Consider the following 57,671-nt stretch of genomic DNA (forward strand, 5'->3'; position numbering starts at 1 on the left):
CGCACATGACGGGCGCGTCGAGTGCGTGCCGCGTCCACGTCTCGCGCGGTTCCCCTTCGAGCGGCGGCGCACCGGACCTGCCGGGTTCGATACCCGCCCACACGGCCTGCCGCGTGGACCGCCAGCCGGTCGGACGGCCTTCCTGGAGAGGGGAGTTGGCGAACGCGGCGACCAGCACGGGACCGAGCAGATGCGCGAGCCGCCAGCGGCGCGCGTAGCCGAGCGGGCCCGGCTCCTCGTACCCGGCATCGAGGCAGATCTGCACGGACGCCGTCGAGCACATCATGCGTCGCCCGGCGGGACCGCCGCGGTCGAGGCAGGACTCCAGCGCGTCGTAGCGCGGCTCGCGCAGGATCCGCGCCGGCGGCCGCCAGGGGTCGGCGCCGACCCCGCTGAGGGTGAGGCGGTGGGAGCGTAACGTGTCACGGACGAGGCCGAGATCGGCCCGCATGACCGCGACGCACTCCGTCAGGGAAGCGGCGGGCAGCGAGCTGAGCTCCAGCTGGCCGCCGGGTTCGACGGTGAGGGACGCGTGCAGGGGCAGGGCCCGCAGTGCGGCGTAGGCCGCTTCGAGGCGGGCGGCGGGGACGGGCAGGTGGGCCAGTCCCGGCTCGTGGACGAGCCACTCCAGTTCGACACCGGTGGCGCGAGGTGGCCCGGTCTTGAAGCAGATGCCGCGGACCAGCGCTTCCACTTCCGCCTCGGTCACCGGGTCCGGTGCCTTCGTGTGCGGCGGGGTGAGGTCCTTCGTACAGTCTCCCTCGGGCATGCGGGGATCCTTCCAATCGTGGGTGCTCGTCACACCCAAAACCCTCAAGGCCGTTCGCACAAGAGTGCCCCTGAAACCGTTCCCGCACCAGAATTCCTGTTGCGCCGCCCGACACGCACCGCTCACCATGCGTTCATGAACGACACGGGGGTACGGGCATGAGCGCCCGGCTGCGCGCGGTGGCGCAGCAGACCGAGCAGATCGTCGCGGCGGGCGGGTACACCGCGCCGGGCGGCCGCAGGGCGCCGATCGCCGAGGCGGTGGCCGCCGCCCGCGCGGGCACCCGGATGTTCGGGCCGGGGCCGGTGGAGGCACCCCGGCGCGAGCCCCGCCCGACCGTCTTCGAGGTCACCGGCGAGAGCAGCCTGGAGGCGGCAGGCAGGCTCATCGAAGGCCCCCGCGCCGGACGCTCCCCGGTGGCGGTGCTCAACTTCTCGTCCGCGCGCAACCCCGGCGGCGGCTATCTCAACGGCGCCCAGGCGCAGGAAGAGGCGATCTGCCGTGCCTCCGCGCTCTACGCCTGCCTCCTGGAGGCCCGCCCGTTCTACGACCACCACCGCGCCCACCGCGACCCCTTCTACACCGACCGCGTGATCCACTCGCCGGGCGTCCCCGTCTTCCGCGACGACAGCGGCGAGCTGCTGGACGCGCCGTACCACGTCGGCTTCCTGACCTCGGCGGCGCCGAACGCGGGCGTGATCCGCCGACGCCTCCCGGAGCGCGCCGCCGACATCCCGCAAGCGGTGGCGGCCCGCGCCGAACGCGTCCTGGAGACGGCACTCGCCTGCGGCTACGACCGCCTGGTGCTCGGCGCGTGGGGCTGCGGGGTCTTCATGAACGACCCCGCGCACGTCGCGGGCGCCTTCCGCACGCTACTCGGCGAAGGCGGCCGGTTCGCCGGGCAGTTCGCCCACATCGTCTTCGGGGTCCTCGACCGCACGAAGGGCGCGGTGACACGCGGCGCCTTCGAGCGGACGTTCGCACAGGAGGTCACCGCCGGCCGCGGCGCCGAGGCGGTCAGCGCCAGCCGTAGCGCTCCCTGAGACGCAGTACGACGAGGTTGAACCGCATGCGGTCCAGCGCGCACGCCTCACGCCGCATCCCGCGCTCGTGGACCCGCAGCACCCGGTCGACGGCCACCCACGAGTCCCGCCCCTCCCGGTCCCACGGCCCGCTCCCGATCGGCACCCAGTCGCGCTCATCGGCATGCGGCCTGCTGGACAGCTGCACGGCGAGCAGGGTGCCGCTCGCCTCGCGCGCCACGACGAGGACGGGGCGGTCCTTGCCGCGCCCGTCGTTCTCCTCGAACGGGACCCACGTCCAGACGATCTCCCCGGGGTCGGGATCGCCGTCGCGGTCCGGCGCGTACTCGGTGCGGACCCGGCCCACCTCGCGCGGCTCCGCCTCGGTGGTCGCCGTGGCGCCGGAGCGGCCCGGGGAGGCGGACTGGTGCGGGTCATCGATGAAGGCAGTCACAAGGTCACCGTAGAACCTCTCCGGCCCAGCCCGCGGCGCTGCCCGGCCGGGGAGTCGTCCGGGTTCACGTGGCGGGGCGAGCCGTCCGCGGTTCCGGGACCGGCCACTGCTCGTACCACCGCTGGTCCGCCTCCAGCTGCGCGGCCAGGGAGATCAGGAGCGGCTCGCTGCCCTCGGGCCCGAGCAGCTGGGCGCCGACCGGGAGACCACCCGCGACGCGCCCGGCGGGGACGTTGACGCCGGGCCAGCCGAGGACGTTCCACGGCCAGGCGTAGGGGCAGGCGGCGATGATCGCCTGGTCGGTGCGGAAGCCGCTCATCGCGGCCAGCGCGCCGATCCGCGGCGGGGGAGTGGCCGTCGTCGGCGCGAGAACCACGTCGTACGTCGAGAAGACCGCGCCCACCCGTCGGTGCAGCGCCGCCTCGGCGCGGCGCGCGAGCCGCAGCGGGGCGCCGCCCAGCAGGCGCCCCACGCGGGCCGCCCCGCGGGTGCGCCGGTCCAGGAGCGAGGAATCCGGGACGTGCCGCGCCCACTCCGCGATGCCCGCCGTGGCGCGCGGCACGAAGGCCAGGCCGATCGGACCGTAGTGCGGGTCGGCCTCCTCCACGTCGTGCCCGAGCGCGGCGAGCCGCTCCGCCAGCGCGACGACCCGCTCCCGCACCGCCGGATGCAGCCGCTTGGGCATCGCCGTGAACGGCATGCGCAGCGACAGCGCGATCCGCAGCCGCCCCGGGTCGCGGGTCGCCGCCTCGGCGGCGCGCACGGCGGGCGGCCGGTGCAGGTCGCCCTCGTGGCTGCCGCTCGCCGCGTCGAGGAGCAGCGCCGCGTCGGCGACCGTCCTGGCGAGCGGACCGTTGACGGTGATGCCGTGGAACGCCTCGGGCCACGGCCACGTCGATATCCGCCCCCGCTGCGGCTTGATGCCGACCAGATGCGTCCAGGCCGCGGGGATCCGCACCGAGCCCGCCCCGTCCGAGCCGAGCGCGGCGGGGACCAGGCCCGCGGCCACCGCCGCCGCCGAGCCGCCCGAGGAACCGCCCGGGGTGTGACCGGTGTTCCACGGATTGCGCGTGTCGCCGAAGCCGGGCCCCTCCGTGAAGGGCCACTGCCCCAGCTCGCAGGTGTTGGTCTTGCCGATGATCACGGCACCGGAGGCCCGCAACCGCCGTACGGCCTCGCAGTCCTCGGACTTCGGCGAGAAATCGCCCCTGCACCCGAACGCGGTCGGCTCACCCGCCACATCCATGTCGTCCTTGACGGCCAGCGGCACCCCCAGCAACGGCCGCCCCGCGAACGGCCCGCCCGCCGCCAACTCCCGGTCCGCGGCGTCCGCTTCGGCGAGCGCGGCCTCGGCCCGCACCCGCTTGAAGGCGTTCAACGAGGGCTGCGCCGCCTCGATCCTGGCCAGCGTCCGCTCGGTCAGCGCACGCGCGGACACCTCTCCCTCGGCCAGCGCGCGGGCGGTGCGGACGAGGCCTTCGGCACGGTCGGCAGTCATGGGGGGACACCTTCGCTCGACGACACGTGCCCGCACGTTAACCGGCGAGTAGCCGTCCGCGGAATGACGCCACAGCAACCTGCCGAATGGTGCTCCGGCTCTCCACTGAACGGCGGCGAAGACGCCAAAACCGCACCGGAGCATGGCATTTCACCCCGCGCCCGCCGTCGGGCGCCCCGCCACCGTCTGCGAGGATGCCGATGTCATGGTGCAGATACCGAACCAGCAGCCGGCGCCACGCTCCGTGCCGACGAGCGCCGACGTCGCACGCCTGGCGGGGGTCTCCCGCGCGACCGTCAGCTACGTCCTGAACAACACCAGTGCCGTACGCATCAGCGAGCCCACGCGCCGCCGCGTCCACGAGGCCGCGCGGGAACTGGGCTACGTCCCGCACGCCGCCGCCCGCAGCCTGCGCGCCGGACACAGCCGCATGGTCCTCATGCCCACCTCCGAGATACCGATGGGCCCGCTCTTCAGCCGCTTCTTCAACGAACTGCAGTGGGCCCTCAGCCGCCTCGACTACACCGTCGTGCAGTACGCGAGCCTCGGCCTGACCGGCGAGGACGCCGCGCGCGCCTGGGCCGAGCTGCGCCCCGTGGCCGTCCTCGCGCCCGACACCTCCGCGCTCGGCCCGCGCGGCGTGACGGTCCTGAAGCGGTCCGGCGCCAAGGCCGTCTTCACGCTCGGCCCGCACCGCGTCGAGGGCGCGCACGCGCTCCTGATGGACGGCCGCAGGGTGGGCGAGGCCGCGGCCCTGCACCTGCTGAGCCGGGGCCGGCGCCGGATCGGCGCGATCGTCCCCGAGGAACCCGGCCTGGAACTCTTCTCCCGGCCCCGCGTAGAGGGCCTGCGCGCCGCCGTCGACGCCGCGCACCTCGCCGGCGCCTCGGTCATGGAACTGCCCCTCGCCCACGAGGAGGGGTCCGCCGCCCGGCTCGCGGCGCGCTGGCGCTCCCTCGGCCTGGACGGCGTATTCGCGTACAACGACGAGTACGCGATGCTGCTGATGCGAGCCCTCCAGGACGAAGGCATCGCCATCCCCGAGGACACGGCCGTCATCGGCTCCGACGACCTGATGCTCGGCAGACTGCTGAGGCCCCGGCTCAGCACCGTCCGCATCGAGCTGCCCTCCGGCCGCGGCCTCGCGGCACTCGTCGACCGCGTGGTGCGCGACCCGGGCGGCGAACCCGAGGCGCACGACGTGCTCGGGGCGGAGGCCGTGCACCGCGAGTCCAGCTGAGACCGGACCCCCGCGGCCCGGCCCCCTCCCCGGCGTCCCGGCTAGCGGTGGCTCACTGCTCCTTTTCCTGCTGCTTGGCCTGCTCCTCGGCGACCTGCCTGCGCACCTCGTCCATGTCCAGCTTCCTGGCCTGGCCGATGACGTCCGTCAGCGCCGCCTCGGGCAGGGCGCCCGGCTGGGCGAAGACCGCGACCTGATCGCGGACGATCATCAGGGTCGGGATGGACTGGATGTTGAAGGCGGCGGCCAGCTCCGGCTGGGCCTCCGTGTCGACCTTGGCGAAGACCAGGTCGGGGTTGGCCTCGGCGGCCTTCTCGTACACCGGGGCGAACTGCTTGCAAGGACCGCACCACGAAGCCCAGAAGTCGATCAGAACGAACTCGTTGTCCGTGACCGTCTGGTCGAAGTTCTCCTTGGTGAGCTCCAGCGTCGCGCTGCTCATGGTCTGTCCCTGCTTCCTGTGTGGGGCGTGGCCGCTGTCCACAACGGCCGATGGTGCGAACGTATTCCGCCCGCATGGCGCACGGAGCCGGTCCGTGCGTGCATGGGCGTGTTCCGCGCGCGTACCCATGTGGCCACGGCGCACACCTGCCGACAGACTGTCCTCATGACGGATGCCAAGACGTACGACGTAGTAGTCATCGGTGCGGGTCCCGTGGGGGAGAACGTCGCGGACCGGGCCCGCGCGGCAGGCCTGAGCGCCGCGATCGTGGAGAGCGAACTCGTCGGAGGCGAGTGCTCCTATTGGGCGTGCATGCCCAGCAAGGCCCTGCTGCGCCCCGTCATCGCCCGCGCGGACGCCCGCCGCGTCCCCGGGCTGCGCCAGTCCGTGGCGGGCCCGCTGGACGCGGCGGCGGTCCTCGCGCACCGCGACGAGTACACCTCCCACTGGAAGGACGACGGCCAGGTGGGCTGGCTGGAGGGCGTCGGCGTCGACCTGTACCGGGGCCACGGCCGGCTCACGGGCCCCCGCAAGGTCACCGTCACCGGCACCGACGGCACCGGGACCGCGCTCCAGGCCCGGCACGCGGTCGCCGTCTGCACCGGCACCCGCGCGGCCCTGCCCGACCTGCCGGGCCTCGCCGACGCCAAGCCGTGGACGAGCCGCGAGGCGACCGCCGCGGACCACGTGCCCGGCAGCCTCCTGGTGGTGGGCGGCGGCGTCGTCGCCGTGGAGATGGCCACGGCCTGGCAGGCGCTCGGATCGCGCGTGACGGTGCTGGTGCGCGGCGGCGGCCTGCTGCCCCGCATGGAGCCGTTCGCGGGCGAGCTGGTCCAGGAGGCGCTGACGGAAGCGGGCGCCGAAATCCGCCGCGGCGTCTCCGTCACCGGCGTCACCCGCGAGAACGGCACCGTCACGGCGACCCTCGACGACGGCACGACCCTCCAGGCCGACGAGATCCTCTTCGCCACGGGCCGCGCCCCGCGCACGGACGACATCGGCCTGGAGACGGTGGGCCTGGAGCCCGGCTCCTGGCTGCCGGTCGACGAGAGCCTGCGCGTGGAGGGCAGCGACTGGCTGTACGCGGTGGGCGACGCGAACCACCGCGCGCTCCTCACCCACCAGGGCAAGTACCAGGCCCGCATCGCGGGCGCCGCCATCGCCGCCCGCGCCCAGGGCGTCCCGCTCCTGGAGAGCGACCGCTGGGGCGCCCACTCCGCCACCGCCGACCACGCCGCCGTCCCGCAAGTGGTCTTCACCGACCCCGAGGCGGCCTCGGCGGGCCTGACGCTCGCCGAGGCCGAGTCCGCGGGCCACCGCGTCCGAGCCGTCGACTACGACATGGCGGGCGTCGCGGGCGCGGGCCTGTACGCCGACGGCTACCGCGGCCGCGCCCGCATGGTCGTCGACCTGGACCGCGAGATCCTCCTCGGCGTCACCTTCGTCGGCCCCGGCGTCGGCGAACTCATCCACTCGGCGACGATGGCGGTGGCGGGCGAGATCCCCCTGGACCGCCTCTGGCACGCCGTACCGGCCTACCCGACCATCAGCGAGGTGTGGCTTCGGCTCCTGGAGACGTACCGCGGCTGATCCAGGGCGTAGGCGGCAGGGCGTAGGCGGCAGGGCGTAGGTCCAGCGCCCCATGTGCGCGGGGGAACCGCTGATTAGGGTCGGCGTTCATGCAGACCACGGAAGACACGCGCCGCGATGTGACGGCGCGTCAGCGCGACACCCTCGCACGGCTCGCCAGGGAACGGGACATCTGGGTCTCCACGGCGCACCCGGACCACGGCCCGCACCAAGTGCCCCTGTGGTTCCTGTGGGACGGGCAGGCGGTGTGGATGTGCACCGGCGCGAACTCCGCGACCGCGCGCAACGCCCGCGAGGAGCCCCGGGTGCGCCTGGCCCTGCCCGACACCGCCGACGTGGTGCTCCTGAAGGGGGAGGCGGAGTGCTTCCCGGCCCAGGAGGTGCCGACGGAGGCGGCCGACGCGTTCACCGCGAAGTTCGGGTGGGACCCCCGCGAGGGGGAGGGCCCCTTCACCTATCTCCGGGTGGCGCCGAAGACCGTGCTGGCGTGGCGCGACGAGCCCGAACTGCGCGGCCGGGTCATCATGCGCGAGGGGGCGTGGCTCGCCTAGCGCACGCCCCGCACGCCCCTCGCTCCACCGCCGAGGACGCCTTCTGACGGGTCCGGCCTCTCAGCTGCTCGCGTACACATCCTCGACGTAGCGCCCCTCGGTGACCAGGTCACGCCACCAGGCCTCGGCCTCGGCCGCGTCGCCGCCCGCGAACTTCGTGCGCATCCGCTGGAACGCCTCCCGTACGCCGGGAGCCATCCGGGAGCCGTCACGGCAGACGTGGACCACGGCTCCGGCCTCCAGCAGACGCCAGACCTCCTCGGCCTCGGCCGCGATCCGGTGCTGGACGAAGAGGACGTCGCCCTCGGGGGCCTTGGAGTAGGCGGGGCGCATGGACACCGCGCCCGCGCGCTCGGCGTCCTCCAGTTCCGCCCGGTGCAGATAGTCGACGTCGGGGTGGTCGCAGCCGAAGTAGCAGAGCGCGGGGGCCAGTTCGGCGCCCTCCCGCAGCAGGCTCAGACGGTCGGCGACGGCCCCGCGGAAGGGGGCGAGGCCCGTGCCCGCGCCGACCATGATGACCGGCGTACGCCCGTCGCGGGGGAGACGGAAGGAGTCCCGGCAGGGCTGCACGCGCGCGTAGAGGGTGTCCCCGGCCCGTACGTGATGCAGGTAGGAGGAGCCGGTGCCGCGGAAGGTCCCGCGGCCCGAGCGGTCCGGTGCCGAGAGGAGCGAGACCATCAGGTCGGCGTGGTCCGGCGAGACGGCGGGCGACGACGAGATGGAGTAGTGGCGGGTCCGGATCGGCGGCAGCAGTTCGAGCAGCACGGGCCAGGGCAGCTGCCCCCGAAGCGCCGGATGGTCCTCGACCAGATCGAGCAGGCCGCCCTGCCGCGCGGCCAACGCCTCCTGATCGGCGGCCAGTTGTTCCAAGGCGATCCGCTCCGGCGGGCACGGGTTGTGGTCGGCGAGCAGGGTGACCTGCTCCGCGGTCGGCGCGTCGCGCAACTCCACGTAGCGGCTGAGGAGTTCACGGACGGCGATCGGACGGTCCAGCGGCAGGGTGGCCCAGCCCGGCTTGTGCGCCCGGATGTTCAGAACCGCGTCCAGGTCGACACCGAGCACCCGCGCCGCGCGCTCGACCGACTCCGATTCGTTGACCGGGAGGACGCTCAGATGGTCGGCGGTGCGGTAGGTCACGCCGTCGGGGAGCGCCACGCGCAGGAATCGCTTCGGACGGGCGAGCGGATGTGCCGGGTCGACGAGATCGGCACTGTCCACGACCGTCATCGCCACCGTGCCGTGCCGCGCCGCCAGCGCGTCCAGCGGCCCGCCGGTGACCTCCACGACGTCATACGCCCTGGCCGGGGCGGGGGCGCCGGTCATCCCTGCGCTCTTCGGGTCGCCGTAGCGCTCCAGCAGCGTGCGGCGAAGCGCCGAGGCGAAGCGCCGCACGGCACCGGCCAGGTCACCGGAGGCGTCGGCCTCGGCGCGCTCCATGAGGCGGACCGCGCCCGCCGCCGCGAGCCCGTCGTCGAGGAGGGTCGGCACCCGCTGATAGGTCGCGGCCCAGTTCCGGTCCCCGACACCGAGGACCGCGTACGGCACTCCGGCGACGGCACCCGGCGCGGCTCCCGCGAGCCAGGAGACGAACTCGCCCGCGTCATCGGTGGGTTGGCCGTTGTACGAGGCGGCGACGACCACCACCGGCGATCCGGCGGACAGGGTGCCGACCGCTTCGTCCAGGGACGCGACCCGTACGTCGAAGCCCAGCTCCGCGGCCTGCTCGCCCAGTTGCTCCGCGTACGCGCGGCAGGTCCCGAAGTTGGAGCCGTGCAGGAAGGTCAGCGCGGTCCCGGCCGGCACCCGGGCCGGCAGCCCGTCCCGCGGCGCATCGGAGGTGCCCGCCCCCTCCGCCGAACCGGCCGGGACCGCGAGCGAGGCCAGCTCGCGCAGCGCCGACCGGCTCCGCGCGCGGTCCTCGGGTGTGCGGGCGGCCAGGGTCATGGTGAAGCCGTCGGGCTTGAGGGTGAGGGTCTCCTTGACCTTCAGGTCATAGCCCGCGTGGTCGATGAACCGGTAGCGGTGCACGAGCATGCCGAGCAGCATCGTGGCCTCGTGCAGCGCGAACTGCCGCCCGATGCAGGCGCGTTCACCCGTGCCGAACGGCTTGTACGCGTGCGGGGAGCGGGCCGCCTCCGCCTCGGGGGTGAAGCGCTCCGGATCGAACTCCTCGACGTTGTCGCCCCACACCGGATCGCGGTGCAGCATCGGGGTCAGCACCACCACGAACTCGCCCGCCCTGACCAGGTGCCGCCCGCCGATCGTCGTGTCGACGCGGGCCCGGCGCTGGAACGCGGGAGCGGTGGGCCACAGCCGCAGCGCCTCGTTGAGGACCTGACGCACGTAACGCAGCCTGCCCACGTCCTCGAACGACGGCTCGGGGTCCGGCGTGTCGCCCCAGAGCGCGTCCACCTCGGTCTGGGCGCGGTGCAGGGCCGCCGGGTTCTTCAGCAGGTAATAGAGGGCGAAGGCGAGCGTGCCCGAGGTCGTCTCGTGCCCGGCGATCAGGAAGGTGATGACCTGATTGCGGATGTTGGCCTCGTCCAGGGCCTCACCGCTCTCGGGATGGGGGGAGTTGAGCATCAGACCGAGCAGATCGCCGGTGGAGGTGTCGCCCGCCGCCTTGCGCGTCCCGATCACCTCGTCGACGACCCGCGCGAGGAAGACGGCGTCGGCGGCGAACCGCTCGTCCTCGGCGGCGTACTCCCCGCCCGGCACGCGGGCCAGCTTCGCCTGACTGTGCGCCAGCGCCCGTACGAGCGCCTCGACGAAGGGATGCGGATCGGTGCGGGCGAAGGACTCGAAGTCGTAGCCGAAGCCGGACAGGCCGATGGTGTCCAGCGTCATCCTCGTCATGTCCTCCGACACGCCCACCGGAGCCGACTCGGCCGCGCCCGGCGCGAACCGGCCGTCCCAGGAGGCGATGAGGCGCCGGGCCACGCGCAGCATGTGGGGGTGGTACGTACGCATCGAGTTCATGGCGAAGGCGGGGAGCAGGATGTCGTGCGCCTTGGCCCAGTTGGGCTCGTCGTCGTACGCCGTGAACAGGCCGTCACCGGCGATGCCGCGGACGTTCTGCAGGGCGGGCCCGACGCCCTTGGCGAAACGCGTCTCGTCGGACAGCTCCTCGACCAGCCCCAAGGAGGAGGCCCAGACGACGTCGCGCCCGTGATGGCGGCGGATGTACAGCGGGCCGTGCCGCCGCGCCAGCTCCACCGCCTGCTGAACGGGGGTGCTGCTCAGTCCGGTTGCCGTGACGTCGACGATGGTGGGGGATTCGCTCATGGCCAGTGCCTCTTCCCTGGGGTGCGGGGGAGTTGAGCGCCCGCTGCGCAGGGCGCCGCCTCCACCGTCGCGCGCCCCGGCCGACGGTCCGCCCCCAGAACTACGTAATCTTGTAGGAGCCTTTTGCCCGCCGCGGCTTGCGCGGGCGGGGGTGACGTGTTCCAGGGGCGCAGAGGAGGTACGGACGTGTCCCGAACGGAGGGGGCGCCGGTCAGGCCGAGGGTGGCGGACGCGGCCATCTGGCGGGGCAGGTTCCTGAGCCTGCTCGACCGCTCCCCGGCGCCGACCGCCATCAGCAGCAGCGACGGGGTGGTCACGGTCGCCAACCCCGCCTTCGCCGGGGCCCTGGGGCTCCGTCCCGGCCGGGTCGCGAACCGTCCCCTCCTGGATTTGCTCACCCCCACCAACCGGCAGCAGCTCCGCAAGCTCGACGAGGCCATGCGCTCCGGCCGCAGGTCCCGCTACCCCGTCGAGGTGAGCTGGACGACGGAGGGCTCGGCCCGCCAGGGACAGCTCACCGTGGAGCCGGTCACCGACCCGCTGGAGGAGACGCCGCCGCTGCTGGTGACGTTGCGGGTGGCGGAGGAGCGGGCGCCGGGCACCTCGGGACACGGCGCGGCCGCGGGCCCGGGCGAGGCGGGGGAGGAGTTCGCGCACCCCGCCCTGAGCACGCAGGAGGCGCGCATCCTGCGCCTGGTCGCGGGCGGCGCCACGACCTCGGTCGTCGCGCGGGCGGTCGGAATCGGCGTCGACGGCGTCAACTACCACCTGACCCGGCTGTGCCGCCGCCTCCGCGCCCCGAACCGGACGGCGCTGGTGGCCCGGGCGTACGTGCTGGGCCTCCTCGACCCGACCGCGTGGCCGCCCGCCGTGGCGGCGCCTGCCGCGCGGCAGGGCCCGGCATCGGGCGGACGCCGTGGCGGTGCTGCGGACGGCGGGGGTTGAGCTTGTCGGCGCCTCGTCCCAGCGTGGGCGTCGACGCTGCCGGGCTGGGGCCCACGGGCCTGATGACGCGGCGCCCGGCCCGGGCGGTTAGCCTGGTGGCAGCGGTGACCGGTCGCCCCCGGCGCCGCGCGGCGGTGGGGCCCGCCATACCCGAACCGCGGCGAGGGATGCCGCCAACGGTCCCTACTTGCGAACGAGTGTCGCCCGCCGTCGGGCGACGGCGAGTAGGAGGCGTACGCCCATGGAAGCCCAGCGGCCGAAGGCGTTCGGCGAACCCACGGATCCCGACATCGACCTGTCCGCGCCCGTACCGGCGCCCGGGACATCGCGCCGAGGCGGGCCGGCCCGCGGCCAGGGACAGATCCTGGCCGCCGTCGCGGTGGGCGGCGCCATCGGGGCGGCGGCACGCTACGGCGCGTCCCTCCTCTGGCCGACGCCCGCCGACGGCTTCCCCTGGACGACCTTCGCGGTGAACGCCGTCGGATGCGCGGTCATCGGCGCCTTCATGGTGCTGATCACCGACGTGTGGGCGGCACACCGCCTGGTGCGGCCGTTCTTCGGCACGGGCGTGCTCGGCGGCTTCACCACCTTCTCGACGTACGCGGTGGACATCGAGCGGCTCGCGGGCGGCGGCCACGCCCGCATGGGCCTCGCATACCTGGCGCTGACCCTGATCGCGGCGCTCGCCGCGGTGTGGAGCGGGGTGTGGACGACGCGCCGCCTGGTGGCGTGGAGGCGCGCATGACGAGGCCGACCGGGACGGCGCTCCGGGTGCGCCGGTGCGGGGGACGGGAGAAGCCGCGGTGAACTGGCTGTTCGTCATCACCGGGGCGATGATCGGCGCGCCGCTGCGCTATCTGACCGACCGCGCCGTGCAGAGACGCCACGACACGGTCTTCCCCTGGGGAACCTTCACCGTCAACGTCGTGGGCAGCCTGATCCTCGGCGTACTCGCCGGGGCCGCCACGGCGGGCGCGGCCTCCTCCTCGACGCAGCTGTTCCTCGGCACCGGCCTGTGCGGCGCCCTGACCACCTACTCGACGTTCTCGTACGAGACGCTGCGGCTCGCCGAGGAGGGGGCGGGTTTCTACGCCGTCGCCAACGCGCTCGGCAGCGTCGCCGCGAGCCTCGGCGCGGCCTTCGCGGGAGTGGCCGTCGCCGAGGCCATCTGGCTGTGACGCCCGGCTTCAGGGCGTCGGCAGCGCTTCAGCGCTCAGGCTGCCCGGCGCGTCAGTACCGAGGAGACCTCGGCAGCCCACCTCCAGGGCGCCGCCGTGCCGCCGGGCGCGGAGTTGAAGTACTCCCAGCCGGCCACACCGCCGAAGCCCGGGTGCTTGGCGGTGAGCGCGCGGAGCGTCGACTTCAGTGTCGTCATGCCGACATAGCCGCTGCCGCCGTTGGCTGGTGAGGTGAGCGTGCCCGCGACCACCTTGGACGCGGGAATCAGCCCGCGCGCGATGATGGCGTCGTAATCGGCCGTGGAGTTCATGCGGCCCCAGCCGTTGTAGAACTGGGCGTTGAACCACGCGATGTCACCGCCCCGGCTGCGGTAAAGGGCGTCGTAGTCGAAGCCGGAGAGATTTCCACCGCCCTTGAGCGCGCTGGCGACCGGCGCGAGCGTAATGAGGAAATCGGCGCCGAAGTCGGCGCGCAGCGCGCTGATGACGCGCTCGATTCCGGCCGGCGACATGTCCTCCTCGACATCGAGGTCGACGCCGTCGAGGTCGTACCGCCGGATGAAGTCCCGCAACAGCGGGTAATACGTGTCGAATTCGTTGTCGAGCCGGGTGAAGCTGCCGGGCGCCGCGCCACCGATCATCGCGAGCACGTGGACGCCCTTGCCCTGCATGGTCTTCAGATCCCGCCACATCCGGTCGTACTTGGCCGATTGCGGCGGGTCGTCGTTCAAGTGCACAGGCGCGTAAGGCCCGTTGAGGTCATTGAGGTGCACCGCGGCCACCAGCACGTCCGTCACACCGGTGTTGCGCTCGGTGAGCGCGAGCGGCGACACGTACGAGCCATTCGTGTACTGCGTCTGGTAATAGACGACCACGCGTTTCCCCGGCCCGGCGGGTTTCCTCGCCGCCATCGCCGTGCCACTCGATGCGGCGGCGGCCGCCAGTGCCGCGAGCAGGACGCTGCGCCTCTTCATGCTCATCGCTCCCCTGAGTCGAAGTCGCCGCAATTCTTACGGGGGGCCGCGGCGAATCGCTAGGGAGAGACAGAACTAATGCGCATTAGTTGGTGAGTTGACGAGTTCGTGGCGGAGCTGGACGACGCCGCTGCCGAAGGTCCGCGTCCCGGCGAGCCGCAGGCCCGCCTTCACCTCCGGTGCCAGGAACATGGGCTTCCCGCGGCCGATCAGGACCGGGTGGACGTACGTGTGGATCTCGTCGACCAGCCCCATGCGTAGGAAGGACGCGGCGAGATCGGCCCCGCCGACCACGAGGTCGCCGCTCGCCTTCTCCTTGAGGGCCAGGATCTCCTCGGGCACCACCTCGCGCAGGATGGTGGTGTTCCAGCCCGCCTCCGGCAGGGTGCGCGAGAAGACGTACTTGGGCATGTCCCGCCAGATCCCGGCGAACTCCGCCTCCACTTCGCTGGCGGCTGGATCCTGGTCCGCGGTCGGCCAGTAGTCGGCCATGAGCTGCCAGGTGACGCGGCCCTCCAGGAAGGCGCTCAGTGTCTTGCACCAGTCATTGAAGTGGCGGTGCAGCTCGTTGTCGACCACGTGCCAGTCGATGTCGCGGTCCGGTCCCTCCATGAACCCGTCAAGGGAGACCGACATCGACAAGATGATCTTTCGCATGGCGTTCCTCGCGGTAGTCGTCGCCCTGGTCGTCGCCGTAGTGATCGTTCGCCGGGGTCGCGGCCGCGGCCGCGACCCCGGCTTTTGTGACGATACGCCGGAGGTCGCCGCGGGGCGGGCTGTACCGGTCCCGACCGCATACCCCTCTCGACCGGATCGCTCGCGCCGACGCCGCGCGATACGGCCGATGCACAGACGGGTGACTGACGTGCGGCGTCCACCGGGGCTAGGTTGTGCGGCATGAGCAATCTTGATCGCGAGGCGGTTCCGAGCCGATGCGGCGGCCGAGGATTCGTCGTCGCGGAACCGGTACGGGAACTCCTCAGCCCCCGGCGCGTCAAGCTCGGCGAATCCACCGAGGTCCGCCGGCTCCTGCCCAACCTCGGTCGGCGCATGGTCGGCGCCTGGTGCTTCGTCGACCACTACGGCCCCGACGACATCGCGGACGAGCCCGGCATGCAGGTGCCGCCCCACCCGCACATGGGCCTCCAGACGGTCAGCTGGCTGCACGACGGCGAGGTCCTGCACCGCGACTCCACGGGAAGCCTGCAGACCGTCCGCCCCCGCGAGCTGGGCCTGATGACCTCGGGCCGGGCCATCTCGCACTCCGAGGAGAGCCCGCGGGCGCACGCCCGCTACCTGCACGGCGCGCAACTGTGGGTCGCACTCCCCGACGCCGACCGCCACACGGCCCCGCGCTTCGAGCACCACGCGGAGCTGCCCCGGGTCACCGCGCCGGGCCTGAGCGCGACGCTGATCCTGGGCGGCCTCGACGGAGCGACCTCCCCCGGCACGACGTACACCCCGCTCGTCGGCGCGGACCTCACCCTGGCCGACGGCGCGGACGTACGCCTGCCGCTGGACCCGGACTTCGAGTACGCGGTCCTGTCCATGTCCGGCGAGGCCCACGTCGACGGCGTCCCGCTCCTCCCCGGCTCCATGCTCTACCTGGGCTGCGGCCGCTCCGAACTCCCGCTGCGCGCAGAGTCGAACGCGTCCGTGATGCTCCTGGGCGGCGAGCCGTTCGAGGAGGAACTGGTCATGTGGTGGAACTTCGTGGGCCGCAGCCACGAGGAGATCGAGCAGGCGCGGGGTGACTGGATGACGGGCACCCGCTTCGGCGAGGTAAAGGGTTACGACGGCCCCGCCCTGCCCGCCCCGGAACTGCCGCCGGTGGCGCTGAAACCGCGGGGGCGGGTGCGCTGAGCTGGGGGGATGGGTGGCGGAGGCACAGGGCGATCGTTCGAAACGAGGGGCTTGGTCTGTGGGTGTCGGCGGCTGTGACCACGTCTGATCGGATGCTTGCTGACCCTTTGCTGAAGTTGGCGGTGTGCTGCGGCTCGCGCTCCCGCGTCCAGGCTTCACGCCTTGCACGTGGCCGACCACGGTGTCACGGGACGACCTGAGAGAGTGGGCGGCCGTCCTGTCCTCGGCGAAGCTCAGCGAGATGGACGATGTAGCCGGAGCGTCTGCTCGCTGACAGGGAGTCCGGCGGCAGGTCAGCCTCCAGAGCCAGCGCCGCGTCGATGTCGCCACGGCCGACTTCCTGCTGCGGGCAGGCCAGGAAGGACACGCCCACGCGGTGGTCAAGCGGGCGACGTGGCTGGGGGAGGCGAGCTGCCTCCAGCCAGGCCGTACGCAGGACCGCGGTACCCGGTGCCAGGAGCGGCTGTCGAGACGCGCTCGGCAACCGCTGACCGGCGCTCGGGCGTCCTTCGGGTATGCCCCAGCCGAACCCCGAACCGTCCCCGGCTCCGCCCAGCTGGCCGTACTGTGGCCAGGACCCCGTTCCAGAGAGACCGTTCGGCTGCCGCGGCATCCACGTATCCGGCTACTCCGTATGTCTTGCTCACCTGGCCGACGCCGACCGTGACGCCTATCTGGCCCGTGTGGTCCCCGGCGCCGACATCGATCACCGCGGTACCTCCTTCACTGAACCCCTTCTCGGTTCCCTCCTCTCTGCCCTCCGCGACCCCGCCACCAGATCCCCCCGCATCGGCTTCGCCCGGTTCGATTCGGCGATCTTCGAGGGCTACGCCGGGTTCGGGTCTGCGACCTTTGAGGACAACGCCGGGTTCGGGTCGGCGATCTTCAAGGGCGACGCAGGGCTCAGGTGGGCGACCTTCAAGGGCAACGCGGAGTTCAGGTCGGCGAGGTTCGAGGGCGACGCCTGGTTCGAGTCGGCGACGTTCGAGGGCGACGCCTGGTTCTGGGCGGCGACGTTCGAGGGCAACGCGGGGTTCAGGTCGGCCACCTTCAAGGACAACGCAGGCTTCAAGGCGGCAACCTTCAAGGGCAACGCGGAGTTCAGGTCGGCGAGGTTCGAGGGCGACGCCTGGTTCTGGGCGACGACGTTCGAGGACAACGCCAGGTTCGGGTCAGCGACCTTCAAGGGCGACGCAGGGTTCAGGTCGTCGACGTTCGAGGGTTACGCAGGATTCGATTCGGCGACCTTCCAAGACAGCGCCGGGTTCAGGTCGGCGACCTTCAAGGACAACGCAGGGTTCGAGTCGGCGACCTTCGAAAGGGCGACAGTTCTCGGGCCGTTGATGTGCGCGAAGCGGGTCGTGTTGTCTTGGGCGGTGTTCGGCGGCCCGGTGACGCTCTCGTTTGCCGCGTACCACGTGGAGTGTCGGTGGACCCGCTGGTCGTCAATGGCCGAGGTGCGTTTGCGCTACGCCACGGTGGATTTCTCCCACGCTGTCTTCGAATACCCCCTCACGATCGCCGCGGAGCAGGAACCCTTCGTGCTCGCGGAAGGCCCAGTCGTGGACGAAGCGCCACTCGCACGGCTGCCCGACACCACGGTACGGATGATGTCGCTGCGCGGGGTTGATGCGGCCCACCTGGTCCTCGCCGACGTCGACCTCTCAAGTTGCCTGCTCACCGGGACCGTGCACCTGGACCAGATACGCCTGGAGGGCGCCTGCTCCTTCGCCACGACCCCGTCCGGCACACTCTGGCGGGGCGGGCGCCCTGTGCGGTTCACCCGGCGCCGCACGCTTGCCGAAGAGCACCACTGGCGCGCTCGGCAGCCGACAGCGGCCCCAGGCTGGACCGCGGCGATGCCCGACGTCGGACATGCGGGGCCGGCACAGCTGGCGCCGGTCTACCGGGCACTGCGCAAGGCGTTCGAAGACGGCAAGTACGAGCCGGGCGCGGCGGATTTCTACTACGGCGAGATGGAGATGCGCCGACAGGACCGCACCCAGACCCCGCGTGCCGAGCGCGGCTTGCTGCACGGCTATTGGGTCCTGTCCGGCTATGGCCTGCGCGCCTCGCGGGCGCTGGGCTGGCTCGCTGCCGCCATGCTCGTCACCATCGTGCTGCTGATGGGTTTTGGACTCCCGCAGGACTCCCCGAAACAGGAAGCGACCGGCACCGTGCCGCCCGGCGGCGGGAGAGTGACCTTCGAGATCGGCAAGGATGATCCGCGCAACCCCGCCGGGAACCGGTTCACCGGCGAACGCTTCGAGAAAGCTTTGAACGTGACGCTCAACTCGGTGGTGTTCCGCTCCTCCGGTCAGGACCTCACCACCACCGGAACCTACATCGAGATGGCCTCCCGACTGGCCGAGCCCATCCTCCTCGGTCTGGCGGTCCTCGCCATCCGCAACCGCGTCAAACGTTGAACGCGGCCGGTCTCACGACAGCGGACACGAGATCACGCACATCGGGTGCTGAAATGATCGGCCCGCTCAAAACGCCCAGAGCCGACGCACGGAAGATTCCGAAGTGCAGATCGGAGCCCCTCACGCTGAGATCTTCCGTGCGGTCCGACAGAGGCGCCGGGCCGGGTGTCGACCAGGGCTCGCACAATCTGCTGCACGACCGGCGTGCTACTTCATACCCTCTCCCAAAATCCCCGGAATCTGCTAACCGTCAGCGGACCCCGCGTTGATCCTGTGGCTCAGGAGCGGATGCCGGTGCGAGGGCTCAGCGACGGTCGCGCGGCCACTTCGCGGTTCGTGGCGCCCGACGCCACCGGGCCCGCCACGCGCTGTTGTTGCGGAGTCAGCCGCCCGAGAGCACTGTCGTTGTCGCCGGCTGCGCTGTCCCCGGTGGCCCGCAGTTCGGAACGTGTTCGCTTCTTTCACAGCAGGGCGCCGCAGCGTTCGAAGCCGACGAGGGCGGCCCGCAGACGGGTGTGGCCGGGCGTGCTCGACACCTGTGTTCCCTTCCTGGAAGGGAAGATGACCGAGCGTTGCCCCCGGTCTCCACAGGGGGCCCGCGCAAGGCGACACTGACGCTCATGGGACGTTCGCTTTGATAGGGCGTCAGCTCATGCATGAGGCCGGTATGCGGTCCGTCCGTCGAGTTGTACGGATCGCGGCAATGGGGGGGGCAACATCAGGAAGGTGACCCGCGCCCCCGGTGACGACAGGGAAGGTGGAGCGCGGCGGTACGAGCAGCCCACGCACCGGGCTGTGCCTGTTGCGCATCGTGGACCCGGCCATCGGTGACTACGACTGCCAGCGGGTGGCCGTTGCCGTCCACGGGGTGGGGGATCTTTCTCGTCAGGCCGCTACAGGATGGGCCTATTGCGTGGCTGGCCGGCTCGCCCCTGGGTAGGAGCTTTACTGCTGCGGCAGGTGGCGGCGCTGTTGTACCTCTCCGGCCGGTCCGGGTTCGTGGCGTTAACGCTCCAGTCTTACGGAATTCGTGAACGCCGTAGGAGGATTCGATCCTCGTCGGCCATCGCAAAGTGATGAAAGTGCCACAGGAAACCCAAGGATGGGCATACTCTGCGGGAATCACCGCAGGTGGGCTGGGGCGACCTGTAATGCGGCGGAGGTGTCATGGGTGGGGACCCGTATGTGTCAGCAAAAGGGGTCGGAGAGCGCGAGCGCACGAGGGTGCCGGATCCATACGGTGACCAGGCTCTCCTGACGTCTGCCATGACGGGGGGCTACGACGCCGTCCCCGGCCAGGAACGCAGTCGACTGCGGAGCTATCTCGAAGCCGTTGTCGCGGCCCGTCCGGCGCCGGTGCACACCACGGTCGCCTTCAACGCCGTGTACTTCGGGTACGAGCTCGGCGGCGACGGCTACGGCGGAAGCCCGCTGTGCCTCGATGATTTTCCCGTCATCACCTTCGGTGAGTGCGCTCCCGTGCTCCCGGTCGGGGCCATGGTGTGTGTCGCCACCGGGTCGGACCCGCTTTACGCGGAAATCGTCTACAGAGAGGGCGCGCACCCGGAGGTGGACGCGCTTGGTGACGTACCGGCTTGGGTGTCGGGGGCGCCCGCAGGCGCCGAGGGCTCGGGTAGGCCGGGTACAGACGCCGAACCAAGGCGCAGGGAGCTGCTGGTGCCGGACCTCCACGCCTTCGGTCCGGCACTGAGTCTGTCACCGGCCCAGCTGCATCGCTTACGCACGCGCGGGCGATGGATCAACGAGGACGGGCATGTCGTCGTCGACGTGTGCTATCCGTCCTTGCAAGCAGCCCGGCGCGACGATCTGACGGCCTACGCGGACCATCTCCTGACGACGGCTCGGGAACAACTTCTCAGCCCCTTCGTCCCTGTTTCCCTTGCCTCCCTGGTGGGCGGCACGCAAGACGGCGATCTGCGGGCGGGACTGCTCGGTCTGCTCGACACGGTGCGAGGCGTCCTCAACTCCAGTGCAATGTTGCGCACCTGGGGCCACTACGCCCTGACCCGTACCTCCCTCGCGGACTGCTGGCGGGACACCGGACCGCTGGGCGGCCACGACCTCAGGTCTCTTGTGGCCGCGGTCGAGCGCGCGGCCACCCCGGCGAGGCGGCGACACGGCCTCGTCGCTCCAGTCACTGTGTACACAGCGGTCGGACCACGGCTCCGCGGTTTTCCCGGAGCGGAGGAACGGCTCAGGGAAGTGGGGTACGCCGCCGCGGTGTGCCGGGCGAACGTGGCGCTTGCCGACGTGCTCCAAGGGGACAGCGACCAGGGCCTGTTCGGCAACGGTTCCCGGGTCACCCTCGACGACGCCTTCGAGGGGGGAGGGGTGTGGCGGTCCCACCATCCCGGTGACGCAGAGGCACCCGGAGACCCCCTGGTCCCGGCCGGGCGCGGCTGGAACTCCACACTGCCCGCACCGCCGGAGCCGGTAGATGCGCCCCTCGCCGACGATGACGCCCTCGGCACCGGAGAACTCCTGCGAAGTGACGCGCAAGAGATCGTCTGGAGGGCGCCCCTGCGGCTGGCCCATCTCATCGGCGGCTGGTTTCCCCTGCACCCGTTCGTCGCGCAGGACCTTTGCCGGCCCCGCGGCGCGCACCCCACGCTTCGCCTCGAACTCAACCATGCTGGTGAGACGTTGGACGAAAAGGAGGCGGTGCAGTACGTCGCGGCCGAACTCGGGGACGACTCGGGCCGGTTGGCGGGGATCGTCTGGCCCGGTGACTTCTTCCCCGGCCTGATGCTGGAGCTGCGCCGGCTCCGTGGCGACACGGTGATTCGGCTGGCCACGACGCGGTTGAAGGAACGGGCGCAGGCCGGTGACCGTGAGACGGGGCACTGTTACGACCCTCGCGTGCTCACCAGGGAGGACGTGCCGGGCAGCAGCCGCCACGGTGACAGCGCGGTCGGGCTGGGTCCCCGGCAACTGGTGATGCGCACCGTGCGCCGTTGCGGTCTGCTCACCCTAGACGGTCACGCCCTGATGGACCGGTCGGTCCTGCCGAGCGCGGTCTATGGGCGCCGACCGGCCCGGTCGCAGGCCGCTGATTTGGATTCGGCGGTCGCGGAACTGCTCGCGGAACGTCTTCTGGAGCCGGCCCTGGGCAGCCGGGACGCCTGGGGACAGCCGCACTTCCCGCCGCGTGACGGACAGCGGACCATTCTCCTTATTGGTTACCGTCCCGCCAGGCCGCGGGTGATACGTCCGTGGGGCGGTGGTGAACCGGGCGGTGAGGGACTGCGTGGCGCTCAGTTCGTCGCAGGTCATCTGCGACGCCTGCGACCGGGGCGCCTGCCCAGCGACGTTCAGCGCGCGGCCTTCCGGGAGCACTGCCGCAGGCTTGGCAAGGCGGACGGCTGGGAACTGCCGTACGGCTACACATTCGTGACCGAGCACACGCGCGGCCGCTGACCTTTCACGGGTTCGCGCGTCCACGGCTCCGGCCCCCCTTTTCCTCCCGTCACCCACTGGCACCTTCTGTCACCAACAGAAACGGAGTGCGTGTAAACATGCAGGACCGCTACCTCGTTGTCACAGGGCCGCCGTGGTCCCCGCCGAGTGTCTCGGCCGAGGACCTGGAAGGCCTGGCCGCCGCGCTCAACGCCTTGCAATCCCCGGCCGTCGCCGCCCTGAACGACCTCACGGCGGACATGGTGGAGCTCGCTTTCAACTCCCTGCGGCCCAAACACCGCCAGGAGTTGCTCACCAGTCTGGGCATCCGCATGTCGGCCCCTCGACGGGTGAGCAGTGCCCTGTGCCGGGACGTCCTCACCAGGCTGCGGCGCGAGTCGCGGCAGCACACCTGCACATGCGGGATCAGGGGACTCACGGTCACCGTGATGAACCAGGTGGGCGACTTCGTCCTGGCGCACGACGGGGAGCCGGTCCCCGACCCTGTTGCCCGGTGGGGCACCACGCTGGTCCGGGCCACCGTCTTCGCGTGGTGCAACGCTTCCGTCACCGACGCCCACATCCTTGCCTGGGCGGCGGACCAGGACTGGTTCGGGGCGACGGCCGACGACGAGGCGGCCCGGCTCGCCGCTGTCGCTGCCGCGGCGCGGCCTCTCGTGGAGGCGTACCCCGATTTCGTTCTTGGAGCGGCGGAAGACGACGGGCTGGCGCTCACTGAGGAGAGTGAACCAGGGGCCGCTGCCGTCGCCGACCGGCCGGGTGCCGGAGCCCCCGCACCACAGACCGCGGCAGCGGACATCGGTACTTCGCACGAGGAGACCGCTACCGCGTCCGACCTCACCAAGGCTGGGACAGCTCCCGAGGAGGCATGTCAGGAGCTGGAGTCCGCCCTGGCGGGGGCCCGCCAGGCCGCGGAGAAGGTCACCGACGCGGTCATGGACGGCCGCCCTCCGCAGGACGAGGACCTGGCTCGGCTCGCTGCGCTGAGCACTGCTTTCCACGACGTGGACGCGGTGTTCCGGGCCGCCGGCATCGGAGGGGTGCCTCGTCGTCTGGAGGACATCACGCGCGCTGCACACGCACATCGGACAGCGCGGGAGCGTGACCTCCAGGCGCGCGAGCCGCTGAGGGAACTGCTGGATGTCGCCTGCCGCCCGGACAGCTCCGCCGCTGCCGCGGCTGCCGCCGAGGCCGTGCGCGGTGCGGCTCGCCGCCTGCTGGACGTGCCGGTATGGGTGGAGCTGCAACACGAGGAGAGCGCCGCGCTCGCCGCCCTGGCCCGGCTCATCAGGCTGGGACGACAGGCGGATGCCGCCACGGAGATCCTGGCACTGCAGGGACAGGTCGTACGGGTCCTGCCCACGTGCGCCATGGCCGTGCTCATCGCTCCCGAGCTGACGCTGGACCAGCCGGTGGACGGTGAATCGTCCCCCGCCGGGACCGACGAGGCACACGGCACCGCCGAGCCCGCCGACGCCGAAACGACCGCAGAACACGAAACCGTGCAGTCGGCCCCATTGACTGAGGCGATCGCGCCCCAGCCCGCCGCCGAGCCGGAAGCCACGACGACCGCCGTGCCGGTCCACGCACCCAAGGCAGAGGCCGGGCCGGCCGCCGACAGCGACTCGGCACTCCCCACGTCCGCTGGCGCAGCCGTCCAGGCACCTGCCGCACCCACACTTTCTCCCGCCGATGACACGCCCGTCCGGGCAGCGGCCCCGGCGGCGGACGACGCCACCGATGAGGCCGCGGTCGAGGGAGTTCTGGCGCAGCTGGTCGTGGAGCGGCGCTTCGGACTCGCCCACCATGTGGCAAGGGCCGCCGGCCACCCCGAGCCCCAGGTGGCGGCGATCCGCCTGGCCGGTGCCGCCGCGCTGCTCACCTCTGGGGACAGCCAGACGGCCCGGATGACGGCGGACCTGCTGCAGGAGTACGGCGGATATGCGGGCCAGGACACCGAGGGCAGCGAACTCCTCCTGCTGCCCGCCCTGCTGCGTACCGCGCTGATCACCGGTGACCACGCTGCGGGCGCTCAGCTCAAGGCGCTGGTGCCGAGGCTCCCGGACCGGCTGGGGGAGGCGGCGACCGCCGTCGCCGACCGTGCCCTCAGCGGAGCCCTGCTGATCGCCTCGCCGTTGGTCGCCGATGTCTCCGAGACCGAGGCCCGGCTGCGGGAACTGCGCGATCAGAGCCGTGCCCTGCTCTCGCCGCAGCGGCTGCGGTTCGCACGGGCGACGGAGATCGCCAAACGCTGGCTCGCCCCCGACAACGGGATGCTCGGATCGCTGCTCACGACCGTCGTCGGCGACGACCGCGACGCGCTGCAGCAGGTGCGGGAGCAGGCTGATCGGCTGTCGAAACTGGCCGAGGTCAACAGCGAGATCGACCGCATGGACCGCAAGTACCGCTCGTCCAGCGGCAAGCCGCTCCAGGGCTCCGGGCGGCAGGACCTGGTGCATCTTGTGGAGCGGGCCGTCAGCCTGGTCAAGGAGTGGTGCCTGGCGGTCGACGGTACCCGCCGCGGCGACCGTTCCGACGGCAGCCGGGCGGTCAAGGAGATCTCCTCCCTGCGCCAGTCCCTGCTGGACGGCAGGGAAGTGGCGCTGGGCGAACTGAAGCGGTTGGCGCGGCGCCCGGACGCGCTCTCGGGCGCGACGGCCTGGGCGGCCCACGCCTCGATGGAGGAGCTGTTCGCTCTGCTGGCTGACGGCACCGTGACCACGCGTTCCGGCAGTCCCGTCGACCCAGCGCTCGTTCTGGACGCGGAGCTGCTGAAGGTGTGTGACACCCGTGACGAGCGGCCGTCGCCCGACGAACTGCTGACCGCGGTCCACCGGAACTGGCAGGAGGCTCTGGACGAGCGGCTCTCCCACGACGCGTTCACCGCGGCCCGCGACATCGTCGAGCTGGCCGGACGGGGTCTGTTGCCTGCCGCTGGGGCGGGGGAGTTCGTGCCGCCTGCGGAAGCCGAGATCGACGACAGGGAGACCACCCGGCGTGCGCAGCTACGGAAGGCACACGACGCACTCGTCGCCGAGCTGCACCGTGCGCAGGCCGACGGTGCCGTGACCGAGGACCAGGACCTGGGTCTTCAGGAGCTGCTCGCCGACGCCCACAACAGCCTCGACAGCGGTGACCGACACGACCTGCTGCACGTGCGGCGGGCGCTCGACACGGTACGGAGTGGCCTGCCGGCCTTCCGGAAGCAGGCGGCGGATCGAATCTGGGCTCGGCTCGACGCCTTGGACCCCTCCATGGAGGAGCGGGCCCAGGTCCTGCGGCGCCTGGAGACGAACGACCTGGCCACCGCTGCCGACCTCGTCTACTTCCTGGAGATCGGCGAGCCGGTTCCGGAGATCGAGGGTGGTGAGTCTCATCTGACCGAATTCTTCCCGGCCGTGCCCGACGGCCTGCCCGGAGGGATCGACCATGAGGTCGTCGAGCTGGTCCGGTCCGGTGGCAAGCATCCGATGGTCCCGGTCCTGGACTACGGCGGCCTGTCCACCGACGAGGCGGCGCTGGCGGCCGACGCCCTCGGCGAGTGGTGCGCGCTTGCCGCCACCGAACGCAAGGACCGGCTCCAGGTGGCTCCGACGCGACAGGTGCCGCCTCTCCTCAAGCTCCTCGGCTACGACGCCAAGAGCGCCAGGCCGCTCGACGACCGATCCCAGCACCGGCGGGAATACCGTCTCTTCGAAGCGACCGGCGTGGAGATCAACGGTAGAGCGAAAGCGCCCGCGTTCGGCTCGCAGATCAAGGAGCAGGGCGGCAACCTGCGGGTGATGATGGTCTGGGGCAGGCCGCCCGCCAAGGTCGTCATGAGCTGGGCGGAGCGCGACACCAGCGGAGCCAGCCTTCTCGTCGCCTACTTCGGCACGCTGAGCCGTGAGGCTCGAGTCGAACTCGCCGTCGGCTCCGACCGGTTGCAGCCGCTGCTCGTGGTGGACGATGCCGCCCTCGCTTATCTCGCGGCCTGCGGCAACCGCCAGGTCAGCGCCGCCACGCAGACCCTGCTGCCCTTCGCCGGCGTCAACCCGTACATCAGGGAGAAGCGCGGCCGGATCGGCGGCGAGATGTTCTACGGCCGCGACGCCGAACGCAAGAGCATCCTCGACCCGCGCGGCACGCAGGTCATCTACGGCGGCCGGGGCCTGGGCAAGTCGGCGCTGCTCGCCGACGCCGGGGAACTGTTCACGGAGCAGCGCCCGGGATATCACCAGACCGTGTACGTCAACCTCGACCAGGAGAACATCGGCAAGGGCAGCTCGCGCGGACCGGAGGCGCTGTGGAGCGTTCTCCTGAGAGAGCTGATCGTGGCACAGGTACTCGATGACCGGCCGCAGGGGCGCGGAAAGCGACAGGAGACCTCCGAGCGGGTGCGCGCCGGCATCAGGGTCTGGCTGGACGGGGACTCCCGTCGCCGACTGCTGATCCTGCTCGACGAGTGTGACCAGTTCTTTGAGGCCGACGCCCCGCGGTTCGACCAGACCAAGAAGCTCAAGGGCCTCGGGTCCGACACCAAGGACGCGGCAAAGGTCGTCTTCGCAGGACTTCACTCCGTGCAGCGCTTCTCTAAGCTCGCGAGCAACGGGCCGTTCGGCCACCTCGCTCAGACCCCGAAGGTGATCGGCCCGCTGGCTCCCCAGTCGGCTGCGGAACTGCTGGTCGAGCCGATGCGGGCGCTCGGGTTCGAGTTCAAGGACCTGGATCTCGTTAACCGTGTGCTTGGTTACTGCTCGTACCAGCCGTTCCTTCTGCAGATGTTCGGGCACCGGCTGGTCGAGCTGATGCACCGCAAGCGGACGCGGCGCGGCGCCGGGCAACCCCCTTACGAGGTGGAGGTGACCGACATCGAGATCGTGGAGTCGGACGCCGCGCTCCGGGACGGCATCTCGGCGGCCTTCAAAGACACACTGAGCCTCGACCACCGCTATGACGTGATCGCCAATGTGCTGGCATACCACACCCGCCATCACGGCCTGGAGGTGCGGCTGAGCGACACCGAGTTGCGCGAGGAGTGCGAGACGTACTGGCGCAAGGGGTTCGAACAGCTCGACACCGAGGGTTTCCGTGCCTACCTCTCCGAGATGGTGGGGCTCGGCATCCTCGCGCCCAACCACGACGGACTGGGCTGGCATCTGCGCGGCCCCAACGCCCTGCGCATGATCGGGACCTCGCACGAGGTGGAGGCACGTTTGCTTAGGGCCGAACAGGACTGTGAATTGCAGGAGAGCATCGTGCAGGAGGGCCGCCCCGAGCTCCCCGACGGGCGGCCGGCTCCGCTGACCAACACCCAGCTCGACGATCTCCTGGGCGAGCGGTCCAACCGGACCCGAGTCGTCATCGGCAGCACCGCCACCGGAGTCATCGACGTCGCCCGGACGTTGCGTACGATCGCCGGACCGATCGACGGCTGGACGTTGCCACCCGTGGGCAAGCCCAGCGTCTACAAACAGGAACTCTCTGGCGGACGCCCCCGAGAACGACGGGTCGTCATCAGCGACTTCGTCAACTACCGGGATCCGGTCCGGCCCGAGACCTGCCGCGAAGCCGTCGACCTGGCCGAGACGCTGCTGCCCGCCACTCCGGGGGTCACCCGCGCGGTCGTCATCGTCACCGGCCCCGCTCAGCTCACCCTGTGGCGCTCCCTGCTGACGGGAACCGAGCCCACCTCGGCCGCACCGGTGGTGCTGCGTAGGCACGACCACCGCAGCCTGCGCGGCTGGGCCCAGCGCATCAACATGTTCCACACGGAGGACCGCCTGGACCGTCTCCACGAACTGACCGGCGGCTGGCCGCTCTTGGTGGACCGGGCCCACCGCCTGCACGAGGAATTGGGCGACCCCGACGAGGTGTTGCGCCGTCTGGCCGACTTCCGCGCGGACCGGGCCCAGGCCCGCGCATTCGCCGAGGCGACCGGCGTGTACGCGGATCAGTTGCTGGCCGCCGGATACCGCGCCCTGACCGACGAGTTCATGGACGGCCTCTTCGATCTGGAAGGCGCAGTGACCGCCGTCGCGCTCAAGATCGATGATGAGGACGAGGCACGGTGGATCGTTGACTTCCTCGACGCCCTCCAGGTCTTCGATCGCGAGGACTCCCAGCTGCGCCTGGAACCGGTGCTCCGGGAGTGCGTGGCGCCCAACGGGTGACAGAGCCGCACGTGCATCGTGACCGGACATGACCGTGGCGATCGCGGGCATGCCGGTCGCCTTGAGTGCCAACTTGCATTTCTGCGGGTTTTGCCGATCGAGGAGTCTTAGCGCCTCATCAAGCCCGTCGAACAGGCGGGATTCCCACGGCGGCGATCCGGTATGAGGACGGCTCGGTCTGCGGGGGACGGATCAGTCGGTGGGTCTGTCCATCCTGACGTCCGTTTCCACCGTCTCTCCTTCCGGCGAGTTGTACGCAAGGATGCACAACCTCGCCCTCGCTGGATAGATCGGCGGGCCACACTGCGGCCAACCAGGTCCGAGGCGACTCGTAGATCATTTACGGGACAGCCCTTAGGCATGTCCAGCATGGCGCAAATCCTCCAGCCGAGAGACAGGAGAGGCACGGTTTCCCGAGAGCCAGGGCTGCGGGGCGATGAGCTGGCGCGTCCGTCCGGCGACAACCCCCGGCAGGGCCCCGAGGGCTTCGGGACTCCCAACTGGTGCATCGCTACCCCTACACCCCTCCTCGAACGCGGTGCTCGAAGACGACGTGAAGGAGATCGAAGGGGCGGGGATGAGCGCCCGCGAGTGGTGGCAGTGGAACGTGTTCGCGGTCGGGGGCCGCGTGCTGGGCCGCGGCTCGATTCACACGCGCACGCCGACTGTGGCAGACCTGCCCGGTAAGTTGGGAACGACATCCAAGGGTGCGGAGGTTATACATGCCTGAGTTGCTCAGTCGCGAAGAGGTACCCGTAGAAGTCGACTTCTACGGGTTCGCTCTACAGGACTTCGACGACGCGCAGGTGCCCTCTCTGTTCCCCGAAGGCTGGGAGCAGGGCCCTTACCTGACGTCGCTTCCCGGCCGTCTCGATTTCACCAGCGGCGGCCACACGCACACTGCCACGCTGGTGATCGAAGTGTGGGACACGGAGCCGTCGGCGCCATCTGGCAACTGGGAGGAATCCGCCCTCGGGGAGATTACTTGCACGTCTGGAAAGCTCGAAGCCCGAGGTGTAGCCGGCGGACCGATGCCGGAGCCGATCACTTTGTCAGAGAGCGGCGCGGGCATCTGGAAGGTCCGGGCGGTATCGAGTGGACGCGAAGAGGTGAAGACGAAGGCGCACCATGGAGTCCCTGAAGGGGTGGAGCGCTATGTCCTCCAGTTCTGGCCCAGAAGTTGACAACCTAAAGCGGGGGGAGTCCCGCACACGCCCCCGCTTCAGGCGTATCAGGACGTGATCTTCACCAGGAATCCGTCATCCGGACCGTCCAGTATTCGGTTCTTGTCGTAGTACTGACCAGCCAGGATGCCAGCCGCTCCGTTTGACGGGCCGGGAACCGGCTTCACGCTGAAGTTTTTCGGGTGCGCCCTGTGATCATATTTCGATTGAGCCGCGCCTTCGTACGTGGTGGCCATGGGGTATTCGTCGCACTCCTTTCCTCCTTCTGCGTAATCGGCTCCGTAGTATTTCTTGCAGTTATAGATGGCCTTATTTCGATTCTCCTTTCTGCGGGTATTGTCTGTGTAGAGGCGTGTCAGCGGTTCGGCTGCCTTGTCGCCTGGAACGTCTTTTCCGCTGTACGGAGGCTTGGTTGCACCTGGGTTGGTGAACGCCGTCTGTATGTGCTTGGCCACGTGCTTCTCCGGAGCGCTGTCCTTGGTGCTGTACTTCAGTGCCGTCGACACGCTGAACACCGCTGCTCCAGTTGCCCTGTTCGGGAGGTAATTAGCCTTGTCCCAACGTGGGGGCAACATGAACAAGTCGCCGCCATTGGGTACACCGATCAACCAGCCGGGCGGGGCCTCCAGTTTGATGTTCGGCTGGTACACAGCAAATACGCTGTCTGTAGAGCCGCTGGACCCCTGACCGATAGGCGCTGAGACTGTTTGCTTGAAACTGGGCGCAGCAATGAGCTGCGCCCATGTATTCTTCACAGGCATGGCTGTTCCGCCGAGCTTGTAGCGCACACCGGACGGCCAGCTCTTTGTGACTTTCGCCTTGAGGACGATGTTCAGGCCAGCGGCGTTCTGCGTACCAGTGGCCCAGAAACCGACGAAGTGATAAGTCACGGTCATCGTGCGGCTGTTCTTCGGGATGGTCCCGATGGCCAGCACGGTGAAGTGGCTTTTTCCCACCGGCTCCCTGTCGATGAACCATGTCTGACCGAACTCGCGGCCGGAGCACACGGAAAAACGCGACTTGATGTAGAACTGCTTGCTTCCCAAGCCTTCGAGACACTCCTCCTTGGTCATGGTGTGCGAGGGCTCCGGGAGCGTTATCGCCGATGGAGCTACGGGCTGCTTTTCCTCCTTCCGAGGCAGTGCTGATTCCTCGGGCGACCGATTCGCGCTGCGGCGTGCAGGGCCAACCGTCTCGTGCGGCACCATGCTCTGCGCCTCGTCGGCTGCACTCGTTTTGAGGTACCTGTCCCAAGCTCCGGGCTTCTTCAGCTCAGCGAGGTCCGGCGTTTTTGTTCCGATGGGCGCGCTCGTGGTGACGATCTCCGAGACAGGCTCACCTGCCTGCGCCGACTCGAGCGGCGTGACAAGGGTCGCCAATAACGTCGGAAGCAGCACCGCGGCTATACGTAGGCGCGATCTACGCGCACGCACTCTGTGCACGGTTCCCCCTTTTGATTGTGCCGAGTCCACGTCATATGGCATGGACACACCACAGATAACAGACGGTTCTGCCGAAAACGGCGAAGTGGGAAACAAGGTGGCGTGATGCCGCTCGAAACTGGCGAAAGATCGCCTTCCGGCCTGCCCGGTGTAGCCACGACGGCTCCCCGTGGCGGGATCGCCAGACAGCCCGCGCGCGGCTGGTCCTGAACGTCGGATGCGGCAGCGTTCAGATCTGGTCTGATCGACCCGGAGGAAGGCGATGAACAGTCGTACTGTGGGCGCTCCTGGCGAATTCGACCGTCGGGTGGACGACGTCGCGCGAAAGGGCCTCCGTGCCGGAGCAGTTCGGCGTCGGGCGGGGCGGCGGCTACATGGGCGGTGTCGTCCAGCAGCTGGTATCTCTCGACGGAGGCGACGAGTGTGGTCGCTGAAAGTGTCAATCATTTGGAGGGTGTCGTCGCGAGGTATCAGTTCGAGCTGTGCATCAGAATTCATGAGCCTTCGGAGCTATAAATGCATGCGGGCATCTGTGTCAAAGAGTGACAATTCCTATGGGGGGAGACGGTGTTGGACGATGAAGGACGTCCAGCGACCTTCCATAGGCCGCGTCCGCGGTTGAGGTGGGAGATGGCGTCGCTCTCCACCGATGTGAGGCCCAAGAGGGTTGCTGCGGCGTGGAGTGGGTCTGTCTTCCGGCGGTAGACAATGCGGGTCGAGCAGTCGGCGAGCAGACCCTCGGCGAGGGCTCGTCCGCGGGATCCGGTGTCGCCGGCGGTGAGCAGGTCCGACAGCCGGTGGATCACCATGAGGTTGGCGATGCCCAGGCCGCGGCTGAGCTTCCACTGGGACTGCATGCATGCGAGTAGTCCCGGGTGGCGTATCAGGTGCCAGGCTTCGCGTACGCGATCCAGCGCCGACCAACGTTCGGGTCGGAGAGCGCGGATTCCATCCAGGCTGACGCGCACGTCATCGCGAGGACGAGGGCGGTGTCGTGGCCGGATCCGCCCAGTCGTGACAGATCGATGGTGAGCATTGGGCTGCTGGGGTCGAACGCCACGGTGGAGGGGGCGTCGAACAGTCCGGCGAGGTCACCGTGCACCAGTCGCCGCATGGCGTGGGCCAGGTCGCGCGAGGCGTCGCCGAGGCGGCCGGACATCAGGCCACCCGCGGCATCGAGGTCGTCGGGGCTGTTGAGCATGGTGGCGATGTCGCCGAGCGGTGGGGTGCGGTCGGTGGCCGCAGCACGAGTGACCACGGCCTCCAGGGCGACGTCGAGTCCGGTGTGCTCCATCCGGCATCCCGCCCGAGTACGGTGCGGGCCAGGGAACCGAGCAGCAGCAGACGCCTCTTTTGCAAGGCGACCCTCAGCACCGCAACGCCCTGCATCATGGCGATGAAGCGGTGCCGTGTGGCTGGGGCGCCGTGGCGTATGGCCACCCGGATTGGGGCTTAGTCACCATTGAGGTTCACTGCCGCCGCTTCGGTTACGGCCCGGAGCACTACGAGGACTTTGCCACGGCCTGTGGGTACGACGTCACTACGCTGGCCGGTTATCCGACTCTGCGTGATCTCCGCGAATTGCGTATGGTCCCTACAAATGCGCGCAAAGTACACCACGCGCCGGAGAGCATCCACGAAGTTCTTCGCCGCGTATACGGCCTTGAGAACGAAGACTTGGGCATGCGCTGGGGCATTCTCTGACGAAGGCTCTGCACGTTTTCGGCGCTCCGTGCTCGCGGGAAGTCGCACCGGTTAGCTTCCCTGCCGAGCGGTAGCGGCAGGAAGTTCCTTGACTCCGCTGGGGTGGGGGTGGCGTTGTGCCAGCTCGTCGACGATGCTGCGGATCGCGGGGCGGTCTCGGACTTCGCCGGGGCTGGCTCGGTAGGCGTCCAGGAGGGAGCGGGCGGTCTGCTCTGGCCGTCCCCAGGCCCACAGGCGCGTGCCATGTCGGGCCCATGCGGGCCTTTCGTTCAGCCGTGGGGAATTGGGCGAGGCGGAGGTTCTTCCCGGCTTCCAGGGCGGCTCCCGCATCTCCGAGCGCCCAGTGCACGCCGACGGCGTACAAGTCCGCGGCGGCCGGGCTGATGGGGAACCGTCGGCCCGCTGGGGCGGCAGCCGGCAGCCGACGAGCGGCGCGGCGGGCTTCCTTGGTCATTGACAGGACTTCGGCGCGGTGGCCGCCCCGGGTAGCGATGTAAGCCAGGGTGCAGAGTCTGTGCATAGGTCGACACGGTCGCATCGGTGCGCAGGCCGGTCGACTCGACGGCAGAGGCGGCTGTCGTCATGAGGCGCTGGGCTTCGGCGCCGCGGTCCTGGTGGCGCAGGGCGATGGCCAACTCCTGGGCGGCGGCTGCGGACGCGAGCGGAGAACCGGCGACCTCCGCCCAGGTGCGGGCCCGGTCCGCGGTGAGCCGGGCCTGGCCGTAGGAGCCGAGCTTGGTTCCCGTCGCGAACTCGATCAGGCCAGGCTCTCTTCCCTCTACAGCCTGGCCGCTGCCGTGCTGGCATGTCCGTCAGCGATGAGGCCGGGCAGCACGGCGAGGAGGCGGGAGTGCGTGCCTTTGTCGTACAAGTCGCGGCGGCTGCCATCCGGCCACCCAGGGGGCCTTGCCCCGGTTGGGGCCGGTGTGTCGACTAGGGCCTCGTCGAGCCCCATCGTCAGGGCGACGGGTCCGGCGGCAGCCGTGGCGGTGAGCAGCGTACTGCGGCGCATCGGGTCCTCGGCGTGCGGACGGGCCGTCACTCTAGTTCGAACGGCGCCTTCGGGGCGGGTGGCGCCAGGAACGTCATCAGATCGGGCTGCGGGCGGGCGAAGCCGGTTCATCGTCGCCCGGTCAGGGTGGGGCAGGTCGGCGTCGGGCGGGCCGGGGGCCACCACGCGGGGCCGACCAGCGTGAGCGCTGAGAACACGGCCGGATGGTTGAGCACGGCCACCTGCGCGACCATCTCCCCGACGCCGATCCCCGCGAGGTGCGCGGACCGCCCGCCGAGCGCGCCCGCGAGGGCCGCCGCGTCGGCGGCGCGGTCGCGCAGGGTGTAGGTGGGTGCCTGCGGGTCCGCGCTGGTCGACTCCCGCTGTCGCGCAGGTCGTAGCGCACTACGCGGCGCCCGCGGGCGGCGAGGCGCTCGCACAGCGCGTCGGGCCAGGAAAGCATTCTCGTCCCGCCCGCGAGCAGGACGAGGGGTGCGTCGTCGTCACCGAACGACTCGATCCCGATGGCGATCCCATTGGCCTGGACCGTGGTCACAGTGGTCAACGGATCTCCGGGAGTACGTCGTCGTAGGACGACCGCGTCGCGTGGTCGAGGTCGCGCGGTCGAGGTCGCGCCGTCGAGGTCGGGCGCGGCAGCCACCCCAAGGATTCGCGCGATGCCTGGGCAGCCCCGATCCACTGCCCGACCTCATCGCCCATGCGCTGATCGCCCTCATGCTCACCGGCCCGGTGGAGGCCGACGACGGCGACCCCAGGCGCAGATTCGGGTGAATGGGTAGAATTCTGGCATGGGGAAGCGGCCTGTGGCGCCGACTGCGCCCGAACTCGTGCTGGAGACCGACACCGGCTCCACGGTGATGAGTCCGAGTCGGGACTATCACGTGGGCCGCGACCCGCTGAGCGACATCGTCATCGACGACGCCCGCGTCTCCTGGCATCACGCCGTCCTCCACGCCGAGCTCGATCACTGGACCATCGAGGACGAGCACAGCACCAACGGAACGTACGCCGACGGGCGGCGCGTCGAGGAGGGGGAAATCGGGCCGGGCAGCGTCATCCGCTTCGGCAGCGTCACCGACGGCCCGCGCGCGGTGGTCACCGGCCGCACTCCGCCCGAACCCCGCGCTCCCGAACGCCCCTCCTCCGTCAGCACGCCCTCGGCCACCGGCACCTTCCGGCAGCCGACGACCGTGCGCCCGCTGCCCACCCGCACCGTCCGCATCGGCCGCGCCGACGACAACGACGTGGTCATCGACGACCTCGTCGTCTCCCGCCGGCATGCCGAACTGAGGGTCCTTCCGAACGGTACGTACGAGATCGTCGACCTCGGCAGCCACAACGGCACCTACCTCAACGGCCAGCCGGTGGACCGCGCCCCTCTGGCGCCGGGGGACATCGTCGGCGTCGGCCACCGCGCGTACTGCCTCGTCGGCGACCAGCTGCAGGAGTACGTCGACACGGGCGAGGTGTCTCTCGACGTCCAGGGCCTGACGGTCACCGTCGACCGGGGCCGCAAGACACTCCTCGACCAGGTCTCGTTCCCCGTCGGCGAGAAGTGCCTGCTGGCCGTTGTCGGACCCAGCGGCGCGGGGAAGTCCACCCTGCTCAACGCCCTCACCGGGCTGCGCCCCGCGGACGGCGGCACCGTCCTCTACGACGGCCGCGACCTCTACCGCGACTACGCGGAGCTGCGCCAGCGCATCGGCCTCGTACCGCAGGACGACATCCTGCACGCCCAGCTGACCGTGCGCCGCGCCCTCGGCTACGCCGCCGAACTCCGCTTCCCCCAGGACACCGAGCGGGCGGAACGCCGGGCCAGAGTCGACGAGGTCATCCGCGAACTCGGTCTGGAACAACGCGCCGACCAGCCCATCCACAGCCTCTCCGGCGGCCAGCGCAAACGCGTGAGCGTCGCACTCGAACTGCTCACCAAGCCCTCGCTGCTCTTCCTCGACGAGCCCACGTCCGGGCTCGACCCCGGCATGGACCGCTCGGTGATGCACATGCTGCGCGGCCTCGCCGACGACGGCCGCACGGTCATCGTCGTCACGCACAGCGTGCTCAGCCTCGACGTGTGCGACCGGCTCCTAGTCCTCGCCGCGGGCGGGAAGATCGCCTATTACGGGCCGCCGCGGGACGCGCTGCCGTTCTTCGGCTTCCCGCAGTGGCCGGAGGCGTTCGAGGCCTTCGAAAGCGACCGCGACCGGGACTGGGCACGGGACTACCACCTCTCTCCGCTGCACCAGCGCTACATCGTCAACTCCTCCGCGCAGCCGTACCTGATGTCCCTCCCGCAGAACGGCACGGCCACGCCCGGCTCCTTCGCGCCGCCGCCGAAGCCGCAGAGCTGGGGATCCCAACTGCGCACGCTGGTGCGGCGGTACGCGGCCGCGCTCGGCGCGGACCGCACGTTCCTCGCCATCATGATCGCCCTGCCGTTCGTGATGGGTGCCATGGCCCGCGCGCTGGCCGGAAGCCGGCTCACGCAGGAGACGGCGATGAACGCGCTGCTCATCCTCTGCGTCGGCGCAGTCCTGACCGGTGCCGCCAACGCGGTGCGCGAACTGGTCAAGGAACGCGTCATCTACCGGCGGGAACGGGCGGTGGGTCTCTCCAGATCGGCGTATCTGATGTCCAAGGTCGTCGTCCTCGGCACGGTCACGGTGCTCCAGGCCGTCGTGCTGACCCTCGTCGCTCTCCTCGGCGTCGACCTCAACGCGCCCGGCGGCGAAGGGGTGTTGCTGCCACCGCTGGTGGAAGTCACTCTCGCGGTGGCCCTGCTGGCGTTCACCGCCATGATGCTGGGCCTGCTCGTATCGGCGCTGGTGCGCAAGGAAGAGGTGACGATGCCGCTGCTCGTGTTCCTCGCCATCGTCCAGGTGGTCTTCTGCGGCGCACTCCTCAAGCTGAACGGCGTGCCCGGCGTCGAACAACTGGCGTGGCTGGTGCCCTCGCGCTGGGCGCTGGGCGCCATGGCGGGCACCATCGGCCTAGGCAGGATCGTCCCGGGCGAACTGACCACCGACCCGCTGTTCCGGCACTCCGCGGGTGTCTGGCTGCTCAACATGGGGATGCTGGTGGTCCTGTCGGCCGTCTTCGGATACGTGGTCGCCAGGCTGCTGCGCCGCCATGAACCCGCCGTGATGCGGAAGTAGGAGCGCCGGCGATGACCCCCGCGGACTTCCGCCCCACCCATGTGGTTCCCCAGGACGGACTGCCCGCCTGGGAGGCACCCGACGTGGAGCGTCCGACGACCCCCCTCGACGCGCTGCTGCCCGTGCAGCTGGTCGACCGGCTCGGCGACTGGGGGCGGATCGTGTGCGCCAACGGCTGGTCGGCATGGGTCGACGGCCGGCTCCTGCTCGCCGTGCCGCGCGATCCACCGGGCGCGAGCGGCCCCCTGACCCGCACGGCGGACCCGCGTCCGCTGTTGACCAGGACCGAGGACGCCCTCGGCCGCTACCGGAGGGCGGTGGAGGAACTGGCGGGCGGCGGCGACGGGGAGTCCTTCCGGCGCGGGACGCACGGGCTGCGGGTGGGCGTGGTCGTGGAGGGCGAATCGTTGTGGCTCTACGACGCCGACCACGAGCGGTGGGTGTACTGCGACGGAACGCGGCTCAGTACGTACGCGGCGACGGAAGGGCCCGCCACCGACGGGCACGGCGATGACCACGAGGCCGCCGACCCCCCACGGGCAGCCGCCACCGGCCCCGGTGCTTCCCCTCCGCCTGACGAGGAACCGACCCGCCTCGTCCCCGCCGCGCAGGAACCGACCGACGGAACCGACGGTTCGACCGCCGGGATGGGGCCGGGGGAGACGCAGGTGGTGAATGAGGTGGCAGGGCCTGAGCCGACGCGGGTGGTGGGCGAGGCGGTAGGGCCTGAGCCGACGCGGGTGGTGGGCGAGGCGGTAGGGCCGGGGGAGACCCAGGTGGTCGATGAACTGCACACCCCTGAACCGCACACCCCGCACGGCGGACACCCCGCCCCGTTTCTCCCGCCCGAGAGGGACGAACCCGATCAGCCGCTCCGGCCCGGTGACGCCTGATGGCGGCCGCGCCGGGCGAGGGCGGCCCGAGCCCGCACTCCGGGCGGCCCTCCGAGCTGATCGGGCAGCGGATCGCGGACTACCGGGTCGAGGGCGAGATCGGCCGCGGTGGCATGGCCGTGGTCTACCGCGCCAGGGACCTGCGCCTCGACCGGACCGTCGCCCTCAAGCTGCTCGCCCCCGAACTCGCCCGCAACGACACCTTCCGGCGGCGCTTCACGCACGAGTCACGCGTCGCCGCCGCGATCGAACACCCGCACATCGTGCCCGTCTTTGAGGCCGGTGAGACGGACGGGGTGCTCTACATCGCCATGCGGTACGTCCCCGGGAGCGATCTGCGCCACCTGCTCGACCGCGGCGGCCCGCTCTCCGTCACGGCCGCGCTCCGCATCGCCACCCAGATCGCGTCCGCGCTCGACGCGGCGCACGACCACGGCCTGGTCCACCGGGACGTCAAGCCCGGCAACATTCTCATCGCCAAGGGCACGGACAGCGACCACCCCGAGCACGCCTACCTCACGGACTTCGGCCTTACGAAGAAGTCCTTGTCGCTGACCGGATTCACGACCGTGGGCCAGTTCGTCGGGACCCTCGACTACGTGGCGCCGGAGCAGATATCGGGCCGCCCGGTGGACGGCCGATGCGATGTCTACAGCCTCGCCTGCGTCGTGTACGAGACCATGGCGGGCCGGCCGCCGTTCCAGCGCGACGACGACTTCGCCCTCCTCTGGGCCCATCAGTACGACCAGCCGCCCCGGCTGACGGAGAAGCGGCCGGGTGTCGCCCCCGGCCTCGACGGGGTCCTCGCGAAGGCGCTGGCCAAGAGCCCGGAGGACCGGTACGGGTCGTGCCTGGAATTCGCCGCCACGATGCGGGCCGCGGCCATGGGCAGCAGTACGGACGCCCACCCCCCGACGCGGGTGGACCGCCGCGTCGAGCAGGCCCCGGCCCACCCGGGCGCGCCCCCCGACCCACCCCGCTGGGCCCAGCCGGTCTTCCGGCGGCTGCCCGAATAGAGCGGCCGGTCTCCCGACGGCCGACCGCACGGCCCGCGCCAGGTCAGGCCCCGGGCCGCACCTCGCCCCGCCGATGGACCCGCCGCGCCAGCACCCCGCCGAGGAACCCCGAGACCAGACCCCAGGCAACGGCCAGGAGCAGCGCCTTCCAGAGGTGCGGCCGCAGCTCCACGAGGCCGGACAGGCCCCCTCCGAGATCCCCGATGCCGAGGAGCGAAAGCCCGTAGTGGGCCGACACGCCCGCCATGAGACAGACGGCGAGCACGGTGAGCGCCACCGCCACCGCCATGTGCACGGCGTGCTGCCAGGCCCGCACCCGTGCCGGAGAGCGGGCCGCCATCAGGAACGCCGCCGTCGGCACCAGGACCGCCGCGACGACCAGCAGCCACCACACCCGCCCGTCGTACTCGGCGAGAGTCCGCAAACTGAGCCTGGAATCGGCCGGCGTACGCAGCACCTCGTCGAGGACCCGCGGCATGGGCAGCCCGAACGGCCCGTCGACCCGGCCCTCCCAGGACGCGCCGAGCCCCAGGGTGAAGGCGAGCCAGACGAGGTTGGGCAACCCGAGCAGCAGCACCGCGAACGTCTCGGCGGCATGGCCGCGGGTCGCCGCCACGACGAGGCCGGCGGCGAGCCCAAGGGCGGCGTACGACAGCAGCAGGAACACCATGGCGTACGCCGCGGGACGCACCGATTCCCGGAAGCGCAGCAGGCGGGCGGGGAGCGGGGCGCCGCGCGAGACGGACAGTGCCACGACGAGGACGCCCGCGAGCCACAGCAGTCCGAAGACGAGGGTCAGCGGCACGGCCGTCTTGAATCCGACCTCGGGCGAGGAGTCCAGCAGCTCGCCGATCTCCCCGGCGGGCCCGTCGCCGAGCGCGAGCGCGAAGCGGTGCCGGGCCAGCAGGCCGAGGCCGGTGAGCAGCAGCACCCACAGCACCGCGATCCGGGCGGCCCAGCCGGCGAGTTCCCGCACGTCGGCCACGGCCCGGTGCCGCAGCGGCCGGAGGAACCCGGTGGCGACCACCAGAGCGCCGACGAGGCTGACGGAGAGCGGGAGCACGGAGAGCCCCGCGTCCGTCTCGGCGATCATCCCTGCGTCGCCGGAGAGCCCGACGGAGCCGCCGACCGCCATCACGACGACGGCCGCGACGACACTCGGGAACGCCCCGCCGGGCAGGTCGGCGGCTCCCGCGGCCCACAGGCCGAGCCCGGCGACGACGGCCATGGCCGCCAAGGAGGCGAGCACGGCCGCAAGGGCATGGGGCCAGCCATGAGGGGCCCGTCGGCTCTGCTCCGTGCGTTGCGCCCCGGCCCGCCGCGGCGGTGTCTGCTCGCTCACGGTGCCACGCTAAGCAGCGGGGGACCGGTCCGCCTTTCGAGAGGGCCTTCGGGAGGGCTTACGGGAACGCCGGCCGGCGTCGGCTTGCGGGCCCCCGGACGTCGGGGCACACAATAGGCGCGTACCGGGATAAAAGGTACGTCGCCGATCCCCCTACACAGGGAAGTGTTCGTGAGCGTCGAACCGCCGTCGTCAGGACGCCCCACAGGACCCCCTTCGGGCCCGCTCTCGGGTCCTTCGCAGCCGAGCCCCTCGGGGCCGGGCGAGACCCAGGCGGGCGCGAGCCCCGCCGGCTCGACGCCGCCTCCGGGTGGCGCGCGGCCCTCGGGCCCGCCGAGCGGCGGCCCGCCGAGCGGTCCGGCCGGTGGCGGGGGCCGCGGCGGCGGGTCCGACGGCCCGGGCGGGGGCGGTCCCGGTGCCGGTCGCGGAGGAGGTCGCCCATGGTGGAAGTCGGCGCCGCGCGTCGCGGCGATCTCCGCCGCGGTGGTGGCCGCGGTGATCCTGGCCGTCGTCCTCACCCGCCCCGAGGGCTCGTCGGAGTCGGGCGGCGAGGTCCTCCTCCAGCCCGCGGGCAAGTCGGGGCCCGACCCCTTCACCCAGTCGACGGCCCGCGAGGGCTCCACGCCACCCTCCCCGAGCGGGCTGCCCAGCTCGTCCGCCTCGGCCAACGTGACGCGCGGCGTCGACGGCGCGGCGCCCGGTCTCTACGGCGGGACGCGGAAGGTCGGCAGCTGCGACGTGGAGAAGCAGGTCGGCGCGCTCCAGAAGGACACGGCGAAGAACAAGGCGTTCGCCTCCGTCCTCGACATCGAACCGTCCGGCGTTCCCCGCTACCTGCGCTCGCTCACGCCCGTGGACCTGCGGCTGGACACCCGCGTGACCAACCACGGCTACCGCGACGGCCGTGCCACCGGCTACCAGGCCGTGCTGCAGGCCGGCACCGCGGTACTGGTCGACGACCACGGTGTGCCGCGGGTGCGCTGTGCCTGCGGCAACCCGCTGCTGCCGCCCGTCGCGCAGAAGAGCACACCGCGGCAGACGGGCGACACGTGGCCCGGGTATCGGCCCTCGAACGTCGTGGTCGTGGCGCCCGCCACCCAGGTCGTGAACCAGTTCGTCGTGTACGACCCGGACAGCGGTGACTGGTTCACCCGGGGCAAGGGCGACACGGGCACCGGCGACAAGAAGACGAAGCCTCCGGCGACCAGGCCTCCCTCACGGCACCCGGACACCCCGTCCCCCGACGAGTCGACCTCGACGGCCAGTACGCCGCCGTGCGACGCGCGGTCCCCCGGGACGCCCCCGGCAAGCTCGTGCCCGCCCTCGTCGGTCCTGCCGCCCTCCTCGCCCGCCACGCAGCCGCCCTCCTCGGCCGAGGAAGAATCGCCCGCGTCCGAGCCCGCACTCCCGCCGTCGTCACCCGAGGCGGACGGGAGCCCGTGAGCGAGCGGAGGTCGCCGGGCCGGCGACGGCGGGACAGTACTCTCCTCGCATGACTGACAATGCGCTGCGTTCCGTCACCATCGAGCGGGCAGGCCCCGGCCGGTTCACCGCGACCAACTCCCGGGGGAGCACGCTGACCTTCGGCACCGGCGGGGATGCCGACTTCACGCCGGTCGAGTTGTTCCTCGCGGCGATCGGCGGTTGCAGCGCGGCCGACGTGGAGGTCGCCACGAGCCGTCACGAGGAACCGACCGCGTTCACCGTCACCGTGACCGGCACCAAGGTCGAGGACGAGGGCGGCAACCGGATGTCGGACCTCGGGGTCGCCTTCCACGTCACGTTCCCGGACGGCCCGTCGGGGGAGCGCGCCCGCACCATCCTGCCCCGGGCCGTGAAGACGTCGCACGACCGGCTGTGCACGGTCAGCCGCACGGTCGAGGCGGGCACCCCGGTCACCGTGACCGTCTCCGAGGGCACCGGCGACGCCTGACGCACCGTCAGGCGCGCAGCGCCTTCGCCGTGTGCTTGACGAAGGCCGCCGGGTACGTGGTCAGGCCGGCGTGTCCGCCGGGGAAGTGCGGCAGTTCCGTTCCGAGACGTTCGGCCAGGAACGCGGCCGTGCGGTAGGGGAGTTCGCCGCGGGAGTCCTCGCCGCCGACGAGCACGAGCCGATCGGCAGCGCCTCAAGTCGTCGACAACAACCGCATCAGCGACCTCGTCGGATACGACATCCTCCTCCTCGCGGACATCCTCCAGGACCTGCCGGACCGGAAGGGCACGGGCTACAACCAAGACCAGCTCGACCAGCTCCTGGATGCGACCGCGCTCCCCGAGCCGATCGAACTTCCCGCCGATGGCGCCGCGAGAACGCATGGGCCCAAGAGCCGACCGAGGACTGGCGGAAGGCCCTGGACTGGCTGAAGCGAAACTCCTTGCCGCCTTGATCCTCGGAGGATTCAGCACCTGAAAGGGTGATCGCGCGTACGACGGCCGGGTCGCTGAACAGGTACCACGCGATCAGGGCTAGATGATCGGTTTCGGCGCGTTGGCTCGAAACGAAACAGGTGTCGCGTGATCATCACCATCCTTGTAGCGGCCCTGGCCTTGATCGGCGGGCTGACCGCCCACTGGGTGCTGCGCCGCCGCTTGGAGGAAACGGAAACCCCCTCCCTGACGATCCGGGACTTCGTTCTACCCCTGCAGACCCTGACCGTGTTCGTCCTCGCCTTCGTGTTGGTGACCGCTTCCACGTCCAATGGCAAGGCGGACGAGGCGGCCCGAAAAGAGGCCGGCGTGGTGGACCACATCTTCGAGGTCGCCGATTACGCCCCCGCTTCGCAGCGCCAGCGGTTGCAGGCCGATGTCGTCTGCTATGCCCGTGCGGTACGCGCCTATGAATGGCCGGCCATGGCCGACGGCCGCGGCGCACAGCAACCCAGCACTTGGACCACTGACTTCCGTGCCGCCCTCAAGCAGATGGGCACTGATGCCTCCGCGTTCAACATGCTGGTCTCTGCCGACAAGGAACGCTCAGAGGCCCGCCAGACCCGCATCGCCGAGTCCACTCCGGCCATCCCCAGTGCCGTGTACTGGCTCACCCTCGCCGCCTTGGCCTTCCTGGTGGTCGCCCTAGCCCTGTGTCTCCCACGCAAGAACACCATGCTCGTCACCAGTGGCCTCATCGTCCTCACCGCCCTGCTCACGACTGTCCTGCTCGTCATTCGGGACGTGGAGCGGCCCTTCAGTGGCGCCATTCAGGTCTCTCCCACCGCCATCACCGGCGTCGTCGACGACATCACCGACGACTACACCACCGCCTATGGCGACGGCCGTCTGCCCTGCACCGACGAAGGCGTCAAGACGAAGGCCACGAGGGCAACAACCCCGCCGTGAGAAGCGTGCACTGTCGCAAAATGCTCGCAAGGGCTGGCGGGGGCGGCGGCCAGGAAACAGCCAGGGGGCGCGTGGTTGGTGGCGGTGTTCATGTGGTCGCTCTCCCGCGACACCTTCAGCAGGCTCTACGCACGAGCGTTCATCCTGAACGTGCAGGTCACGGGGGTGGGGTCGGCGATCGCGGCCAGGCCCGCTGCGCGCAGCCGACCGTTGCGGCGACTCCGGCGTCGGCCGAGAAGGGCCACTGGCCCGCGCGTCGCATGATCGTCGCCCCTGGGGGATGACGCCGTGGGCCACACGGTTAGGGTGTGGCGCCGTACTCGGCGGATCACTCTCCTGAACAGATGGGACCGGGCTCATGGACGCGGATCACGTGAGGCTGGTCGTCGCGGCGCAACGCGGTGACGAGCGGGCGCGCGAGGCGCTCGTCGCCGCATATCTGCCGTTGTTGTACAACATCGTCGGACGGGCGCTGAGCGGCCATGCCGACGTGGACGACGTGGTCCAGGAGACGCTGCTGCGCGCGGTACGCGACCTGCCCGCACTGCGGGCCCCGGAGAGCTTCCGTTCCTGGCTGGTGTCGATCACGCTCCGGCAGGTCAATACGTACTGGCAGCGGCAGCGCACACTCGCCGACCGGACCACCCTCATCGACGAGGCGCTTCCGTTACCGGACGCCGCCGCCCCTCTGGAGGACACGACGATCCTGCGGCTGCGCATGTCGGAGGAGCGCGGACAGGCGGTCGAAGCGAGCCTTTGGCTCGACCCGGAACACCGGGTGCTCCTTTCGCTGTGGTGGCAGGAGTGCGCCGGGCTGCTCAGCCGCCAGGACATCGCCGACGCGACAGGCCTCGGCGTCTCCCACACAGGGGTTCGTCTGCAACGCATGCGCGAGCAACTGGAACTGAGCCGGACGATCGTCGCCGCGCTGGCGGCCGACCCGCGCTGCCCTGGCCTGAGCGCGGCCCTCTCCGGCTGGGACGGCGCGCGTACGTCCGTGTGGCGCAAGCGGATCGCTCGGCACACGCGCGACTGCGCGACATGTACGGCGACGGCGGCCGAGCGGGTGCCGGCCGAGTTGCTCTTGTCCGGCCTCACGCCGCTGGCCGTGCCGGCGGCGCTCCTCGGGGCGCTGGTCGCGAAGGGCTTGCTGTCGGGTACGACGGTGACGACGGCAGCCGCCGCGAGCGCCACGGGCACGGCGACTGGGGGCGGCGCTCTGCTCGGCAAGCTCCACGCGGTGACCGCCCATCCGATCGCGGCCCTCGCCACTGGCGCGGTGCTCGTCACCGGGACCGCCACGTACGTCGCCTGGCCCGAACCGGAGCACCGGACGCCCGGTGTCGCCGCCGCGCCGACGGCCGGCACGACCACCCCGGCTCCCTCGGCCACCCCGGCTCCCTCAACCACCCCCACTCCGTCGACCACCCCGGCTCCGTCGGTCACGCCGTCACCGTCGGGTCCGGCCGTGGTCCCGCTGGGCGTACGGTCCCTCGAGTCCGTGGACCGGCCCGGCCAATTCCTCACGTACGACGGTGACTTCGCGACGCTCAGCAGCGGTGAGGCCGCCTTCACCGTCAGCAAGGGGCTCGCGGACAGCCGGTGTGTCACGTTCCGTGCGGCCGACGGCCGGTATCTGCGCCACCACTATCTGCGGCTGCGCCTGAGCGCCGACGACGGCAGCCGGTTGTTCCGGGAGGACGCCACCTTCTGCCCGCGCCCCGGGACGGTCGACGGATCGGTGACCCTGTACGCGCACAACTACCCGGGCTCCGCCCTGCGCCCCCGCGACGGATCGATCCGCCTCGACGGCTTCAACGGCACGCGTACCTTCACCGGCCAGGCATCTTTCGTCGTCCGCGCGCCGCTGACGTGAGCGCGGGGAACCGCTGACTTCATAACCGCGCCCCGCATTACGTTTTTCCGCTGCGAGATCCCTCACTGCGCGGGCGCGCACATTTTTCGTTACGCCGTCCCGCCTTCCCCGGCCTCCTCTTCAGGGGTGCCCCTTCACAGGCATCCCCCGCTGACCTGTCCCCTGAAGAAGGCCACTCCCCATGACCAGACACACCGACGAACCCCGCAAAGGCCTGCACCGCCTCCGCCGGCCCCGCAGGACACTGGCGATCGGCCTGACGGCCTCGGCGCTCGTGGCCGGTGTCGTGACGTTGCTCCCCACCTCCGCCGGGGCCGCGAGCCTGGAGGCCGAGGCTTCCTCGTCGGGCCGGTACTTCGGCACCGCGATAGCCGCCGGGCGGCTGAGCGATGCGACGTACACGTCGATCGCCGACCGGGAGTTCAACATGATCACCCCGGAGAACGAGATGAAGTGGGACGCGATCGAACCGTCCCGCGACAACTTCCGGTTCGCGGCCGCCGACAAGATCGTCAACCGGTCCCTGGAGCGCGGCCAGCGGTTGCGCGGCCACACCACGGTGTGGCACTCGCAGTTGCCGGACTGGGTGAAGGCGATCAACGACCCGAACACGCTGCGCGGCGTCACGAACAACCACATCAAGACCACGATGAGCCGCTACAAGGGCAAGATCTACGCCTGGGACGTCGTCAACGAGGCCTTCCAGGACGGCGGCAGCGGTGCGCTGCGCGAGTCGGTGTTCAAGAAGGTGCTCGGCAGCGGCTTCATCGAGGAGGCGTTCCGCACCGCCCGCGCGGCCGACCCGGCCGCGAAGCTCTGCTACAACGACTACAACATCGAGGACTGGTCGGCCGCCAAGACCCAGGGCGTGTACCGCCTGGTCAAGGACTTCAAGGCACGCGGTGTCCCCATCGACTGCGTGGGCTTCCAGAGCCACTTCGGGGCGGGCGGCCCGCCGGCCAGTTTCAAGAAGACCCTCGACAGCTTCGCGGCCCTCGGCGTCGACGTGCAGATCACCGAACTGGACATCGCCCAGGCGTCCCCCACGCACTACGCGAGCGCGGTCAACGCCTGCCTCGGCGTGAAGCGTTGTACCGGCATCACGGTGTGGGGCGTCCGCGACAGCGACTCGTGGCGCGCGGACGAGAAGCCGCTCCTCTTCGACGCGGCCGGCAAGCCGAAGCCCGCGTACGACGCCGTCAAGAAAGCGTTCGACGCCGGGTCGGGTACGACCCCGGCCGACCCGGGCGACGGCACCGGCCAGATCAAGGGCGTGCCCTCCGGCCGCTGCGTCGACGTCCCCGGCTCCTCGACCGCCAACGGCACGCAAGTACAGCTGAGGGACTGCGACGGGCAGTCGAACCAGAGCTGGACGCGCACCGCTGCCAAGCAGCTGAAGGTGTTCGGCGACAAGTGCCTGGACGCGAAGGCGAAGGGCACGACGAACGGCACCGAGGTGGTCATCTGGGACTGCAACGGCGGCACGAACCAGCAGTGGAACATCAACACCAACGGTTCGATCTCCGGCGCCCAGTCCGGCAAGTGCATGGACGCGATTGGCGCGGGCACGTCCAACGGCACCAAAATCCAGCTGTACACCTGCGCCGACGTCGGCAACCAGAAGTGGACCGCCCCCTCCGGCTCGGCCGGTGGCACGTGCGCGCTGCCGTCCACGTACAAGTGGAGCTCGACCGGCGCCCTGGCCAAGCCCGCCAACGGCTGGGCCTCGCTGAAGGACTTCACCCACGTCCCGTACAACGGCAAGCACCTCGTCTACGGGTCGATGTCGACGGGCACCTCGTACGGCTCGATGGCGTTCGCCCCGTTCAGCGACTGGTCCGGCATGGGGACGGCTACGCAGACGAAGATGAACCAGAACGCGGTCGCGCCCACCCTCTTCTACTTCGCGCCGAAGAAGATCTGGGTGCTGACGTACCAGTGGGGGGCCTCGCCCTTCAGCTACCGCACTTCCGCCGACCCGGCCGACCCCAATGGCTGGTCCGCGCCGCGGCCCCTGTTCACCGGCAGCCTGCCCGACTCCCGGACCGGTCCGATCGACCAGACGTTGATCGGCGACGACCAGAACATGTACCTCTTCTTCGCCGGTGACAACGGCAAGATCTACCGGGCGTCCATGCCGATCGGGAACTTCCCCGGCAACTTCGGCTCGTCCTACACGACGGTCATGAGCGACACGGTCAAGAACCTCTTCGAGGCACCCCAGGTCTACAAGGTCCAGGGCCAGAACCAGTACCTGATGATCGTCGAGGCGCGGGGCGCCAACGAGAACCGCTACTTCCGCTCCTTCACGGCGACCAGCCTGAACGGTACGTGGACCCCGCAGGCCGCCACCGAGTCCAACCCCTTCGCGGGCAAGGCCAACAGCGGCGCGACCTGGACCAACGACATCAGCCACGGTGACCTGATCCGCTCCAACCCGGACCAGACCATGACCGTCGACCCGTGCCACCTCCAGCTGCTCTACCAGGGCAAGGACCCCAAGTCGGACGCCCCCTACGACGCGCTGCCGTACCGGCCGGGTGTGCTGACCCTGAAGCGCTGAGCCCTTCCACAGACAGTTGCCCGTCAGTTATCCGCAAGGAGCACGCCTTCCCCGTGAACATCTCTCCCTACACCCGCACGGGCTCCCGGCGGCGCGGTCTGCACCGCCGCCGCCGGGGCGCCATCGCCCTGCTGCTCGCGGTGCCCGCCGCGGCCGTGCCGTACCTGCTGCTCACGCAGGACGACTCCCAGGCCGCGAAGGCCCGGCCGTCCGCGGCAGCACCGTACAAGTGGAAGAACGCGCAGGTCGTCGGCGGCGGTTACGTCTCCGGCCTCGTCTTCAACCAGCGTGAGCGGGGTCTGCTGTACGCCCGCACCGACATGGGCGGCGCGTACCGCTGGGACGTCGGCGCCGAGAAGTGGATCCCGCTCACCGACTGGCTCGGCGAGAAGGACTGGAACCTGCTCGGCATCGACTCCCTCGCCACCGACCCCGTCGACCCCGACCGGCTCTACCTCGGCGCGGGCACGTACACCAACGACTGGGCGGGCAACGGCGCGATCCTCCGCTCCACCGACCGCGGCCGCACCTTCAAGCGCACCGAGCTGCCTTTCAAGCTCGGCGGCAACGAGGACGGCCGCGGCGCAGGCGAACGCCTCGTCGTCGACCCGGCGGACCACTCGAACCTGCTCCTCGGCTCCCGGAAGAACGGCCTGTGGCGGTCCACCGACTACGGCGCGACCTGGCGTCAGGTCGAGTCCTTCCCGGTCAAGGGCGGGGCGGGCAGCGGTGCCGGCATCTCGTTCGTGACATACGGGCCGAAGGGCAGCGACACCGTGTACGCCGGTGTCGCCGACAAGTCCACGTCCCTCTACCGGTCGACCGACAGCGGTGCCACATGGCGGGCGGTCGCCGGGCAGCCGACCGGCCAGCTGCCACAGCACGGTGTCGTCACGGGCGACGGCACGCTGTATGTGACGTACACCGACAACCTCGGGCCCAACGGCGTCACCGGCGGCTCGGTCCGGAAGTACACGCCGAGCGGCGGGGGCTGGAAGGACGTGTCCCCCTCGCAGGGCTCGTACGGCTTCTCCGGGCTCGCGGTCGATCCGCGCAAGCCGTCCACGGTGATGGTCACGACGCTGGGCCGCTGGTACCCCGAGGACGAGATCTACCGCACCACGGACGGCGGTTCGACCTGGAAAGCCCTCGCCGACAAGTCGGTACGGGACGCCTCCGGCGCGCCGTACGTCGGCACCCACACCGGTCACTGGATGACGGCCCTCGCCATCGATCCGTTCGACTCCGGGCACGTGCTGTACGGCACCGGCAACGGGATCTGGCGGAGCGAGGACGCCGACGCCGGGACGAGCCACTGGACCATAGGGGCCAAGGGACTTGAGGAGACGGCGATCCTCGACGCCATCGCCCCGCCCGGTGGCGCGACCGTCCTGACCTCCATGGGTGACCAGGGCGGATTCCGCCACACCGACCTGACGCGGGTGCCGCCCGGACGGATGAGGAACCCGCTGATGAGCAACAGCACCGACATCGACTACGCCGCGTCGAAACCGTCGGTGATGGCGCGGGTCGGCACGGGCGGCAAGCAGGACGGCGCCTACTCCACCGACGGCGGCGTCACCTGGCGGGGCTTCGCCGCCGAACCGGTGGCCGACGCCCACAGCGGCCGTATCGCCCTCGCGGCGGACGGCTCCACGCTGGTGTGGACCCAGTCCGGGCAGTCCCCGTACCGCTCGACGGACAAGGGAGCGACCTGGTCGAAGGTGCGGGGGCTCGGCACGGGGGCAGAGGTCGTCGCCGACCGCTCCTCCGCCCGCACCTTCTACTCCCTGACCGGCGGCACCCTCTACGCCAGCACCGACGGCGGCGCGACCTTCACCGCCCGCGCGACCGGCCTGCCCGCCGACGGCCGCCTCAAGGCCCTCCCGGGCCGGGCAGGCGAACTGTGGATCGCGGGCGGCGGCAAGGGCCTGCTCCACTCCACGGACGGGGGCGGCACGTTCACCCGGCTCACCTCGGTGACGTCCGCCTCGGCGGTCGGCTTCGGCAAGGCCGCGCCGCGCGCCTCGTACCAGACGCTGTACCTGATCGGCACGGTCAAGGACGTCACCGGCGTCTTCCGCTCCACCGACAAGGGCGCCACCTGGACCCGCGTCAATGACAACGCCCACCAGTGGGGCGCCATCGGCAGTCAGGGCGTCGTCACCGGCGATCCCGACACCTATGGCCGCGTCTACATCGGCACCAACGGCCGCGGCCTCCAGTACGGCGACCCGTCCTGATCCCCGTGCGTCACCCGTGACAGCGGGCCGCCCTCCTGACCGTGATGTCGCTTCGGTCAGGAGGGCGGCCCGCGGCGTAACCGGCCCGTTGGGCCGCGAGGGTGGGCGGGGGAGGAGGCCCTGAGCCCGTAACCGTCCCGTTCGGGGCGTGTTGGCCTTCCATACGCCCCGGAACCGCTGCCGAGGCAGCTAATTGAGCAGTTGCGTGTGCGCCAGTTCGCTGTAGAGGGCGTCGCGCTTGATGAGTTCGCCGTGCGTGCCGATCGCTCGTACGCATCCGGCCTCCATGACGATGATCCGGTCGGCCGTCGTGACGGTGGAGAGCCGGTGGGCGATCACCATGACGGTGGTGCTGCGGGCGGCATCGGTGATCATGTCGCGCAATGCCGCCTCGTTGGCCGCGTCGAGTTGTGAGGTGACCTCGTCCATCAGCAGCAGTCTCGGGCGGCGCAGCAGAGCGCGGGCGATCGCCACCCGCTGTCGCTCGCCCCCGGAGAGGCGGCTGCCACGGTGGCCGACGTGGGTGTCCAGCCCGTGGGGGAGGCGGTCCGTCAAGGTGTCCAGCCGCGCCATACGCAGCACCTGGGCGAGTTCTTCGCCGGAAGGGTCGCTGGCACCGAGCGTCAGGTTGTCCCGCAGTGTGCCGGCGAGGACGGGAGTGTCCTGTTCGACGTAGCCGATGGATGCGCGGAGCTGGCTCAGGGGCCACTGCCGTGTGTCCTTGCCGCCCACGAGGATGGACCCGGCATCAGGTTCGTAGAAGCGCTCGATCAGAGAGAAGACGGTGGTCTTGCCCGCGCCGGAGGGGCCCACGATCGCCGTCAGACCGCGCCCGGGCACGGTGAAGGAGACCTCGTGGTGCACCCTGGGCAGCCCGGGCCGGTAAGCGAAACGCACTTGACGGAAAGTCACGTCGAGTGGTGACCGGCCGTCCTCGGCGGCCATGGCGGGGGAGCCGCCCCTCGCTGTCGCTCCCCGCGTGTGCTCGGTCGTGTGCTCGGGTTTCACCTGTTCGGCCTCGAGCGTCTCAATGTGCTCGATGCGGACAGCGGCCGCAGATCCGATCTGGAACTGGCTCACTCCTTCGACGAGTTGACCGATGCGAGGGGCGAGGGCGAAGAGATACAACAGAAAGGCGACCAGGGTGGAGACGCTGATCGTGCCGGCGGTGACCCGGGCGCCTCCCACCCCGAGCACGACGAGGAAGCACACCTGAACGACCACCGCCGACGCCGTGGCCGACACCGCCTCCCACGCCGCGGCCCGCGTACCTCTGCGGCGGGCGTGTTCGGCCGCACGGCGCAGCGCTTGGGTCTCCCAGTGCTCGGCGCCCGATGCCTTGACCGTGCGAAAGGCCCCCAGGACGCGCTCCAGGGCGCCCCCGATGTGGCCCACCGCATCCTGCACCTGCCGGGTCGCGCGGCCGATGCGCGGAGCCACGACCGCGACGATGACACCGACGAACGCGATCACGCCGAGAGTGACGCAGAGCAGGACGGCGTCGAGGAAGCCCATGATGACGACGGTCGCGGCGGTGACCAGCGTGCCGGTGACGGCGGCGGACACCGCCTGGGGCGCGGTCTGGCGCAGCAACGTCGTATCGGAGGTGACGCGGGCGATCAGGTCGCCCGGTTCGGTGCGCTCCACCACGGGCACCCGCAGGCGCAGCAGCCGCTCGGTCAGTCGGCAGCGGGCAGCGCAGACCATGGACTCGGCCGACCGTTGCAGCACGTAGTGACCCAGCCCCGCGAGTACCGCGCCGGTGACCACCAGCAGGCTGAGCATGAGGATGGGGCCGGTGGTCGGCCGGCCCTGGCTCATGTCGTCCATCACCCGTTTGGCCGCCAAGGGCTGGGCCAGGCCCATGACGCTGCCGACGAGCCCGAGCAGGACACCCGCGGCCATGCGCCAACGCTGTGGGCTCAGATGGGTCATGAGCGCTCGTTGGGAGGCCCAGGCGCGCTCGGGACCCGTGTCCTCATCAGGTTCGTGGGAGCCGTCGGCGGGGCCGGTGAGGGGGCGGGGGCCCTCGATGCCGGGGGCCGTGGTCATCGGCTCACTCCACGGTGAAGAAGCGTTGGAAGTATGTGGGTGAGGCGTCTTCTCCGACGAGGACACCCTCGGCTTCCACCCAGGCGTGGGCGGCGAAGGGCGGTCGGCTGCGTACGCCCACGCACCAGGTGGGCCAGTGGCCGTACCACCGGCAGAGCAGCACGGTGGCCAGGGATCTCGGGAGGCAGCCCTTCTGCCCGCCCGCGGACAGGCTTACGGCGAGTACCGTCTCGCGGGCCTTCTCCGCCTCGGAGAGGGTGGCGGGCCGGGCGCCGCGCCGCAGCCTGGCCAGGATGGTGCGGATGCGGCCCGGTGGCATGGTGGCCAGCACATGGGCACAGCCCACGGCTGCCCGGGCGGCGAAGCGGCGGCCCACCGGTACGGAACACGGATCGTAGGGGAGAGCTTCCGGGGTCGTCATGCGTGCCTCTTCGGTCGGAGGAGGGCGGGGCGCGGGGGAGCGCTATGTGGTGAGGAGTCCGGCGGAGCGCAGCTCACCGACGATGGCGTCGACGTCCTTGGCTGCTTCGTCGGCGCCGATGTCGTCGTACTGCGTGGTCAGCGCCTCGACGGCCCGCTCCGCGCCGCGGGCACGACCGTCCAGCAGGGTCCGCAGGACAAGGGCCGCCGTCGGGTTGAGGGTCCAGTACTCGGCGCTCTTCTGATCGAGCAGCGCCACGCCGTATTCGGTCTCGGTCATCAGGACGCCGGGCCTCAACGCGTGCACCAAGATCATTCCTTTCGGTCGGCGAGGGGCTGGGCGGGGACGGCGTTCCCATGGCGCGGGGGCGTCATTTCGCGGGAGCGCAGCCAGACTTCGCAGGCGATTGTCGGGTGCAGCAGGTAGCTCTCCGTCTCCGCGGCGAGAGAGCGGCGGCACCACTCACGCAGGATGTTCGCGTCGATCAGGCCGAGCTGGGCCAGCCGCGAGTCGTCGCACAGTGCCAGCAGTCGCCGACGGTGCTCGCGCAGGCCGACCTCCTCCTCGAACGTGGCGTTCGCCTTGGTGTCGCGCGTCCGGCTGGTCTCCGGCACGACACCGCGCATGGCCTCGACGATCAGGGGTTTATACCGCCAGGGGGTGATCCGTTCCTGTGGCCGCACGGCGAGGCAGGTCTCGATGACGCGAGTGTCGTAGTAGGGGGCGGCGACGGCGATGCCCAGGGGCGCGGCCATCTGGCCGATGTGCCGGGTCCACTGGGAGATGCCGTCCATCGCGACCAGTTCTCGGTGCTCACCGTGCCCCCTGCCCCGGGGTTCGATGCCGGCCAGGGCGGCGCCTATCTGTTCGCGGGCGGCCGTGATGGCGTCGGGTGTGGCCCAGGGTGCCATCCGGGGTGGTGTGGACCAGTCGAGCAGCGGTGTGTTCGTGCCGGGAGGCGGCCCGGTCAGGTCGCGGGCCACGCGGCCGACCCAGCTTCGGTAGGAGCGCCGGTCCAGGAGTTGGCGCAGCGTTGCCCGCCGGGGCCACTGGTACTTGGCGGCGTATCCGCGGATGTTGCGCAGTGCGGTCGAGGGATGGGTCAGTAACAGGGAATGCAGCCGGGCGGGCGTGCCGGCGAGGAGTTCATCGCCGCCCAGTCCGGTCATGTGCAGGTGGGATCCGCGGGCCGCGGCCATTTCCACGATGCCCATCCGACGGTTGCGGTCGACGGTGATGATGCTGGGCGTGTCCAGGATGTCGTGGAGGGTGTCGATTCCGTCGAAGGTCATGGCCGTGTCCTCGGCCGGTACGACGTGGTGCTCGATGCCCTGGAGTTCCTGGACGGTGCGGCGGGCCCAGTGCACGTCGTCGCCGGATTCGTCGTGGAGCGCGGCTGTGTATGCGACGACCTTGGTGTCGCCGCGGGCCGCCGTACAGCACAGGGCGGTGGAGTCCAGTCCGCCCAGATCCGCCGTCACCAGCTCGCGCCCGCGGGTGCGTACACCGACCGCTTCAGTGAGCGCCTCTCTCAGCTGCCGGGCGCCCTCGGCGAGGGGGAGGACCGGGTCGGGCGGCGACCACCACCGCCTCATGGTGGTCCGGCCGTCGGCGTCGAGGGTCAGGCAGTGGCCTGCGGGTACGGCCCGCAGGCCCCGCCACAGCGGGGGCGCCGACAGCGGGTACGGCGCTCCCGAGGTGAGCAGTTCGAGGGCGATCCGGCGTTCGTCGAGATCAGCGTCGATCAGTTCGGCGAGCACGTCGGCCCGATCCGACGCCACGCTGACGGGGCCGCATGCCGTGGTTTCGGTGTGGAATACGCGCCGTAGGTTCACGATGCCGCCCCGTACGTGCACCCGGCCGCCGACGCTGGCCACCAGATGGAAGCTGCCGGGCCGGCGTGCGGCGCGGTCCAGGGCCGACAGCGAGGCGGGACCGGTGGCCGCGGCGGCTTGTTCGAGATAGTGCTCAGTGACGGCGTGCTCCCCGATCACCGCGATACGGGTCCCGCCACACCGCCCCAGCACGGCGGCGGGCTCCTCCCAGCGGCCCACCAGCCACGGCCGTCCAGAGGCATGGAGCAGACTCCGGGTGGCGTAGCGGTGCGCCCTGGCGGCGAAGGGCGCGGCCGCGGCGGTGTCGGGCAACGCGATGAACCAGGCGGGCGCGGTCTGGAGGGAGAGATACGTAGCCATGAGCAACGGCCTTCGGTCGGCGGCGAGGTGATGCCCGGGGCACAGGATCGGGTGGCGGCTGGACGCCACCACCCGATAGTCGGCCTGTTCAAGGGCCGGCGCATACGTTCTGCGACTCATGACCGCTCAGCGGCTGGGGCCGCCCCCGATCAGAGGAACTGCTTGCCGCCGAGGACGTCCTTGGGACCGGTGTTCTTGATCCCGGTCACCTTGCGGAAGCTTCCGGCCTTGGTGAGAGTGGGACGCTCGTACGTCATAATCGTTCTCCCTTTTTGAGGACGATGCGCACAGAAAATATGTGCGGCGAATTCAATTAGACCTCGTCTCGAATATCGAGAGCGGTCAAATCCGCAGGACCAACGTATGTACGAAAAGGGCAACATCACAACACCTGCTCCGAACCGCGAGGCGGACGATGGGTGCAAGAGGGGCGCGCGTGGGGCGCAGTCCGTGAGGCCGCGAAAGCGGAAGAAGGCGCCCCCTGCATGAGGCCCTCCAAGGTGCGGAAATCGCCGCAAAAGGGGCGCCCTTCCGCCCTCGCGAGGCGCGTTTGGCGTGCAGCCCTGCGGGGCTGTTCTGCTGCGCATTGGGCACGGCGCGCACTTTCATGGCCGTACAGCAAATTTAGAACAGCACTAAATTGTCCGGCATAAAAAGCGCTGCTTGGGTCGCTCCTGAGTGGCATCCCTTCGCCGCCTTCGTGGTCAGGGCGCCTTGGCCGTCAAATTGAAACGTGGATGCGTGTGCGGAGGGGCTGTGGCTGAACGGGCGGCACCGTTCGAGGGCGCCTATCGTGAGTCGCGGGGGTATCGCTGGAGGTGGTCATGCGAATACGCTGCGTGATTGGCAGTGCCATGGCGCTTGCCCTGGTAGGAGTGGGAGCGCCCGCTGGGGCCGCGGAGGGCGACGGCCCCGACCTGTCCCGGTTCTACGACCAGAAGTTCGCGTGGGCGAGCTGCAAGGTGTTGGCGGGCGTCCTCGAATTCCCCGGCGACATGCAGTGCGGCAAGGTCACCGTTCCCCTGGACTATGCGGCGCCGGAGAAGGGCACGATCGACCTCTTCCTCAACAGGATTCCGGCCTCCGGCAAGAAGCGCGGCTCTCTCTTCCTCAACTTCGGCGGCCCCGGTTCCGCGGGCGTCCCCGGGGTCGCGGGCCGGGCGAAGGAGTTCGGGGACCTCACCAAGTCGTACGACGTGGTCGGCTTTGACCCGCGTGGTGTCGGCTTCAGCTCGCCCGCCACCTGCGGTGACGGCAGCGACCAGCCCTCGTCTGCCCTGGACGGTGACGAGAGCACCGCAGCCGACGTCATGGACAAGTTCACCAAGGCATATGAGGAGTGCAAGAAGCACTCCGGGCCGGTGTTGCAGCACATGGGGACCATCAACGTGTCGCGCGACCTGGACGTGATGCGCCACAACCTCGGCGACAAGAAGCTCAACTTCCTGGGCTTCTCGTACGGAACGCGGCTCGGCGCCGTCTACACCGCCCAGTTCCCCAAGAACACGGGCCGGCTCGTGCTCGACGGAGTGGACACGCTCACCGAACCGCTGACCGAGTCATCGCTCGTGGGCGCTCAGGGCCAGCAGACCGCGCTGGACAACTTCGTGACCTGGTGTGCGCGCAACGAGGGCTGCCCGCTCGGCGCGAACCCGCGAGACGCCAAGGAGAACATCGCCAAACTGGTGACCACACTCAAGGCGAAGCCCGTGGTGGCCGGCAACGGGCAGGAGTTCACCGGCGACGACCTGGTCCACTCCCTGGGGGAGGCGCTCTACGGCAGGGGCAACTGGCCTTACCTGTCGCAGGCGCTCACCTCACTGATCACCGACGACGACCCCAGGTCGCTGCTTCGGATCAGCGGTTCTTTGCTGCCGCCTGACCCCGACCCCGATACCGGCCCCACCGGCTCCGGGGAGGAGGGTCCCGGCGGCATCTCTCCCGTACGCGTCATGCTGCGCACGGCGCAGGAAGAGGAGCCGGTCAAGCCGCCGCCGGACGACAACTCCGGCATCGCGCTGACGGCTGTCAACTGCGCGGACGACCCGGACCGCCTCACGGTCGCCGACTTTGAGAACGATGCCAAGTTCGAGCGGATGGCGCGCGACTACGCCAAGGCTTCGCCGATCTTCGGCCCCTCCGCCCTGCTCCAGGTCCGGATGTGCGCGGGCTTCCCCGCGGGCACCGACTTCGTCCGTGGGATCAAGAACGTGCACACGCCGAAGTTTCTGCTGGTGGGGACGCGGGGAGACCCTGCCACGCCGTACCGCTGGACGGTCGAGACCGCCAAGCGGCTCGGAGACTCGGCGGTCGTCCTCGACAACAAGGGCGACGGACATGGCGCGTACTTCTCCTCGAAGTGCGTGAAGCAGAAGGTCGACGATTTCCTGCTGTACGGCTCGCAGGTCAAGAGCGGCTCATCCTGCGGCTCAGACAAGTGATCCCTCGTGGTGCCCCGTCAAGCGCCGGGGGTGAGAGAAGGCGGTCCGGGAGGTTACCGACGGGAGGCGGTGCGGGACATCACGGCTTCCGGGTCGCTTTCCATGCTCACCAAGCGAATGGGGGGATGCTGATGCCGTCGGGACACTGTTGACGCGTGGATGCGGCGGCGGCCGCCGCCGGTCACGTTGAGGAGGACGCGCGCGTCGCGGGGGATGCGCCGGACAGCGACAGCCTGGCGTAGACAGGCCAGAGCCACGGCTGCCGGGCGTTCGATATCGACGCCCTCCAGCTCCTCGAAAGCTGCTGCGGCCTCATCTGCCGCCCGGCGACCGGCTGTGAGAACGTCGCCGCGGGTTCGCGTCAGGATGTCCCGGATGCCGCCGTGCGCCCAGTACGGCGGGGCGGAGTTCACCAGTTCCGGCGCATAGACCTCGGTGGGCGGAGGTGGCGCGGAAAAGGAGTGCGGGGTCTTGTGGTTCCACAGGTCGTGGATGGGGGCGAACGCGGTGTTCTGGCACAGGATGAGCCGGGGCAGGGCGGTGGTGGCCGTGGTTGCTGACCGTGCGATGCGGGTGGCGGCTTCGTAGGTGGCGATGGCCCCGGCGCCGCTTCCGACTGCTTGGACGTAGTAGTCGGGAAGCCTTCCCATTGCCTCGTACGCCGCCAGTGTCACGGTGGCGAGGCCGTCGCGGCGGCCGACGTTGCGCACGCCGCCCTCTGCGAAGAACTCCGGAGACAACTCGATGATCCTTTTGCTGTAGGCGATGGCCTGGTTGTAGTCGGCCCCCTTCAGGGCGATGACGCGGGCGCAACTCCCGGTCCCGGGGAGGCCGTTCAGCGCGGGGAGGGCGCTTTCGGGGACCACGAGAACGCACGGGAAGGGGAAGTTCCGACAGGCGGAGAGAAACGCCGCAGCCGTGTTGCCCGCGGACGCGACGACCATGGTCCCGGCTCCCTCCGGGACCCGA

General features: G+C 70.5%; 40 protein-coding genes and 2 pseudogenes (2 of these 42 only partly in view). 23 read left to right on the forward strand and 19 right to left on the reverse strand.

Annotation, left to right across the window (positions count from 1 at the left end; translation table 11 throughout):
* Positions 1–769: the 5' portion of an ergothioneine biosynthesis glutamate--cysteine ligase EgtA gene (egtA, locus tag DMA15_RS34445; RefSeq protein ID WP_125516573.1), read on the reverse strand. Its footprint begins 620 nt before the window's first position; only the first 769 of its 1,389 coding nucleotides appear in the window; it begins with the start codon at positions 767–769; its stop codon lies off the left edge, out of view.
* A 158-nt stretch (positions 770–927) separates the two neighbouring features.
* On the opposite strand from egtA, the gene DMA15_RS34450 reads away from it, so the two are divergent.
* Positions 928–1,812 carry a TIGR02452 family protein gene (locus tag DMA15_RS34450; protein ID WP_125516574.1) on the forward strand — a complete coding sequence of 295 codons (885 nt, stop codon included), beginning with the start codon at positions 928–930 and terminating at the stop codon, positions 1,810–1,812.
* Here the strand turns inward: DMA15_RS34450 and DMA15_RS34455 are convergent.
* Positions 1,787–2,245 carry a type II toxin-antitoxin system PemK/MazF family toxin gene (locus tag DMA15_RS34455; protein WP_240660090.1) on the reverse strand — a complete coding sequence of 153 codons (459 nt, stop codon included), beginning with the start codon at positions 2,243–2,245 and terminating at the stop codon, positions 1,787–1,789. The two genes, DMA15_RS34450 and DMA15_RS34455, sit on opposite strands and share 26 nt — an antisense overlap.
* 64 nt (positions 2,246–2,309) lie before the next feature.
* A complete protein-coding gene (locus DMA15_RS34460) occupies positions 2,310–3,743 on the reverse strand; it encodes an amidase (protein ID WP_125516575.1) in 1,434 nt (477 codons plus the stop codon).
* 205 nt (positions 3,744–3,948) lie between these two features.
* Here DMA15_RS34460 and DMA15_RS34465 point away from each other — a divergent pair, with 205 nt between their 5' ends.
* Positions 3,949–4,983 carry a LacI family DNA-binding transcriptional regulator gene (locus tag DMA15_RS34465; protein ID WP_125516576.1) on the forward strand — a complete coding sequence of 345 codons (1,035 nt, stop codon included), beginning with the start codon at positions 3,949–3,951 and terminating at the stop codon, positions 4,981–4,983.
* 52 nt (positions 4,984–5,035) lie between these two features.
* Here the strand turns inward: DMA15_RS34465 and trxA are convergent, their stop codons facing one another.
* Positions 5,036–5,425: a thioredoxin gene (trxA, locus tag DMA15_RS34470; RefSeq protein ID WP_125516577.1), complete on the reverse strand. Its 390-nt coding sequence runs from the start codon at positions 5,423–5,425 to the stop codon at positions 5,036–5,038.
* A gap of 165 nt (positions 5,426–5,590) precedes the next feature.
* Between trxA and DMA15_RS34475 the strand changes: the two genes are divergently transcribed.
* Complete coding sequence (locus tag DMA15_RS34475; RefSeq protein WP_206302895.1) at positions 5,591–7,015, forward strand: NAD(P)/FAD-dependent oxidoreductase; 1,425 nt, start codon at positions 5,591–5,593, stop codon at positions 7,013–7,015.
* A gap of 89 nt (positions 7,016–7,104) precedes the next feature.
* Positions 7,105–7,566, forward strand: coding sequence for a pyridoxamine 5'-phosphate oxidase family protein (locus tag DMA15_RS34480; RefSeq protein ID WP_125516579.1), 462 nt, complete (start codon positions 7,105–7,107; stop codon positions 7,564–7,566).
* A gap of 60 nt (positions 7,567–7,626) precedes the next feature.
* Here the strand turns inward: DMA15_RS34480 and DMA15_RS34485 are convergent, their stop codons facing one another.
* A complete protein-coding gene (locus tag DMA15_RS34485; protein ID WP_125516580.1) occupies positions 7,627–10,851 on the reverse strand; it encodes a cytochrome P450 in 3,225 nt (1,074 codons plus the stop codon).
* Positions 10,852–11,037: 186 nt separating this feature from the next.
* Here DMA15_RS34485 and DMA15_RS34490 point away from each other — a divergent pair, with 186 nt between their 5' ends.
* From DMA15_RS34490 to crcB, 3 genes are all read left to right on the forward strand, one after another.
* Positions 11,038–11,796, forward strand: coding sequence for a PAS domain-containing protein (locus DMA15_RS34490; protein WP_240660091.1), 759 nt, complete (start codon positions 11,038–11,040; stop codon positions 11,794–11,796).
* Between the two features lie 241 nt (positions 11,797–12,037).
* On the forward strand, positions 12,038–12,541 hold the full coding sequence (locus tag DMA15_RS34495) for a CrcB family protein (RefSeq protein WP_125516581.1): 504 nt from the start codon (positions 12,038–12,040) through the stop codon (positions 12,539–12,541).
* Positions 12,542–12,599: 58 nt separating this feature from the next.
* Positions 12,600–12,974: a fluoride efflux transporter CrcB gene (gene crcB / locus DMA15_RS34500; RefSeq protein WP_125516582.1), complete on the forward strand. Its 375-nt coding sequence runs from the start codon at positions 12,600–12,602 to the stop codon at positions 12,972–12,974.
* 35 nt (positions 12,975–13,009) lie between these two features.
* Here crcB and DMA15_RS34505 read toward each other — a convergent pair whose 3' ends face one another.
* Together DMA15_RS34505 and DMA15_RS34510 are read right to left on the reverse strand one after the other, a co-directional pair.
* Positions 13,010–13,948, reverse strand: coding sequence for a glycosyl hydrolase family 18 protein (locus tag DMA15_RS34505; protein ID WP_125516583.1), 939 nt, complete (start codon positions 13,946–13,948; stop codon positions 13,010–13,012).
* Positions 13,949–14,023: 75 nt separating this feature from the next.
* The gene (locus tag DMA15_RS34510) at positions 14,024–14,605 is read right to left on the reverse strand and encodes a dihydrofolate reductase family protein (protein WP_125516584.1); all 582 of its coding nucleotides are present in this window, start codon (positions 14,603–14,605) and stop codon (positions 14,024–14,026) included.
* A 240-nt stretch (positions 14,606–14,845) separates the two neighbouring features.
* Between DMA15_RS34510 and DMA15_RS34515 the strand changes: the two genes are divergently transcribed.
* The 6 genes from DMA15_RS34515 (at position 14,846) to DMA15_RS34540 (ending at position 29,011) form a co-directional block, all read left to right on the forward strand.
* Positions 14,846–15,811, forward strand: a complete 966-nt coding sequence (locus DMA15_RS34515) for a pirin family protein (protein ID WP_125516585.1) — start codon at positions 14,846–14,848, stop codon at positions 15,809–15,811.
* A gap of 515 nt (positions 15,812–16,326) precedes the next feature.
* Positions 16,327–18,237, forward strand: a complete 1,911-nt coding sequence (locus DMA15_RS34520) for a pentapeptide repeat-containing protein (RefSeq protein ID WP_125516586.1) — start codon at positions 16,327–16,329, stop codon at positions 18,235–18,237.
* Positions 18,238–19,503: 1,266 nt separating this feature from the next.
* Positions 19,504–21,675 (forward strand): hypothetical protein, encoded by a 2,172-nt coding sequence (locus tag DMA15_RS34525; protein ID WP_240660092.1) that lies wholly within the window; start codon positions 19,504–19,506, stop codon positions 21,673–21,675.
* Between the two features lie 98 nt (positions 21,676–21,773).
* Positions 21,774–27,827: an ATP-binding protein gene (locus tag DMA15_RS34530; protein ID WP_125516588.1), complete on the forward strand. Its 6,054-nt coding sequence runs from the start codon at positions 21,774–21,776 to the stop codon at positions 27,825–27,827.
* A 538-nt stretch (positions 27,828–28,365) separates the two neighbouring features.
* Positions 28,366–28,557 carry a hypothetical protein gene (locus DMA15_RS34535; RefSeq protein ID WP_125516589.1) on the forward strand — a complete coding sequence of 64 codons (192 nt, stop codon included), beginning with the start codon at positions 28,366–28,368 and terminating at the stop codon, positions 28,555–28,557.
* Complete coding sequence (locus DMA15_RS34540; RefSeq protein ID WP_125516590.1) at positions 28,550–29,011, forward strand: hypothetical protein; 462 nt, start codon at positions 28,550–28,552, stop codon at positions 29,009–29,011. The genes DMA15_RS34535 and DMA15_RS34540 overlap by 8 nt, the downstream gene beginning before the upstream one ends.
* 47 nt (positions 29,012–29,058) lie before the next feature.
* Here DMA15_RS34540 and DMA15_RS37785 read toward each other — a convergent pair whose 3' ends face one another.
* The 4 genes and pseudogenes from DMA15_RS37785 to DMA15_RS34555 form a co-directional block, all read right to left on the reverse strand.
* Entirely contained in the window at positions 29,059–30,408 is a 1,350-nt protein-coding gene (locus DMA15_RS37785) for a hypothetical protein (RefSeq protein ID WP_240660093.1), read from the reverse strand.
* Between the two features lie 597 nt (positions 30,409–31,005).
* Positions 31,006–31,812 (reverse strand): annotated as a pseudogene (locus tag DMA15_RS34550) (ATP-binding protein); the annotation flags it as partial.
* A 1,123-nt stretch (positions 31,813–32,935) separates the two neighbouring features.
* Positions 32,936–33,169 (reverse strand): hypothetical protein, encoded by a 234-nt coding sequence (locus DMA15_RS36885; RefSeq protein ID WP_164551649.1) that lies wholly within the window; start codon positions 33,167–33,169, stop codon positions 32,936–32,938.
* 107 nt (positions 33,170–33,276) lie between these two features.
* A complete protein-coding gene (locus tag DMA15_RS34555) occupies positions 33,277–33,588 on the reverse strand; it encodes a hypothetical protein (protein ID WP_240660094.1) in 312 nt (103 codons plus the stop codon).
* Positions 33,589–33,957: 369 nt separating this feature from the next.
* On the opposite strand from DMA15_RS34555, the gene DMA15_RS34560 reads away from it, so the two are divergent.
* Genes DMA15_RS34560 through DMA15_RS34570 form a run of 3 tightly spaced genes read left to right on the forward strand, consistent with a single transcriptional unit; the run spans position 33,958 to position 38,233 of the window.
* The gene (locus DMA15_RS34560; RefSeq protein WP_125516591.1) at positions 33,958–36,324 is read left to right on the forward strand and encodes an FHA domain-containing protein; all 2,367 of its coding nucleotides are present in this window, start codon (positions 33,958–33,960) and stop codon (positions 36,322–36,324) included.
* A gap of 11 nt (positions 36,325–36,335) precedes the next feature.
* Positions 36,336–37,217 carry a hypothetical protein gene (locus DMA15_RS37790; RefSeq protein WP_240660095.1) on the forward strand — a complete coding sequence of 294 codons (882 nt, stop codon included), beginning with the start codon at positions 36,336–36,338 and terminating at the stop codon, positions 37,215–37,217.
* On the forward strand, positions 37,217–38,233 hold the full coding sequence (locus tag DMA15_RS34570) for a serine/threonine-protein kinase (protein WP_125516592.1): 1,017 nt from the start codon (positions 37,217–37,219) through the stop codon (positions 38,231–38,233). Before DMA15_RS37790 ends, DMA15_RS34570 begins: the two co-directional genes overlap by 1 nt.
* Positions 38,234–38,276: 43 nt before the next feature.
* Here DMA15_RS34570 and DMA15_RS34575 read toward each other — a convergent pair whose 3' ends face one another.
* Positions 38,277–39,575 (reverse strand): streptophobe family protein, encoded by a 1,299-nt coding sequence (locus DMA15_RS34575; protein ID WP_125516593.1) that lies wholly within the window; start codon positions 39,573–39,575, stop codon positions 38,277–38,279.
* Between the two features lie 171 nt (positions 39,576–39,746).
* Here DMA15_RS34575 and DMA15_RS34580 point away from each other — a divergent pair, with 171 nt between their 5' ends.
* On the forward strand, positions 39,747–41,018 hold the full coding sequence (locus tag DMA15_RS34580) for a DUF6777 domain-containing protein (RefSeq protein ID WP_125516594.1): 1,272 nt from the start codon (positions 39,747–39,749) through the stop codon (positions 41,016–41,018).
* A gap of 49 nt (positions 41,019–41,067) precedes the next feature.
* Entirely contained in the window at positions 41,068–41,508 is a 441-nt protein-coding gene (locus DMA15_RS34585; RefSeq protein WP_125516595.1) for an OsmC family protein, read from the forward strand.
* Positions 41,509–41,515: 7 nt separating this feature from the next.
* On the opposite strand, the pseudogene DMA15_RS34590 reads toward DMA15_RS34585, so the two are convergent.
* Positions 41,516–41,695: pseudogene (locus tag DMA15_RS34590) on the reverse strand (alpha/beta hydrolase); the annotation flags it as partial.
* A gap of 394 nt (positions 41,696–42,089) precedes the next feature.
* Between DMA15_RS34590 and DMA15_RS34595 the strand changes: the two are divergent.
* The 4 genes from DMA15_RS34595 to DMA15_RS34610 all read left to right on the forward strand — a co-directional run bounded on the left by DMA15_RS34595 (position 42,090) and on the right by DMA15_RS34610 (position 49,593).
* Positions 42,090–42,911: a DUF4239 domain-containing protein gene (locus DMA15_RS34595; protein WP_125516596.1), complete on the forward strand. Its 822-nt coding sequence runs from the start codon at positions 42,090–42,092 to the stop codon at positions 42,909–42,911.
* 358 nt (positions 42,912–43,269) lie between these two features.
* Positions 43,270–44,787, forward strand: a complete 1,518-nt coding sequence (locus DMA15_RS34600; protein WP_125516597.1) for a sigma-70 family RNA polymerase sigma factor — start codon at positions 43,270–43,272, stop codon at positions 44,785–44,787.
* A 181-nt stretch (positions 44,788–44,968) separates the two neighbouring features.
* Positions 44,969–47,350, forward strand: coding sequence for a non-reducing end alpha-L-arabinofuranosidase family hydrolase (locus tag DMA15_RS34605; protein ID WP_125516598.1), 2,382 nt, complete (start codon positions 44,969–44,971; stop codon positions 47,348–47,350).
* Positions 47,351–47,403: 53 nt separating this feature from the next.
* Positions 47,404–49,593 carry a carbohydrate-binding protein gene (locus tag DMA15_RS34610; RefSeq protein ID WP_240660096.1) on the forward strand — a complete coding sequence of 730 codons (2,190 nt, stop codon included), beginning with the start codon at positions 47,404–47,406 and terminating at the stop codon, positions 49,591–49,593.
* A 189-nt stretch (positions 49,594–49,782) separates the two neighbouring features.
* Here the strand turns inward: DMA15_RS34610 and DMA15_RS34615 are convergent, their stop codons facing one another.
* From DMA15_RS34615 to DMA15_RS36890, 5 genes are all read right to left on the reverse strand, one after another.
* Positions 49,783–51,645: an ABC transporter ATP-binding protein gene (locus DMA15_RS34615; protein ID WP_125516599.1), complete on the reverse strand. Its 1,863-nt coding sequence runs from the start codon at positions 51,643–51,645 to the stop codon at positions 49,783–49,785.
* A gap of 4 nt (positions 51,646–51,649) precedes the next feature.
* The gene (locus DMA15_RS34620; protein ID WP_125516600.1) at positions 51,650–52,066 is read right to left on the reverse strand and encodes a lasso peptide biosynthesis B2 protein; all 417 of its coding nucleotides are present in this window, start codon (positions 52,064–52,066) and stop codon (positions 51,650–51,652) included.
* Positions 52,067–52,108: 42 nt separating this feature from the next.
* Entirely contained in the window at positions 52,109–52,381 is a 273-nt protein-coding gene (locus tag DMA15_RS34625) for a lasso peptide biosynthesis PqqD family chaperone (protein WP_276314382.1), read from the reverse strand.
* On the reverse strand, positions 52,378–54,261 hold the full coding sequence (locus DMA15_RS34630; protein ID WP_125516601.1) for a lasso peptide isopeptide bond-forming cyclase: 1,884 nt from the start codon (positions 54,259–54,261) through the stop codon (positions 52,378–52,380). The genes DMA15_RS34625 and DMA15_RS34630 overlap by 4 nt, the downstream gene beginning before the upstream one ends.
* Before the next feature lie 149 nt (positions 54,262–54,410).
* Positions 54,411–54,518: a keywimysin-related RiPP gene (locus DMA15_RS36890; RefSeq protein WP_164551888.1), complete on the reverse strand. Its 108-nt coding sequence runs from the start codon at positions 54,516–54,518 to the stop codon at positions 54,411–54,413.
* Positions 54,519–55,136: 618 nt separating this feature from the next.
* Between DMA15_RS36890 and DMA15_RS34640 the strand changes: the two genes are divergently transcribed.
* A complete protein-coding gene (locus DMA15_RS34640) occupies positions 55,137–56,702 on the forward strand; it encodes an alpha/beta hydrolase (RefSeq protein WP_346428940.1) in 1,566 nt (521 codons plus the stop codon).
* Positions 56,703–56,755: 53 nt separating this feature from the next.
* Here DMA15_RS34640 and DMA15_RS34645 read toward each other — a convergent pair whose 3' ends face one another.
* Positions 56,756–57,671: the 3' portion of a cysteate synthase gene (locus tag DMA15_RS34645; RefSeq protein WP_125516603.1), read on the reverse strand. Its footprint extends 377 nt past the window's final position; 916 of the gene's 1,293 nt are visible here — the last part of the coding sequence; its start codon lies beyond the right edge, outside the window; its stop codon occupies positions 56,756–56,758.

The sequence above is a fragment of the Streptomyces sp. WAC 01529 genome (assembly GCF_003945545.1).
Lineage (GTDB): Bacteria > Actinomycetota > Actinomycetes > Streptomycetales > Streptomycetaceae > Streptomyces > Streptomyces anatolicus.

What these genes read in the sequence shown, in the direction of transcription:
- DMA15_RS34450 (WP_125516574.1), top strand. Translation starts at nt 928, where the DNA reads ATGAGCGCCCGGCTGCGCGCGGTGGCGCAGCAGACCGAGCAGATCGTC.
- DMA15_RS34460 (WP_125516575.1), bottom strand. Translation starts at nt 3,743, where the DNA reads ATGACTGCCGACCGTGCCGAAGGCCTCGTCCGCACCGCCCGCGCGCTG.
- DMA15_RS34465 (WP_125516576.1), top strand. Translation starts at nt 3,949, where the DNA reads ATGGTGCAGATACCGAACCAGCAGCCGGCGCCACGCTCCGTGCCGACG.
- trxA (WP_125516577.1), bottom strand. Translation starts at nt 5,425, where the DNA reads ATGAGCAGCGCGACGCTGGAGCTCACCAAGGAGAACTTCGACCAGACG.
- DMA15_RS34475 (WP_206302895.1), top strand. Translation starts at nt 5,591, where the DNA reads ATGACGGATGCCAAGACGTACGACGTAGTAGTCATCGGTGCGGGTCCC.
- DMA15_RS34480 (WP_125516579.1), top strand. Translation starts at nt 7,105, where the DNA reads ATGCAGACCACGGAAGACACGCGCCGCGATGTGACGGCGCGTCAGCGC.
- DMA15_RS34485 (WP_125516580.1), bottom strand. Translation starts at nt 10,851, where the DNA reads ATGAGCGAATCCCCCACCATCGTCGACGTCACGGCAACCGGACTGAGC.
- DMA15_RS34495 (WP_125516581.1), top strand. Translation starts at nt 12,038, where the DNA reads ATGGAAGCCCAGCGGCCGAAGGCGTTCGGCGAACCCACGGATCCCGAC.
- DMA15_RS34505 (WP_125516583.1), bottom strand. Translation starts at nt 13,948, where the DNA reads ATGAAGAGGCGCAGCGTCCTGCTCGCGGCACTGGCGGCCGCCGCCGCA.
- DMA15_RS34510 (WP_125516584.1), bottom strand. Translation starts at nt 14,605, where the DNA reads ATGCGAAAGATCATCTTGTCGATGTCGGTCTCCCTTGACGGGTTCATG.
- DMA15_RS34515 (WP_125516585.1), top strand. Translation starts at nt 14,846, where the DNA reads ATGAGCAATCTTGATCGCGAGGCGGTTCCGAGCCGATGCGGCGGCCGA.
- DMA15_RS34520 (WP_125516586.1), top strand. Translation starts at nt 16,327, where the DNA reads ATGCCCCAGCCGAACCCCGAACCGTCCCCGGCTCCGCCCAGCTGGCCG.
- DMA15_RS34525 (WP_240660092.1), top strand. Translation starts at nt 19,504, where the DNA reads ATGACGGGGGGCTACGACGCCGTCCCCGGCCAGGAACGCAGTCGACTG.
- DMA15_RS34530 (WP_125516588.1), top strand. Translation starts at nt 21,774, where the DNA reads ATGCAGGACCGCTACCTCGTTGTCACAGGGCCGCCGTGGTCCCCGCCG.
- DMA15_RS34540 (WP_125516590.1), top strand. Translation starts at nt 28,550, where the DNA reads ATGCCTGAGTTGCTCAGTCGCGAAGAGGTACCCGTAGAAGTCGACTTC.
- DMA15_RS36885 (WP_164551649.1), bottom strand. Translation starts at nt 33,169, where the DNA reads ATGCGCCGCAGTACGCTGCTCACCGCCACGGCTGCCGCCGGACCCGTC.
- DMA15_RS34560 (WP_125516591.1), top strand. Translation starts at nt 33,958, where the DNA reads ATGGGGAAGCGGCCTGTGGCGCCGACTGCGCCCGAACTCGTGCTGGAG.
- DMA15_RS37790 (WP_240660095.1), top strand. Translation starts at nt 36,336, where the DNA reads ATGACCCCCGCGGACTTCCGCCCCACCCATGTGGTTCCCCAGGACGGA.
- DMA15_RS34570 (WP_125516592.1), top strand. Translation starts at nt 37,217, where the DNA reads ATGGCGGCCGCGCCGGGCGAGGGCGGCCCGAGCCCGCACTCCGGGCGG.
- DMA15_RS34585 (WP_125516595.1), top strand. Translation starts at nt 41,068, where the DNA reads ATGACTGACAATGCGCTGCGTTCCGTCACCATCGAGCGGGCAGGCCCC.
- DMA15_RS34600 (WP_125516597.1), top strand. Translation starts at nt 43,270, where the DNA reads ATGGACGCGGATCACGTGAGGCTGGTCGTCGCGGCGCAACGCGGTGAC.
- DMA15_RS34605 (WP_125516598.1), top strand. Translation starts at nt 44,969, where the DNA reads ATGACCAGACACACCGACGAACCCCGCAAAGGCCTGCACCGCCTCCGC.
- DMA15_RS34615 (WP_125516599.1), bottom strand. Translation starts at nt 51,645, where the DNA reads ATGACCACGGCCCCCGGCATCGAGGGCCCCCGCCCCCTCACCGGCCCC.
- DMA15_RS34620 (WP_125516600.1), bottom strand. Translation starts at nt 52,066, where the DNA reads ATGACGACCCCGGAAGCTCTCCCCTACGATCCGTGTTCCGTACCGGTG.
- DMA15_RS34625 (WP_276314382.1), bottom strand. Translation starts at nt 52,381, where the DNA reads ATGATCTTGGTGCACGCGTTGAGGCCCGGCGTCCTGATGACCGAGACC.
- DMA15_RS34630 (WP_125516601.1), bottom strand. Translation starts at nt 54,261, where the DNA reads ATGGCTACGTATCTCTCCCTCCAGACCGCGCCCGCCTGGTTCATCGCG.
- DMA15_RS36890 (WP_164551888.1), bottom strand. Translation starts at nt 54,518, where the DNA reads ATGACGTACGAGCGTCCCACTCTCACCAAGGCCGGAAGCTTCCGCAAG.